The 53,914-nt window shown below is 69.0% G+C and carries 65 protein-coding genes (2 of these 65 running past the window's edge); 49 read left to right on the forward strand and 16 right to left on the reverse strand.

Annotated elements, in window-relative coordinates; all coding sequences use genetic code 11:
• From ACZ7OY_RS18085 to ACZ7OY_RS18095, 3 genes are all read right to left on the reverse strand, one after another.
• Positions 1-1,211 carry the 5' portion of a hypothetical protein gene (locus ACZ7OY_RS18085; RefSeq protein ID WP_471912271.1) on the reverse strand. The gene continues 1,015 nt to the left of window position 1, outside the view, so the window shows 1,211 of its 2,226 coding nt (coding positions 1-1,211); the start codon lies at positions 1,209-1,211; its stop codon lies beyond the left edge, outside the window.
• A complete protein-coding gene (locus ACZ7OY_RS18090; RefSeq protein ID WP_471912272.1) occupies positions 1,208-2,236 on the reverse strand; it encodes a hypothetical protein in 1,029 nt (342 codons plus the stop codon). The genes ACZ7OY_RS18085 and ACZ7OY_RS18090 overlap by 4 nt, the downstream gene beginning before the upstream one ends.
• A gap of 513 nt (positions 2,237-2,749) precedes the next feature.
• Complete coding sequence (locus ACZ7OY_RS18095; RefSeq protein WP_351602496.1) at positions 2,750-3,499, reverse strand: Crp/Fnr family transcriptional regulator; 750 nt, start codon at positions 3,497-3,499, stop codon at positions 2,750-2,752.
• 507 nt (positions 3,500-4,006) lie between these two features.
• Between ACZ7OY_RS18095 and rpsL the strand changes: the two genes are divergently transcribed.
• The 5 genes from rpsL to gdhA all read left to right on the forward strand — a co-directional run bounded on the left by rpsL (position 4,007) and on the right by gdhA (position 10,272).
• Positions 4,007-4,378 (forward strand): 30S ribosomal protein S12, encoded by a 372-nt coding sequence (gene rpsL, locus ACZ7OY_RS18100; RefSeq protein WP_003948652.1) that lies wholly within the window; start codon positions 4,007-4,009, stop codon positions 4,376-4,378.
• A gap of 2 nt (positions 4,379-4,380) precedes the next feature.
• Positions 4,381-4,851, forward strand: a complete 471-nt coding sequence (gene rpsG, locus ACZ7OY_RS18105; protein ID WP_003992340.1) for a 30S ribosomal protein S7 — start codon at positions 4,381-4,383, stop codon at positions 4,849-4,851.
• 39 nt (positions 4,852-4,890) lie between these two features.
• On the forward strand, positions 4,891-7,017 hold the full coding sequence (gene fusA, locus ACZ7OY_RS18110) for an elongation factor G (RefSeq protein WP_152887985.1): 2,127 nt from the start codon (positions 4,891-4,893) through the stop codon (positions 7,015-7,017).
• A gap of 154 nt (positions 7,018-7,171) precedes the next feature.
• On the forward strand, positions 7,172-8,365 hold the full coding sequence (tuf, locus tag ACZ7OY_RS18115; RefSeq protein ID WP_162468597.1) for an elongation factor Tu: 1,194 nt from the start codon (positions 7,172-7,174) through the stop codon (positions 8,363-8,365).
• Between the two features lie 551 nt (positions 8,366-8,916).
• Entirely contained in the window at positions 8,917-10,272 is a 1,356-nt protein-coding gene (gene gdhA / locus ACZ7OY_RS18120; RefSeq protein WP_471912273.1) for an NADP-specific glutamate dehydrogenase, read from the forward strand.
• A gap of 80 nt (positions 10,273-10,352) precedes the next feature.
• Here the strand turns inward: gdhA and ACZ7OY_RS18125 are convergent, their stop codons facing one another.
• From ACZ7OY_RS18125 to ACZ7OY_RS18135, 3 genes are all read right to left on the reverse strand, one after another.
• Positions 10,353-10,949 (reverse strand): Uma2 family endonuclease, encoded by a 597-nt coding sequence (locus ACZ7OY_RS18125; RefSeq protein WP_471912274.1) that lies wholly within the window; start codon positions 10,947-10,949, stop codon positions 10,353-10,355.
• Positions 10,950-10,997: 48 nt separating this feature from the next.
• On the reverse strand, positions 10,998-11,867 hold the full coding sequence (locus ACZ7OY_RS18130; RefSeq protein ID WP_471912275.1) for a helix-turn-helix domain-containing protein: 870 nt from the start codon (positions 11,865-11,867) through the stop codon (positions 10,998-11,000).
• A gap of 178 nt (positions 11,868-12,045) precedes the next feature.
• Positions 12,046-12,594: an ATP-binding protein gene (locus ACZ7OY_RS18135; protein ID WP_471912276.1), complete on the reverse strand. Its 549-nt coding sequence runs from the start codon at positions 12,592-12,594 to the stop codon at positions 12,046-12,048.
• A gap of 139 nt (positions 12,595-12,733) precedes the next feature.
• On the opposite strand from ACZ7OY_RS18135, the gene ACZ7OY_RS18140 reads away from it, so the two are divergent.
• Positions 12,734-13,582: a helix-turn-helix domain-containing protein gene (locus tag ACZ7OY_RS18140; RefSeq protein ID WP_471912277.1), complete on the forward strand. Its 849-nt coding sequence runs from the start codon at positions 12,734-12,736 to the stop codon at positions 13,580-13,582.
• Between the two features lie 5 nt (positions 13,583-13,587).
• On the forward strand, positions 13,588-13,788 hold the full coding sequence (locus tag ACZ7OY_RS18145) for a DUF397 domain-containing protein (protein WP_471912278.1): 201 nt from the start codon (positions 13,588-13,590) through the stop codon (positions 13,786-13,788).
• A 5-nt stretch (positions 13,789-13,793) separates the two neighbouring features.
• Here the strand turns inward: ACZ7OY_RS18145 and ACZ7OY_RS18150 are convergent, their stop codons facing one another.
• On the reverse strand, positions 13,794-14,792 hold the full coding sequence (locus tag ACZ7OY_RS18150; RefSeq protein WP_471912279.1) for a hypothetical protein: 999 nt from the start codon (positions 14,790-14,792) through the stop codon (positions 13,794-13,796).
• A complete protein-coding gene (locus ACZ7OY_RS18155) occupies positions 14,785-15,390 on the reverse strand; it encodes an RNA polymerase sigma factor (protein WP_471912280.1) in 606 nt (201 codons plus the stop codon). Before ACZ7OY_RS18155 ends, ACZ7OY_RS18150 begins: the two co-directional genes overlap by 8 nt.
• A 196-nt stretch (positions 15,391-15,586) precedes the next feature.
• Between ACZ7OY_RS18155 and ACZ7OY_RS18160 the strand changes: the two genes are divergently transcribed.
• From ACZ7OY_RS18160 to truA, 32 genes are all read left to right on the forward strand, one after another.
• Positions 15,587-16,453, forward strand: coding sequence for a hypothetical protein (locus ACZ7OY_RS18160; protein ID WP_471912281.1), 867 nt, complete (start codon positions 15,587-15,589; stop codon positions 16,451-16,453).
• Between the two features lie 411 nt (positions 16,454-16,864).
• Positions 16,865-17,173 (forward strand): 30S ribosomal protein S10, encoded by a 309-nt coding sequence (gene rpsJ, locus ACZ7OY_RS18165; RefSeq protein ID WP_003948644.1) that lies wholly within the window; start codon positions 16,865-16,867, stop codon positions 17,171-17,173.
• A gap of 17 nt (positions 17,174-17,190) precedes the next feature.
• Positions 17,191-17,835 carry a 50S ribosomal protein L3 gene (rplC, locus tag ACZ7OY_RS18170; RefSeq protein ID WP_020135811.1) on the forward strand — a complete coding sequence of 215 codons (645 nt, stop codon included), beginning with the start codon at positions 17,191-17,193 and terminating at the stop codon, positions 17,833-17,835.
• An 8-nt stretch (positions 17,836-17,843) separates the two neighbouring features.
• The gene (rplD, locus tag ACZ7OY_RS18175; RefSeq protein WP_471912282.1) at positions 17,844-18,497 is read left to right on the forward strand and encodes a 50S ribosomal protein L4; all 654 of its coding nucleotides are present in this window, start codon (positions 17,844-17,846) and stop codon (positions 18,495-18,497) included.
• Entirely contained in the window at positions 18,497-18,916 is a 420-nt protein-coding gene (gene rplW / locus ACZ7OY_RS18180; RefSeq protein WP_152888000.1) for a 50S ribosomal protein L23, read from the forward strand. The genes rplD and rplW overlap by 1 nt, the downstream gene beginning before the upstream one ends.
• A 38-nt stretch (positions 18,917-18,954) precedes the next feature.
• Entirely contained in the window at positions 18,955-19,791 is an 837-nt protein-coding gene (gene rplB, locus ACZ7OY_RS18185; RefSeq protein ID WP_030039757.1) for a 50S ribosomal protein L2, read from the forward strand.
• A 12-nt stretch (positions 19,792-19,803) separates the two neighbouring features.
• Positions 19,804-20,085: a 30S ribosomal protein S19 gene (gene rpsS, locus ACZ7OY_RS18190; protein ID WP_005481224.1), complete on the forward strand. Its 282-nt coding sequence runs from the start codon at positions 19,804-19,806 to the stop codon at positions 20,083-20,085.
• A 42-nt stretch (positions 20,086-20,127) separates the two neighbouring features.
• On the forward strand, positions 20,128-20,475 hold the full coding sequence (gene rplV / locus ACZ7OY_RS18195; RefSeq protein ID WP_019329637.1) for a 50S ribosomal protein L22: 348 nt from the start codon (positions 20,128-20,130) through the stop codon (positions 20,473-20,475).
• Positions 20,475-21,305: a 30S ribosomal protein S3 gene (gene rpsC, locus ACZ7OY_RS18200; protein WP_152888002.1), complete on the forward strand. Its 831-nt coding sequence runs from the start codon at positions 20,475-20,477 to the stop codon at positions 21,303-21,305. Before rplV ends, rpsC begins: the two co-directional genes overlap by 1 nt.
• A gap of 5 nt (positions 21,306-21,310) precedes the next feature.
• Positions 21,311-21,730: a 50S ribosomal protein L16 gene (rplP, locus tag ACZ7OY_RS18205; RefSeq protein ID WP_004927269.1), complete on the forward strand. Its 420-nt coding sequence runs from the start codon at positions 21,311-21,313 to the stop codon at positions 21,728-21,730.
• Positions 21,730-21,954 (forward strand): 50S ribosomal protein L29, encoded by a 225-nt coding sequence (rpmC, locus tag ACZ7OY_RS18210; protein ID WP_003974259.1) that lies wholly within the window; start codon positions 21,730-21,732, stop codon positions 21,952-21,954. The genes rplP and rpmC overlap by 1 nt, the downstream gene beginning before the upstream one ends.
• Positions 21,954-22,238: a 30S ribosomal protein S17 gene (gene rpsQ / locus ACZ7OY_RS18215; RefSeq protein WP_152888004.1), complete on the forward strand. Its 285-nt coding sequence runs from the start codon at positions 21,954-21,956 to the stop codon at positions 22,236-22,238. Before rpmC ends, rpsQ begins: the two co-directional genes overlap by 1 nt.
• A gap of 101 nt (positions 22,239-22,339) precedes the next feature.
• Positions 22,340-22,708 (forward strand): 50S ribosomal protein L14, encoded by a 369-nt coding sequence (rplN, locus tag ACZ7OY_RS18220; protein WP_003998823.1) that lies wholly within the window; start codon positions 22,340-22,342, stop codon positions 22,706-22,708.
• Positions 22,709-22,710: 2 nt separating this feature from the next.
• Positions 22,711-23,034 (forward strand): 50S ribosomal protein L24, encoded by a 324-nt coding sequence (gene rplX, locus ACZ7OY_RS18225; RefSeq protein WP_033272457.1) that lies wholly within the window; start codon positions 22,711-22,713, stop codon positions 23,032-23,034.
• The gene (gene rplE, locus ACZ7OY_RS18230; protein WP_189958138.1) at positions 23,034-23,591 is read left to right on the forward strand and encodes a 50S ribosomal protein L5; all 558 of its coding nucleotides are present in this window, start codon (positions 23,034-23,036) and stop codon (positions 23,589-23,591) included. The genes rplX and rplE overlap by 1 nt, the downstream gene beginning before the upstream one ends.
• Before the next feature lie 5 nt (positions 23,592-23,596).
• Positions 23,597-23,782 (forward strand): type Z 30S ribosomal protein S14, encoded by a 186-nt coding sequence (locus tag ACZ7OY_RS18235; RefSeq protein WP_003948630.1) that lies wholly within the window; start codon positions 23,597-23,599, stop codon positions 23,780-23,782.
• Between the two features lie 215 nt (positions 23,783-23,997).
• Positions 23,998-24,396: a 30S ribosomal protein S8 gene (rpsH, locus tag ACZ7OY_RS18240; RefSeq protein ID WP_007384075.1), complete on the forward strand. Its 399-nt coding sequence runs from the start codon at positions 23,998-24,000 to the stop codon at positions 24,394-24,396.
• A 24-nt stretch (positions 24,397-24,420) separates the two neighbouring features.
• Entirely contained in the window at positions 24,421-24,960 is a 540-nt protein-coding gene (gene rplF, locus ACZ7OY_RS18245) for a 50S ribosomal protein L6 (protein WP_317444886.1), read from the forward strand.
• Positions 24,961-24,963: 3 nt separating this feature from the next.
• Complete coding sequence (gene rplR / locus ACZ7OY_RS18250) at positions 24,964-25,347, forward strand: 50S ribosomal protein L18 (RefSeq protein ID WP_471912283.1); 384 nt, start codon at positions 24,964-24,966, stop codon at positions 25,345-25,347.
• A gap of 41 nt (positions 25,348-25,388) precedes the next feature.
• Positions 25,389-25,994, forward strand: a complete 606-nt coding sequence (gene rpsE / locus ACZ7OY_RS18255; RefSeq protein WP_019753099.1) for a 30S ribosomal protein S5 — start codon at positions 25,389-25,391, stop codon at positions 25,992-25,994.
• Positions 25,994-26,176 (forward strand): 50S ribosomal protein L30, encoded by a 183-nt coding sequence (rpmD, locus tag ACZ7OY_RS18260; protein WP_003974250.1) that lies wholly within the window; start codon positions 25,994-25,996, stop codon positions 26,174-26,176. Before rpsE ends, rpmD begins: the two co-directional genes overlap by 1 nt.
• A gap of 2 nt (positions 26,177-26,178) precedes the next feature.
• The gene (rplO, locus tag ACZ7OY_RS18265) at positions 26,179-26,634 is read left to right on the forward strand and encodes a 50S ribosomal protein L15 (protein WP_043381011.1); all 456 of its coding nucleotides are present in this window, start codon (positions 26,179-26,181) and stop codon (positions 26,632-26,634) included.
• A gap of 242 nt (positions 26,635-26,876) precedes the next feature.
• On the forward strand, positions 26,877-28,190 hold the full coding sequence (gene secY / locus ACZ7OY_RS18270; protein WP_471912284.1) for a preprotein translocase subunit SecY: 1,314 nt from the start codon (positions 26,877-26,879) through the stop codon (positions 28,188-28,190).
• On the forward strand, positions 28,190-28,852 hold the full coding sequence (locus tag ACZ7OY_RS18275; protein ID WP_471912285.1) for an adenylate kinase: 663 nt from the start codon (positions 28,190-28,192) through the stop codon (positions 28,850-28,852). Before secY ends, ACZ7OY_RS18275 begins: the two co-directional genes overlap by 1 nt.
• 219 nt (positions 28,853-29,071) lie before the next feature.
• Positions 29,072-29,914, forward strand: a complete 843-nt coding sequence (map, locus tag ACZ7OY_RS18280; protein WP_471912286.1) for a type I methionyl aminopeptidase — start codon at positions 29,072-29,074, stop codon at positions 29,912-29,914.
• A gap of 141 nt (positions 29,915-30,055) precedes the next feature.
• On the forward strand, positions 30,056-30,277 hold the full coding sequence (gene infA, locus ACZ7OY_RS18285) for a translation initiation factor IF-1 (RefSeq protein ID WP_003948620.1): 222 nt from the start codon (positions 30,056-30,058) through the stop codon (positions 30,275-30,277).
• A gap of 60 nt (positions 30,278-30,337) precedes the next feature.
• Entirely contained in the window at positions 30,338-30,451 is a 114-nt protein-coding gene (rpmJ, locus tag ACZ7OY_RS18290) for a 50S ribosomal protein L36 (RefSeq protein WP_003998809.1), read from the forward strand.
• A gap of 194 nt (positions 30,452-30,645) precedes the next feature.
• Entirely contained in the window at positions 30,646-31,026 is a 381-nt protein-coding gene (gene rpsM / locus ACZ7OY_RS18295; RefSeq protein WP_030811707.1) for a 30S ribosomal protein S13, read from the forward strand.
• Between the two features lie 69 nt (positions 31,027-31,095).
• On the forward strand, positions 31,096-31,500 hold the full coding sequence (gene rpsK, locus ACZ7OY_RS18300) for a 30S ribosomal protein S11 (RefSeq protein ID WP_003956432.1): 405 nt from the start codon (positions 31,096-31,098) through the stop codon (positions 31,498-31,500).
• A 198-nt stretch (positions 31,501-31,698) separates the two neighbouring features.
• A complete protein-coding gene (locus ACZ7OY_RS18305) occupies positions 31,699-32,721 on the forward strand; it encodes a DNA-directed RNA polymerase subunit alpha (RefSeq protein WP_003966937.1) in 1,023 nt (340 codons plus the stop codon).
• 181 nt (positions 32,722-32,902) lie between these two features.
• Positions 32,903-33,394 carry a 50S ribosomal protein L17 gene (gene rplQ / locus ACZ7OY_RS18310; RefSeq protein ID WP_351622433.1) on the forward strand — a complete coding sequence of 164 codons (492 nt, stop codon included), beginning with the start codon at positions 32,903-32,905 and terminating at the stop codon, positions 33,392-33,394.
• 87 nt (positions 33,395-33,481) lie between these two features.
• Positions 33,482-34,339, forward strand: coding sequence for a tRNA pseudouridine(38-40) synthase TruA (gene truA, locus ACZ7OY_RS18315; protein WP_384722807.1), 858 nt, complete (start codon positions 33,482-33,484; stop codon positions 34,337-34,339).
• Between the two features lie 117 nt (positions 34,340-34,456).
• On the opposite strand, the gene ACZ7OY_RS18320 is transcribed toward truA, so the two are convergent.
• Positions 34,457-35,338, reverse strand: coding sequence for a hypothetical protein (locus ACZ7OY_RS18320; protein WP_471912287.1), 882 nt, complete (start codon positions 35,336-35,338; stop codon positions 34,457-34,459).
• Between the two features lie 469 nt (positions 35,339-35,807).
• On the opposite strand from ACZ7OY_RS18320, the gene rplM reads away from it, so the two are divergent.
• The 3 genes from rplM (at position 35,808) to glmM (ending at position 38,394) form a co-directional block, all read left to right on the forward strand.
• A complete protein-coding gene (rplM, locus tag ACZ7OY_RS18325; RefSeq protein ID WP_384722813.1) occupies positions 35,808-36,251 on the forward strand; it encodes a 50S ribosomal protein L13 in 444 nt (147 codons plus the stop codon).
• Positions 36,252-36,293: 42 nt separating this feature from the next.
• On the forward strand, positions 36,294-36,815 hold the full coding sequence (gene rpsI, locus ACZ7OY_RS18330; protein ID WP_162468604.1) for a 30S ribosomal protein S9: 522 nt from the start codon (positions 36,294-36,296) through the stop codon (positions 36,813-36,815).
• Positions 36,816-37,035: 220 nt separating this feature from the next.
• On the forward strand, positions 37,036-38,394 hold the full coding sequence (gene glmM / locus ACZ7OY_RS18335; RefSeq protein WP_471912288.1) for a phosphoglucosamine mutase: 1,359 nt from the start codon (positions 37,036-37,038) through the stop codon (positions 38,392-38,394).
• Positions 38,395-38,407: 13 nt separating this feature from the next.
• Here the strand turns inward: glmM and ACZ7OY_RS18340 are convergent, their stop codons facing one another.
• The 4 genes from ACZ7OY_RS18340 to ACZ7OY_RS18355 all read right to left on the reverse strand — a co-directional run bounded on the left by ACZ7OY_RS18340 (position 38,408) and on the right by ACZ7OY_RS18355 (position 41,875).
• Positions 38,408-39,352 (reverse strand): DUF389 domain-containing protein, encoded by a 945-nt coding sequence (locus ACZ7OY_RS18340; protein WP_471912289.1) that lies wholly within the window; start codon positions 39,350-39,352, stop codon positions 38,408-38,410.
• A 17-nt stretch (positions 39,353-39,369) separates the two neighbouring features.
• The gene (gene coaA / locus ACZ7OY_RS18345; protein WP_471912446.1) at positions 39,370-40,338 is read right to left on the reverse strand and encodes a type I pantothenate kinase; all 969 of its coding nucleotides are present in this window, start codon (positions 40,336-40,338) and stop codon (positions 39,370-39,372) included.
• 221 nt (positions 40,339-40,559) lie between these two features.
• Positions 40,560-41,288 carry a hypothetical protein gene (locus ACZ7OY_RS18350; RefSeq protein WP_471912290.1) on the reverse strand — a complete coding sequence of 243 codons (729 nt, stop codon included), beginning with the start codon at positions 41,286-41,288 and terminating at the stop codon, positions 40,560-40,562.
• Between the two features lie 164 nt (positions 41,289-41,452).
• The gene (locus tag ACZ7OY_RS18355) at positions 41,453-41,875 is read right to left on the reverse strand and encodes a hypothetical protein (RefSeq protein WP_471912291.1); all 423 of its coding nucleotides are present in this window, start codon (positions 41,873-41,875) and stop codon (positions 41,453-41,455) included.
• Positions 41,876-42,482: 607 nt separating this feature from the next.
• Here ACZ7OY_RS18355 and glmS point away from each other — a divergent pair.
• Together glmS and ACZ7OY_RS18365 are read left to right on the forward strand one after the other, a co-directional pair.
• Positions 42,483-44,330 (forward strand): glutamine--fructose-6-phosphate transaminase (isomerizing), encoded by a 1,848-nt coding sequence (gene glmS / locus ACZ7OY_RS18360; RefSeq protein WP_471912292.1) that lies wholly within the window; start codon positions 42,483-42,485, stop codon positions 44,328-44,330.
• 211 nt (positions 44,331-44,541) lie between these two features.
• The gene (locus ACZ7OY_RS18365; RefSeq protein ID WP_471912293.1) at positions 44,542-45,708 is read left to right on the forward strand and encodes a hypothetical protein; all 1,167 of its coding nucleotides are present in this window, start codon (positions 44,542-44,544) and stop codon (positions 45,706-45,708) included.
• Positions 45,709-45,755: 47 nt separating this feature from the next.
• Here the strand turns inward: ACZ7OY_RS18365 and ACZ7OY_RS18370 are convergent, their stop codons facing one another.
• The 3 genes from ACZ7OY_RS18370 to ACZ7OY_RS18380 form a co-directional block, all read right to left on the reverse strand.
• A complete protein-coding gene (locus ACZ7OY_RS18370) occupies positions 45,756-46,586 on the reverse strand; it encodes a DUF2637 domain-containing protein (RefSeq protein ID WP_471912294.1) in 831 nt (276 codons plus the stop codon).
• Between the two features lie 326 nt (positions 46,587-46,912).
• Complete coding sequence (locus tag ACZ7OY_RS18375; protein ID WP_471912295.1) at positions 46,913-48,691, reverse strand: M16 family metallopeptidase; 1,779 nt, start codon at positions 48,689-48,691, stop codon at positions 46,913-46,915.
• Between the two features lie 14 nt (positions 48,692-48,705).
• Positions 48,706-49,623, reverse strand: coding sequence for a hypothetical protein (locus tag ACZ7OY_RS18380; protein ID WP_471912296.1), 918 nt, complete (start codon positions 49,621-49,623; stop codon positions 48,706-48,708).
• A gap of 304 nt (positions 49,624-49,927) precedes the next feature.
• Between ACZ7OY_RS18380 and ACZ7OY_RS18385 the strand changes: the two genes are divergently transcribed.
• From ACZ7OY_RS18385 to alr, 5 genes are all read left to right on the forward strand, one after another.
• Positions 49,928-50,299, forward strand: coding sequence for a holo-ACP synthase (locus tag ACZ7OY_RS18385; protein WP_471912297.1), 372 nt, complete (start codon positions 49,928-49,930; stop codon positions 50,297-50,299).
• Between the two features lie 74 nt (positions 50,300-50,373).
• Positions 50,374-51,810 (forward strand): NAD(P)H-hydrate dehydratase, encoded by a 1,437-nt coding sequence (locus ACZ7OY_RS18390; RefSeq protein WP_471912298.1) that lies wholly within the window; start codon positions 50,374-50,376, stop codon positions 51,808-51,810.
• Positions 51,811-51,995: 185 nt separating this feature from the next.
• Complete coding sequence (locus tag ACZ7OY_RS18395) at positions 51,996-52,295, forward strand: hypothetical protein (protein WP_471912299.1); 300 nt, start codon at positions 51,996-51,998, stop codon at positions 52,293-52,295.
• A gap of 164 nt (positions 52,296-52,459) precedes the next feature.
• Entirely contained in the window at positions 52,460-53,374 is a 915-nt protein-coding gene (locus ACZ7OY_RS18400) for a L,D-transpeptidase family protein (RefSeq protein WP_471912300.1), read from the forward strand.
• A gap of 142 nt (positions 53,375-53,516) precedes the next feature.
• Positions 53,517-53,914, forward strand: partial view of an alanine racemase gene (gene alr, locus ACZ7OY_RS18405; protein ID WP_471912301.1) — the 5' portion only. 868 nt of this gene lie beyond the right edge of the window; the window shows 398 of its 1,266 coding nt (coding positions 1-398); the start codon lies at positions 53,517-53,519; its stop codon lies beyond the right edge, outside the window.

Consider the following 53,914-nt stretch of genomic DNA (forward strand, 5'->3'; position numbering starts at 1 on the left):
CGCAGACGCTTGCCGATATGGGTGCCGAAGACGGGTACCTCGGGGACCCGGGCGGGGTTCTCGGTCTCCTGGAGGAAGCGGTACAGCAGGTCGCTCAGTTCGGCGGTGAGGGCGTACGGGCCGCCGTCGAAGGCGGCCAGCGCGACCAGGAACGCCTTGTCGCGCAGGTGGATCGCGCTCTCGTCCTCCTCGAACCACTCCTGGACCTGGTGTTCCAGGGAGAGCAGCGAGAACTGGGCGACGTCGTCCTCGGTGACCCGCCCGGCCGCGTGGCCGGTCAGCAGTTGGGCGAAGACGGCCACCTCGCGCAGCTGGTGGCCGCGCTCCAGGAACTCCGTCACGGCCGGCAGGTCGAGGAGCTTGGTGGCGGTCTCCTGGGCGGGTCCTGCGTCCAGGTGGGCGCGGAGCACGTCGGCCGCGGCGGGCGGTCGCCACTCCACGGCGGGCACGTCCTCCAGGACGGCGGTGGGGCCGACGGTGACGACCAGATAGGCGTTCCGCTCGGCGAGCCGGTCCTTCGCGGCGAGCAGGTGCGGTTCGCGCAGCGGGCGGTCGCGGCGGGTGGCGAGGTCGCACAGGACATAGCCCTGGGCCTGGTCCTCGGTGCCGAACTGCTCGGCGAGGGAGCTCGGTCCGGTGTCGCTTACTAGGGCGCGGACGGGGGCGGCGGCGAGCCGGCGCAGCAGCATCAGGGCGGCCGTGCGGCGGCCGGTGAAGCGGGGGCCGGACAGGACGAGCACCCGGTCGCGGCGCAGGCGTTCGAGCAGGTCGGCCATGACCTCCTCGTCGGCGGCGAAGGTGGCGGCCAGGCGGTCGAGCGTGGTCCGCGGGATCTCGCCGGAGGCGGAGGCGGGCGCGGAGTAACCCGCTATCGCGTAGTGGATCTCCGTCTTGGTGCCCATGATGACGTCGCCGGTGACCCGGCCGCCGCTGACGCCGTGCTGGTTCCCGCCGACCAGGCTGCCGCCGAAGGACGGCGAGCCGCCGTTGAAGTTCATGGTCCGGGGGCTGTGGTCGATCAGGTCGCGCCGGGCCGACCAGGCGTTCTGCGGCTGCTCGCGCTCCTCGGCGGCGGGCGCGGCGGTTGCGGGGGCGGCCGGCTGGGCCTCGTCGGCGGCCGGCTCGGCAGGCTTCGGTTCCGGGGCGGCGGCCGCGCCGCCGGCGGGGGCCGCGGTGGGTCTGGAGCTGTCCGGTTCGGGCCGGCCGTTCATGCGCCTTCTCCCCGCTCGTGACCGAGCTCGTGACCGCGCTCGTGGGTGCCGAGGTGTACGTCGCCGGTGACCTGGCCGCCGCTGACGCCGTGCTGGTCACCGGCGACCAGGCTGCCGCCGAAGGAGGGCGAGCCGCCGTTGAAGTTGAAGACGGCGCCCGGCGCCGGGGCTCCCCGTGTTCCGTCCGGCGCCGGGCGCTCCTTGCGGGTGCCCTGCGCGGGGACCCGTTCCTCGGGGGTGCCCTGCGCGGGGACCCGTTCCTCGGGCGTGGCCTGGGCGGGGACGCGTTCCTCGGGCGTGGCCTGGGCGGGGACGCGTTCCTCGGGCGTGGCCTGGGCGGGGACGCGTTCCTCGGGCGTGGCCTGGGCGGGGACGTGCGGCGCCGGGCGGTCCCCCGATCCGCCCGGCGCCTCCCCCGCCCCCGTACCACCGTGGTCCTGGCCGGTCGCCCCTTCGGGCACCGGTCCGTGCAGCCACGCCTTCAGCGGGCCGTTCTTGCTCGCCACCGTCACCGGATGGAAGTCGGCGGCCGGGATGCCGGGGTGGTCATGGCGTACGACACCGGAGTGCAGGGCGTCCGAGACGCACAGGGCGAAGTCGTCGGTGCGCTCGCGCAGCGCGGCCCGCAGCACGTCCGCGTCCAGCAGCCGGCAGGCGTGGTTGAGGTCGCTGCCGACCCAGCCGGCGTGCCGGTCGACGGCGACCCAGCCGGTGGCGAGGACACCGCGCAGCCGGATCTGCGCGGAGCTGGACGCCATGCGGTTGACCGTCCGCAGCTGCGCCGGGACCTCCGTGAGCAGGGCCCGCAGCAGTGGCGTGACCGGGGCGCCAGCGTCGATCAGCTCCATCACCGAGTCCCCGCGGTCGGCCCGCAGCCGACGGGTCTCGTCGATGCCCGCGCTCTCCAGCGTGCGGTCGGCGATGTCGTAGAGCATGCGCCGTAGATAGGCCTGCTCCACGTCGTCCCGATGGCTGAACCTCTCGATGTCCAGCAGCAGGATCGTGCGGTTCACAGGGTCGGTCATGGTCGCCTCTCGGGGGGTGTGCCGTGCAGAGCAGCAGCGTGGTGGCGACGAGGCTCGGGCGGTGAGGGCGGATGACCCATTCGGAGTGTGACCGTGTGCACAGAAGGACACCCGAGTCAGGTGGGACACCATCGGCCGAACACGTCCGCCTGCCCACCGACCTGCCCACCTGTGCGGCGCCCGGGCCTGCCTGCGCGGCGCCCCGGGTCCGCCTGTGCGGCGCCCTAGGTCTGCTGCCTGGCAGCCCTGGCTCGCCCGCGAGGCAGCCCGAGGCCGCCTGCGCGGTCGCCTGGAGGTGCGCCTGCGCGGACTGCTGCATGTGCCGATGCCGTGTGCCGATGCGCGACCGCGCAGGCGCCAGTGCCTGCACTGCGTCCCCGCCCGCGCTCGGGCGCGCCCGCTCGGCCGCCTCAGGCGCGCCCGCTCGGCCGCCTCGGGCTTGCCCGGCCAGGCCGCCCCCGGGGCGAGGCCCGTTCCTTCCTCCGCCGACCCCCGCCCGAGCGCGGGCTCCGTTCATTCCTCCGAAGGCCCCGGTGGCGTCGGGATGCCCGCCGCCGGGCCCGTCGCCGCGATGCGCCGCAGGATGTCCGGCCGCATGATCAGCATGGTGCGGCGGCCCGTGGCCACGGCCCCCTTGTCCCGCAGCTCCCGCAGCAGGCGCTGCACCATCTCCCGGGACGCCCCCACCGAGCCGGCCAGCTCCTGCTTGCTGAGCGGCACGGCCAGTTCGACGCCCTCGGGGGTGCGGCGGCCGTGGGTGCGGGCCAGGTCCAGCAGCAGGACGGCGAAGCGTTCCCGCACGCTCATCGAGGCGAACTCCAGCCGGCGCCGGTCCGCCGCGCGGGTGCGGTCCGCGGTGAGGCCGAGGAGGGCGAAGGAGACGGCGGGGGAGCGGCCGAGGAAGTCCTTGAAGCGGTCGCGCTCGACCGCCACCGCCCGTACGGGCTCCAGCGCGGTGACCGTCGCCGATCGTGAGCGCCCGGTCAGCGCGGCCGACTCGCCGACGATGTCGCCGGGGCCGCGCAGTGCCAGCAGGGCCTCGTAGCCGTTGGCGGCCGAGGCGGTGACCTTGGTCCAGCCGTGGACGAGGAAGAGGACGTGCGAGGAGGGCTCGTGCTGGCGGACCAGGACCATGCGGGGCGTGAAGTCCAGCGAGCGGCCCAGGGCCAGCAGCCCCGAGCGGTCCTCGCTCTCCAGCCGGGCCAGGAACGGCACCCGGTCGTCCAGCCCGCCGTCGTCCGGCGAATACGCAGGTGTCCACATTGTCATGCTCAGCCCCCGATTTCCCGCAACGACGGATCAACGTACTGAAAGCGCAAGATCGCGGAGCGTGAAAGGGCGCGAATCGGCCATTTCCGGATGGGGGCTTCCGGCCGCTCCGGTCGCGGCGGACCGCGCCGGTCCGTATCGTGGATCGGTGCGGCGATCGGCGCGGGTCTGTCGCGCGCGGACGGTTTCGTGCCGGGAACCGCTGATTCGAAGATCGCGGACGGGGTTGCGGCTTCGGCTTGAATCGTGTGGGCCTACCGGTCCTGCCCATTTGTTTTGACCACAGCGAATGAGGTAGGTACGCTCAGACCTTGTGCCTGGGGTGTGCCCTGGCCCTCGTGCGTGCCTTGAAACCGCACACGGGGCCTGTCAACGGCCACCGCGATCTGCGCCCTTTTCGCCTCGCGGCGAAGATCTGCCGGATTCGACACACCCGACCGCGTGGGTCGGCGAATGTTCCAGGTTAGCTTCACCATTCGGCACACAGAAACCGGAGAAGTAGTGCCTACGATCCAGCAGCTGGTCCGGAAGGGCCGGCAGGACAAGGTCGAGAAGAACAAGACGCCCGCACTCGAGGGTTCGCCCCAGCGTCGTGGCGTCTGCACGCGTGTGTTCACGACCACCCCGAAGAAGCCGAACTCGGCCCTGCGTAAGGTCGCGCGTGTGCGTCTGACCAGCGGCATCGAGGTCACCGCTTACATTCCGGGTGAGGGACACAACCTGCAGGAGCACTCCATCGTGCTCGTGCGCGGCGGCCGTGTGAAGGACCTGCCTGGTGTTCGTTACAAGATCATCCGCGGTTCGCTTGACACCCAGGGTGTCAAGAACCGCAAGCAGGCCCGCAGCCGCTACGGCGCCAAGAAGGAGAAGTAAGAATGCCTCGTAAGGGCCCCGCCCCGAAGCGCCCGGTCATCATCGACCCGGTCTACGGTTCTCCTCTTGTCACGTCGCTGATCAACAAGGTGCTGCTGAACGGCAAGCGCTCCACCGCCGAGCGCATCGTCTACGGCGCCATGGAGGGTCTGCGTGAGAAGACGGGCAACGACCCGATCATCACGCTGAAGCGCGCGCTTGAGAACATCAAGCCGACCCTCGAGGTCAAGTCCCGCCGTGTCGGTGGTGCGACCTACCAGGTCCCGATCGAGGTCAAGCCCGGTCGCGCCAACACCCTCGCGCTGCGCTGGCTCGTCGGTTACTCGCGCGCCCGTCGCGAGAAGACCATGACCGAGCGCCTCCTCAACGAGCTTCTCGACGCCTCGAACGGCCTCGGTGCGGCCGTGAAGAAGCGCGAGGACACCCACAAGATGGCCGAGTCCAACAAGGCCTTCGCGCACTACCGCTGGTAGTCGCAGACCCCATCGAGACCGAGAGAAGACTGAAGCCTTATGGCTACCACTTCACTTGACCTGGCCAAGGTCCGCAACATCGGGATCATGGCCCACATCGACGCGGGCAAGACGACCACCACTGAGCGGATCCTCTTCTACACCGGCGTCAGCTACAAGATCGGTGAGGTCCACGACGGCGCTGCCACCATGGACTGGATGGAGCAGGAGCAGGAGCGTGGCATCACGATCACCTCTGCTGCCACCACCTGTCACTGGCCGCTCGAGGACAACGACTACACGATCAACATCATCGACACCCCCGGGCACGTCGACTTCACGGTCGAGGTGGAGCGTTCGCTCCGCGTCCTCGACGGTGCCGTCACGGTGTTCGACGGTGTCGCCGGTGTCGAGCCGCAGTCCGAGACGGTGTGGCGTCAGGCCGACCGTTACGGCGTGCCGCGCATCTGCTTCGTGAACAAGCTGGACCGCACCGGCGCCGAGTTCCACCGCTGCGTGGACATGATCAAGGACCGCCTCGGCGCCGTCCCGATCATCATGCAGCTGCCGATCGGCGCCGAGATGGACTTCAAGGGCGTTGTGGACCTGGTCCGCATGAAGGCGCTCGTGTGGTCCGCCGAGGCGGCGAAGGGCGAGATGTACGACGTCGTCGACATCCCGGCCACGCACGCCGAGGCTGCCGAGGAGTACCGCGGCAAGCTGGTCGAGACCGTCGCGGAGCACGACGACGAGATCATGGAGCTGTTCCTGGAGGGCCAGGAGCCCACCGAGGAGCAGCTGTACGCCGCGATCCGCCGCGTCACCATCGCGTCCGGCAAGTCCAAGGACGTCACGGTCACCCCGGTGTTCTGTGGCACCGCGTTCAAGAACAAGGGCGTTCAGCCCCTGCTCGACGCGGTCGTCCGCTACCTGCCGACCCCGCTCGACGTCGAGGCCATCGAGGGTCACGACGTCAAGGACGCCGACGTCGTCGTCAAGCGCAAGCCGTCGGACGACGAGCCGCTGTCCGCGCTCGCCTTCAAGATCATGAGCGACCCTCACCTGGGCAAGCTCACCTTCGTCCGGATCTACTCCGGTCGTCTGGAGTCCGGCACCGCGGTGCTGAACTCGGTCAAGGGCAAGAAGGAGCGCATCGGCAAGATCTACCGCATGCACGCGAACAAGCGTGAGGAGATCGAGTCGGTGGGCGCCGGTGACATCGTCGCCGTCATGGGCCTGAAGCAGACCACCACCGGTGAGACGCTGTCCGACGACAAGAACCCGGTCATCCTGGAGTCCATGGACTTCCCGGCGCCGGTCATTCAGGTCGCCATCGAGCCCAAGTCCAAGGGTGACCAGGAGAAGCTGGGTGTCGCCATCCAGCGTCTCGCGGAGGAGGACCCCTCCTTCCAGGTTCACTCGGACGAGGAGACCGGCCAGACCATCATCGGTGGTATGGGCGAGCTGCACCTCGAGGTGCTGGTCGACCGTATGCGCCGTGAGTTCAAGGTCGAGGCCAACGTCGGCAAGCCGCAGGTCGCGTACCGCGAGACGATCCGCAAGGCCGTCGAGCGACTGGACTACACCCACAAGAAGCAGACCGGTGGTACCGGTCAGTTCGCCAAGGTGCAGATCGCGATCGAGCCCATCGAGGGCGGCGACGCCTCGTACGAGTTCGTGAACAAGGTGACCGGTGGTCGTATCCCGAAGGAGTACATCCCTTCGGTCGACGCCGGTGCGCAGGAGGCCATGCAGTTCGGCATCCTGGCCGGCTACGAGATGACTGGCGTCCGCGTCATCCTCATCGACGGTGGCTACCACGAGGTCGACTCCTCCGAGCTCGCGTTCAAGATCGCCGGTTCGCAGGCCTTCAAGGAGGCCGCGCGCAAGGCGTCCCCCGTGCTCCTTGAGCCGATGATGGCCGTCGAGGTCACCACGCCCGAGGACTACATGGGTGAGGTCATCGGCGACATCAACTCCCGCCGTGGTCAGATCCAGGCCATGGAGGAGCGCATGGGCGCCCGGATCGTCAAGGGTCTGGTGCCGCTCTCGGAGATGTTCGGCTACGTCGGCGACCTCCGCAGCAAGACCTCGGGTCGCGCAAGCTACTCGATGCAGTTCGACTCCTACGCCGAGGTTCCGCGGAACGTCGCCGAGGAGATCATCGCGAAGGCCAAGGGCGAGTAACGCACTCCGTTCACACGCTTTAGGCTTGACTCCTGAGCCTCACGGGTCATTCCTCCGCATTCGCGGGGGGATGACCCGGGGCCCGGGCTTACCAGCAAAGATCACCTGGCGCCGATGAGTAAGGCGTACAGAACCACTCCGTAGGAGGATCCCAGTGGCGAAGGCGAAGTTCGAGCGGACTAAGCCGCACGTCAACATCGGCACCATCGGTCACATCGACCACGGTAAGACGACCCTCACGGCCGCCATTACCAAGGTGCTGCACGACAAGTACCCGGACCTGAACGAGGCCTCGGCCTTCGACCAGATCGACAAGGCTCCCGAAGAGCGCCAGCGCGGTATCACCATCTCCATCGCGCACGTCGAGTACCAGACTGAGGCGCGTCACTACGCCCACGTCGACTGCCCGGGTCACGCGGACTACATCAAGAACATGATCACCGGTGCTGCCCAGATGGACGGCGCCATCCTCGTGGTCGCCGCCACCGACGGCCCGATGCCGCAGACCAAGGAGCACGTGCTCCTGGCCCGCCAGGTCGGCGTTCCGTACATCGTCGTCGCCCTGAACAAGGCCGACATGGTGGACGACGAGGAGATCCTGGAGCTCGTCGAGCTCGAGGTCCGTGAGCTCCTCTCCGAGTACGAGTTCCCGGGCGACGAGCTTCCCGTCGTCAAGGTCTCGGCGCTCAAGGCCCTCGAGGGCGACGCCGAGTGGGGCCAGACCGTTCTGGACCTCATGGACGCCGTCGACGCCTCCATCCCGGAGCCCGAGCGTGACGTCGACAAGCCGTTCCTCATGCCCATCGAGGACGTCTTCACGATCACCGGTCGCGGTACGGTCGTCACCGGCCGTATCGAGCGTGGTGTCCTGAAGGTCAACGAGACCGTCGACATCATCGGCATCAAGACCGAGAAGACCACCACCACGGTCACCGGTATCGAGATGTTCCGCAAGCTGCTCGACGAGGGCCAGGCCGGTGAGAACGTCGGTCTGCTCCTCCGTGGCATCAAGCGCGAGGACGTCGAGCGCGGCCAGGTCATCATCAAGCCGGGCTCGGTCACCCCGCACACCGAGTTCGAGGCGCAGGCCTACATCCTGTCCAAGGACGAGGGTGGCCGCCACACGCCGTTCTTCAACAACTACCGTCCGCAGTTCTACTTCCGTACGACGGACGTGACGGGCGTTGTGACCCTCCCCGAGGGCACCGAGATGGTCATGCCGGGTGACAACACCGAGATGTCGGTGCAGCTCATCCAGCCCATCGCCATGGAAGAGGGCCTGAAGTTCGCCATCCGTGAGGGTGGCCGGACGGTCGGCGCCGGCCAGGTCATCAAGATCACGAAGTGATTTTGTGCCTGACTCGGTAGCTACAGCCTGAGCTGAGCTCCAGAAGGGGCCCGTACGACTTCGGTCGTACGGGCCCTTTCGCATGCCCGGGAACGGCAGCCCGGGGCGCGTCGCGGCTCTGGAACGCCCCGGATTGGCTAGGATTGGGCCGGATTGGCACGGATCGGCCCACTCTCTGGAGCCCTCCGTCTCGGCGGGCGGACAAGTCCGTATACGGAGACCGGCCGGAGTTACCGTGTACGGACGATCCCCGCAGGTGAAGTGCCCTTCTGCCGTCGCGTATGCGGAATCACGTAACGCAGACGAAATTCAGGAGTAACACTGTGGGGGCGGTCTTCCGCCCTCGGGCGGGGGATCCATAGGTCTGCGCACCGGCAACGGCGCCGAGCGCACGCACCCCCGCCGGTCGTACCGGATTGCCGGGGTTCCAGGCGCCCGCCCCTGCCCGGGTGCGCCCTGGCCCCTATGCCGATGCCGCCGGAAACCGGAAACCCACCCGGTCGGACCAGCCCGGTCCGCCGCTTCGGCCATTCCCTCAGAAGGGACCCCAGGTGACCCGTCCTGACCCGAAGAGCCGTATCGCGTCCTTGCTCGCCGACATCGAGCACCGCAATCCGGCGCAGCCCGAGTTCCACCAGGCCGCACACGAGGTGCTCGAAACCTTGGCCCCGGTCCTCTCGCAGCGCCCGGAGTACGCGGACGCGGCTCTCGTCGAGCGCCTGGTGGAGCCCGAGCGGCAGATCATCTTCCGTGTTCCGTGGACGGACGACCACGGCAAGGTCCACGTCAACCGGGGCTACCGGGTGGAGTTCAACAGCGCGCTCGGCCCGTACAAGGGCGGTCTGCGCTTCCACCCGTCGGTGAACCTGGGCATCGTGAAGTTCCTCGGCTTCGAGCAGATCTTCAAGAACGCCCTGACCGGTCTCGGCATCGGCGGCGGCAAGGGCGGCAGCGACTTCGACCCGCACGGGAGGTCGAACGCCGAAGTCATGCGGTTCTGCCAGTCGTTCATGACGGAGCTGTACCGGCACATCGGTGAGCACACGGACGTGCCGGCGGGCGACATCGGCGTGGGCGGCCGCGAGATCGGCTACATGTTCGGCCAGTACCGGCGCATCACCAACCGCTGGGAGGCCGGTGTCCTCACCGGCAAGGGCACGCACTGGGGCGGCTCGCTGATCCGGCCCGAGGCGACCGGTTACGGCAGCGTCCTGTTCGCCGCCGCCATGCTGCGCGAGCGCGGCGAGGACCTGGAGGGCCGCACCGCGGTCGTCTCCGGCTCCGGCAACGTCGCGATCTACACCGTCGAGAAGCTCACCGCGCTCGGCGCCAACCCGGTGACCTGCTCCGACTCGACCGGCTACGTCGTCGACGACAAGGGCATCGACGTCGAACTGCTCAAGCAGGTCAAGGAGGTCGAGCGCGGCCGGGTCTCCGACTACGCGGCGCGGCGCGGCGCGTCGGCGCGGTTCGTCGCGAACGGCAGCGTCTGGGACGTGCCCGGCGATGTCGCGCTGCCCTCGGCCACCCAGAACGAGCTGGACGCGGCCGCGGCGGCCACCCTGATCGGCAACGGCGTCAAGGCCGTCTCCGAGGGCGCCAACATGCCCACCACCCCCGAGGCCGTGCACCTCTTCCAGCAGGCGGGCGTCGCCTTCGGCCCCGGCAAGGCGGCCAACGCCGGCGGTGTCGCGGTCAGCGCGCTGGAGATGAGCCAGAACCACGCCCGTACCTCGTGGTCGCGGGAGCGGGTCGAGGACGAGCTGACCGGCATCATGAACAACATCCACGATGTCTGCCACGAGACCGCCGAACGCTACGGCGTCCCCGGCGACTACGTCAGCGGCGCGAACATCGCCGGCTTCGAGCGCGTCGCCGACGCGATGCTGGAGCAGGGTGTGATCTGACCGGGCGACTCCGGTCCGAGCCGAGCCTCACAGGGGTCCGTACGGTGTCGTCCGTACGGGCCCCTTCGCCGTGTCCGGGTTCAGACGTCCGGGTAGAGCGGCAGGTTCGCCGTGGAGATCGTCCAGTCGGCGATCGTCACGTCCTCGCCGTAGACGAAGTCCTTACGGGTCGCGTAACGGGGGCCGTCCGGGGTGGCGTGGATGTCGGTGAGGACGGCACCGGTGCCGGTGCGCGGGTCGAAGATCGCGTAGACGGGGACACCCATCAGGGGATAGTCGCGTGCCTTGCTCACCCAGTCGTTGTCCGGGTTGGAGCGGGAGACGACCTCGATGGCGGCGATGAGCGTACGCGGATCGAAGCTTCCCGGGACCTCCATGTCGGTCAGCGCGATCACCATCACGTCGGGTCGCCGCATGATGCCCTCGGGTGCGTCCTCGACATCCGGCTCGCCCGTGTGGGCCACGTTCTCGTCCGGCATCACCTTTTCGAGGCGCTTCCGCAGATGCAGGGTGGTCAGCTCGTGCGGGCCGACGGGCGCCATCATGTCGTGGACGATTCCTTCTTTGGTGACCTCGAACTTGCCGGGCAGGGTGTCGTCCATGGCCTGAACGAAGTCGCGCATGGCCCGGTACCGGTGGGTGCTTCCCTGCTGCGCGTCGTCCGGGGCGATGGTCATGGCGCTCGCTCCTCGTCTGTGCCCGGGGCAAGGATCGTCACGTTCATGCTAGGCGGCCTCCGGGGGATCGGATCGGCAGTCGCGGCACAGTCCGGGCTCGGCCGTGCGGATCCCTCTGTCGCAGCCGTCGCAGTTCCGGAGCGGATGCCGGACGACCGGTGGCGGCGAGGGGGCACGGAACGGCGGCGGGGGCGGTAGCTGGGCGGCCAGACGGTGGGCCAGGAGGGCGGCCGGGCGGTGCAGGTCTTCGGGAGGCAGGTCCCTGGTCAGGGCGTGGCGTACGGCGGTGGGGGTGAGGTCGCGCTCCAGCCAGGCGACGACACCTGGGGCGAGGTGTTCGGCGTCGGTGGCGGAGAGCAGGAGGCGGGGATCCGTGCGGCGCAGGCTCGCGAGGAGGTCGATGGCTGTCCGGAGGAGAGCGGGGGAGGGGATCGCCGGCTTCGGGACGGCCGGGAGCGCCTTGCGGGGCGGGCGTTCGGCCGGGGCCGGGCGCCGGGCGGGCGGTCTGGGGGCCGCGGCGGTGTCTGCCGTGCCGTGGTGTCCGGGGCGGTTGCAGGAGACCGTGCGGGTGACGATCCGGCCGTCGGGCGAGCGTTCGCGTGTGCGGCGCAGATAGCCGTGGGTCTCCAGCTCGCGCAGGGCGGTGGCGATCCGGGTGGCGCCTTCGGGGAAGCGGGCGGCGAGGGTCTTGATGTCGACGAGGGCGCCGGTGGGGAGGGACTGGATGTACACGCCCAGCCCGATGGCGAGTCCGGACAACTCAGGGTGCTGGGCGAGGTGGTTGCCGACCACCGTGAAGTGGCTGGTGTGGCGGACGTTGTCGTGGACGACGCCGGAATGAGGGCGCCCGTGAGGGTGGTTTTTGCCCGAGTTACGGGACCGGGAGCGCGTGGGCGCGCTAGGGTTTTCGGTGTCCATCAGGAAGGGCCTAACTTCCTCGGTGGTCAGGCCCTCGCACTGGGATCGCTAGTCCCGGCGGGGGCCGTCACATTTTCTGCCGCAGGTCCGTCGCTGCTTGTGGATGCCTGCGGTCGTGATCTGTCGCGCTGAGCGTAGGGCAGGCAACCCCTCTCAAATCCAGCCCAGTTGGGCATATTCACTCGCGGGAGTGAGCGCGTGCCGTGGGCGGGAGGGGTGGGGCTTGGTGCGGTTTCTTTCTCCCCGGTGGTTCTTGGAAAAGACCGCAGGCCGCACCGGAGCACGGTCCGTCGTGCTCCGGTTTCCCGAGCCTCAGTTCGGCCCAGACGGTCTTGCGCGGGGCGGGGCCCGGTGTCACGCCCCAGCGGTCCGCGAACGCGTCCACGAGGAGTAGGCCGCGGCCCGACTCGACGCCGGGTTCCGTCTGGGCGACCCGGGGGAGACGGTCACCCACGGTGTCCGTCACCTCGACGCGGAGGGTGTCGCCGACGACGTACAGCGTGAGCCGGAAGTTGCGTCCCGGTACACGGCCGTGCGTCGCCGCGTTGTTCGAGAGCTCCGCGATGACCTGGTCGGCCGGGCTCAACGACAGCTCCCAGGAGCGCAGTTGCTCGGTGGCGAGCAGCCTGGCCAGACGGGCACCGCGTGGCGTGGGGGACAGCAGCACGCTGAAGTTGCGGACGGGTTCGACGCGTTGGGCCTGCGGCCCGGCGGTTTCCTGATTCACGTCACTCAGCGTGTCCGACCCTGCCTACCGTGAGCTGCGATGACGCCTGTGCGTACAGGGACTGTCCGGTCGCTGTCCTGATCTGTCCCGGCTGTCCCGGGTGTCGTACGGGAACCGTGGGCGTTGGAGGTGGGTGGGTATGAGCAGCGAGAGCGCGGACGAGCCGGGGTGGGACGTCAGCCCGGAGGACGAGATCGCCCCCGTGGTCGAGGCGACCGGCCGCCAGATCAGGCTCTGGCGGGAGGCGGCCGGGATGCGGGTGGTCGAGTTCGGGCGGGCCATCGGTTACGGGGAGGACCTGGTCCGGAAGGTGGAGCGCGGGGCGCGGATCCCCCGGGCGGACTTCCTGGACCGCGCGGACGACGTCCTGAACGCCGGCGGACGCCTCAGGGCCTTCAAGGAGGACATGGAGAAGGCCCGGTACCCGAAGAAGGTGCGCGAACTGAAGATGCTGGAGGAGCGGGCGGTCGAGCTGCTGCTTTACAGCAACCACAACATCCATGGGTTGTTGCAGACGCCCGAGTACGCTCGCGCGCTGCTCGGGACGTGGCGACCGGCCTACTCGCTGGACGACTTGGAGCGGATGGTTGCCGCGAGGGTGGCCAGGAAATCCGTCTTCGATCGGTCCCCGGCCCCGGAGTTCAGCTTCGTCCAGGAAGAGGTGACATTGCGCCGACCCGTCGGGGGCACAATGGTGCTGCGCCGACAGCTCGAACACATGCTGGACGTAGCCCAGTTGCCGTATGTGGAGTTCCAGGTGATGCCGACGAGTCGCGCCAATCACCCGGGCACGGGTGGGCGGATTCAGGTCCTGAAGTTCGGAGACGGTACTGCCGTCGGCCGCACGGACGATGAGTTCGCCGGGCGTCCCGTCTCCGACCCACGGCATATCCGGGTTCTGGAACTGCGATACGGCATCATCCGGGCCCAGGCGCTTACGCCGGGGGAGTCAATGGCCTTCATCGAGCAAGCGCTGGGAGAAACGTGATCCACATGAGCTCCGCCGAGATCGCCTCGGACCTTGTTTGGTTCAAGAGCAGCTACAGCGACAGCAGCAACGGAAACGACTGCGTCGAGATAGCCCCCACCCCCACCAAGATCCACGTCCGCGACTCCAAGAACCCGGGCGGTGCCCGTCTGGAGATGGCCCCCAAGGCCTGGACGGCGTTCGTCGGCTTTGCCGCCCAGGCCTGATTCCTTCAGCCGCGTTCGCCCGCCTTGTCCACGACGACGGTACGGAGACGGGTGGCCATGCCGACGACCGCGCCCTTCGGGACGAACGGGTCGCCGGCGGCCTTGCTGCCCGCGTAGTAGTCCAGTCCGGCCACCCAGCGGACACCTCGGAACGCGAAGGTCTCCGGGTCGAGCAGTACCTGCCTGCTGTTGCGCTCCCACGCGTAGTCGCGGAAGTTGCCGTCCACGCCGAACGCCAGGACCTTGCGCCCCGCGCCGTCGGTCGTGCTGACGGGCTCGATGGCTCCGGCGAGTCCGGTGAGGACGCGGTGGATCGTGCGGGCCTTGTCGGCGGGGACGGTCGTGGCTCCGCAGAGAACGTCGACGACGTGGTCGAAGTCGCGCTGGGCCTGGGTCTGCCTTTTCTTGTAGACGTAGAGGTCGAGGGGGGACCGCTCGAGGATCAGCCGCAGCGCGGCGTCGGGGTCGTCGGGCAGGTCCGCCAGCAACGCGTCGTCGGCCTTGGGCGACAGGAGGCTACCGGTGGGGCGGTCATGTACGTCCACGGCGGCACCGTTCGAGCCCACGAAGGCCTGCTTCCGGCCGTCGTAGCGGTTCCACTCCTCTCCGTTGTGGGACCTGACCGGATTCGTTGCACACGGATCCCCTTGGGGGTCCAGATAGAGCTCGGCGACCTCGCTGCACCCCGGCCCGATCACGTCCGTCTTGCACTCGGCGTACCGGTACTCCACGTACACCCACCGGCCTGGACCGATCGGGGCCGTCGGCTTGACGGGTGCCGTGTGCTCCCCCCGCAGCGTCAGCGTGGAGAGCAGGGCCGCGGCCACCACCGCGGCGACCGCGCCGAGCGCCCTGAGCTGCCAGCTGCCGTGGCTGCGCCGGGGGCGGGCGATCTCGTCCAGGAGCCGCTGGCGGGCCGGGGTGAGCCGGGCGTGGTCGGGTACGGGAGCGTCGTCGCGCAGCCGTCGTACCGCTGTCATCTCCTCCATCGCCGGTTCAGCCATGGCCGATCACCTCCCGGGTGTCGTGTGCGAACGTGGGGTCCACGTCACCGAGGGCCAGGCGGACCTTGCGGCGGGCCCGGTTGAGGCGGGAGCGCACCGTGCCGACCGGGATGGACAGTGCCTCGGCGACTTCCTGGTAGCCGAGGTCGGCCCAGGCGATCAGCAGCAGGACGTCCCGGTCGCCCCGGGAGAGACCGGCGAGCGCGCCGGCCAGCCGGCTCTGCGCGGCCTCGGCGGTGACGCGGCTGTCGCTGCGGTCGGTCCAGGAGTCGGCCACGGGGTCGTGTCCCGTGCGGGCCAGGGCCTTGAGTGCCCGTACCTCGGTGCGGCGCTGCTTGCCGATGAGGTTGGCGGCGATCCCGTACAGCCAGGGGCGGGCGCTGGCGCGCGAGACGTCGTAGCGCCCGCGGGTGCGGAACGCGGCCAGGAAGGTCTCGGCGGTGATGTCCTCGGCCGCGTCCTCGCCGAGCCGGCGGGCCGCGTACCGGTGGATCACCGCCGCGTGCCGGTGGTAGAGCTCCCCGAACGCCTCGGGCCGGGTCAGGGAGTCGGCGATGACGGAGGCGTCCTCGTCACGTCTGCCAGGGGGGCTGTTCACGCGGTCTCCGTGTCTGCCGTCGGTCGGATACGCCCGTTGTTACCCGCAGCCCTCGGACGGGTTCACGGCGGCCGGCCCGACAGCCGGCGGTCCGTCCCGACCGGCGCGCCAACTGCCCTCTGTCCCGGGCGCGTTCGGTGTGCCTACCATGAACGGAAGCGACAGTGGCGTGGCTCGGCTGTAGGTAGGGGGGACCGTGCTGGGCGAGGCACTCGTGGCTCTCATCACCACTGCGGGAACGGTGTGGGTGGCCTATGTGTCGCTCCAGGCGGGCGCGCGGCGGGCGAGCAGACGCTACAGCGAACCGCTGATGACTCTGGCAGCCGCCTGGGGGCGTAGCCGGGGTGTGGCCGAAGCCGCGGTCGAGAGCTGCGCCCGTGCACTGGAGGAGCGGCGCGGGGTGACCTCCGGGAGCGCCCTGACGGCAGCCCGACGGGTGGCGCTGTTCGACGAGGAGACGCAGCAGAGCCGACAGCTGCTCGATGCGCTGAACGGGGAGTCCGCCCTGGGGGGTGACGGGCTGAACTGGGAGTGCTCCGTGTACCGGGATGCCGTGAAGGACTTCCGCAAGGTGCTGCGTGAGCTCGGTGAGCGGATCGACACCGTGGGCCCCGAGCCGCCGAGGCCTTCCGAGATCGGTGTCGGCAGGTATCTCCCGGGTCTGCAAGCGGCGCTGTCGGCGTTCGATGCGGCGTTCGAACGGTGTCTGAGCGGTTTTCTCCAGAGCAAGGAGGGTCTGCTGCTCTACCGGGTCAGGCGCAGGCTCCGCAGGCAGGCGATAGAGCGCTACAAGTTGTCACGGCACAGCGGCAGAGGCGCCTTCGCCCACCTCGACCCGCCCGAATCCGCTGGTCAGTCCGCGCAGGGCAACGGCAGCCGGCCCGACGGCGCCGAGCCACCGCCCTGCGGTTACTGCATCTGGCGCTGCCCGCACGCACCGGGCCAGGCGGTCGCTCTCGGCGACCGGACGACCGCGGGCCCGGCAGGCACTCTCGGCGACCGCGCGACCGCAGTCCCGGCCGGGATGTCGCAGATCCCCGCCGCCGACTCGGCCCGTGTTTGACCTGCGTCACTTCGGGGGTATTCTCTCCGGCTCGATTGGCCAGGTGCCTGTCGCTTATGGCAGACTGTCGGAGTTGCTCGGTCGAGTGCCGATGCTGCGCGCCTCCCGTCGGGAGGACTGGAAGCGAGTCCCACAGTACTCGTCGCCCAATCTGTCGTGAGGCAGCGCTGGGGCGGACGTACGGGAATCTTCCGGGAAGTGTCAGCGGGGTGCGGACCAGGCGCCCGGTGGGTGTCTACATCCCCGGTCCTGCGGTTGCTTTCGGGCGGAGCCGCGTCCCTGGTAGGGAAATCCGTAATGGACATCCCTGTCGGCAGGAGCGCGACACACCCGACCGCGTGGGTCGGAGGTCAGGACGCGAACCCTCGGGTGCCAGAGCGTTATATCGAGACAAAGGACTACTGAGTAGCCATGGCGGGACAGAAGATCCGCATCCGGCTCAAGGCCTACGACCACGAGGTCATCGACTCCTCGGCGAAGAAGATCGTCGAGACGGTGACCCGCACTGGTGCGTCGGTCGCGGGCCCGGTGCCGCTGCCCACTGAGAAGAACGTGTACTGCGTCATCAAGTCGCCGCACAAGTACAAGGACTCTCGCGAGCACTTCGAGATGCGCACGCACAAGCGCCTCATCGACATCCTCGACCCCACGCCCAAGACCGTTGACTCTCTGATGCGACTCGACCTCCCGGCCGGTGTCGACATCGAGATCAAGCTCTAGGGATCGGTGATCTGAGAATGGCTAAGCAGATCAAGGGCATCCTGGGCGAGAAGCTCGGCATGACGCAGGTGTGGGACGAGAACAACCGTGTTGTTCCGGTCACCGTCGTCAAGGCCGGCCCCAACGTCGTCACCCAGGTCCGCACGAACGACGTCGACGGCTACGAGTCCGTCCAGATCGCGTTCGGCGAGATCGACCCGCGCAAGGTGAACAAGCCCCTCAAGGGCCACTTCGCGAAGGCCGACGTCACCCCCCGTCGCCACCTCGTCGAGATCCGTACCGCTGACGCCAGCGAGTACACCCTCGGCCAGGAGATCACCGCTGAGGTGTTCGAGGCCGGCATCAAGGTGGACGTGACCGGCAAGAGCAAGGGCAAGGGCTTCGCCGGTGTCATGAAGCGTCACAACTTCAAGGGCCTCGGCGCCGGTCACGGCACCCAGCGCAAGCACCGCTCCCCCGGTTCCATCGGTGGCTGCGCCACCCCGGGCCGTGTGTTCAAGGGCCTCCGCATGGCGGGCCGCATGGGCAACGAGCGGGTCACCACCCAGAACCTGACCGTCCACGCCGTTGACGCGGAGAAGGGTCTGCTGCTCATCAAGGGCGCGGTTCCCGGTCCGAACGGCGGCCTCGTCCTGGTCCGCACCGCGGCCAAGGGGGCCTGAGGTAACCGATGAGCACTGTTGACATCCTGTCGCCTGCCGGCGACAAGGCCGGTACGGTCGAGCTCCCCGCGGAGATCTTCGACGTGGAGAAGATCAGCATCCCGCTGATCCACCAGGTCGTCGTCGCGCAGCTGGCCGCTGCCCGCCAGGGCACCCACAAGACCAAGACGCGTGGCGAGGTCCGCGGCGGTGGCAAGAAGCCTTACCGCCAGAAGGGCACCGGTCGCGCCCGTCAGGGCTCGACCCGCGCGCCGCAGTTCGCCGGTGGTGGCGTCGTGCACGGTCCCGTGCCGCGCGACTACTCGCAGCGCACCCCCAAGAAGATGAAGGCCGCGGCCCTGCGCCACGCCCTCACCGACCGGGCGCGCCACAACCGCATCCACGTCGTTTCCGGCGTGGTCGACGGCGACATCTCCACCAAGGCCGCGAAGACGCTGCTCGGCAAGATCTCGGAGCGCAAGAACCTGCTCCTGGTCGCCGAGCGCACCGACGAGGCCGCGTGGCTGTCCGCCCGCAACCTGCCCCAGGTCCACATCCTGGAGCCGGGCCAGCTGAACACGTACGACGTTCTCGTCTCGGACGACGTGGTCTTCACCCAGGCCGCGTTCGAGTCCTTCGTGTCTGGCCCCAAGGCCGCTGACACCGAAGGGAGCGAAGCCTGATGGCTACGCGTCACCCGAGCATCGCCTCGAAGGCCGCCAAGGCCGCCAAGGCCGCGCGCGTCGCCAAGGCGAAGCGCCACGCCACCGAGGGCAAGAACACCGTCGAGACGCCGCTGAGCAAGTCCTTCACGGACCCCCGTGACGTGCTCCTCAAGCCGGTCGTCTCGGAGAAGAGCTACGCGCTGCTCGACGAGGGCAAGTACACCTTCGTCGTGGCGCCGGGCTCCAACAAGACCCAGATCAAGGAGGCCGTCCAGGCGGTCTTCTCGGTCAAGGTCACCGGGGTCAACACGATCAACCGCCAGGGCAAGCGCAAGCGCACCAAGAGCGGTTTCGGCAAGCGTGCCGACACCAAGCGCGCGATCGTGACCCTCGCCGAGGGCGACCGTATCGACATCTTCGGCGGTCCGACCGCGTAAGCGGGTCGGATCGTCCGATATCGGACGAGGACTGAGAAATGGGAATCCGCAAGTACAAGCCGACTACGCCGGGCCGTCGTGGCTCCAGCGTTGCCGACTTCGTCGAGGTCACGCGGTCCACGCCGGAGAAGTCGCTGGTCCGCCCGCTGCACAGCAAGGGCGGCCGTAACAACGCCGGTCGTGTGACCGTTCGCCACCAGGGTGGCGGACACAAGCGCGCCTACCGTGTGATCGACTTCCGTCGTCACGACAAGGACGGCGTGCCGGCGAAGGTCGCGCACATCGAGTACGACCCCAACCGCACCGCGCGCATCGCGCTGCTGCACTACGCGGACGGCGAGAAGCGCTACATCCTCGCCCCGCGCAACCTGCAGCAGGGTGACCGCGTCGAGAACGGTCCTGGGGCCGACATCAAGCCGGGCAACAACCTGGCGCTCCGCAACATCCCGGTCGGTACCACGATCCACGCGATCGAGATCCGTCCCGGTGGCGGCGCCAAGTTCGCCCGCTCCGCCGGTGCCTCGGTGCAGCTGCTCGCGAAGGAGGGCACCATGGCCCACCTCCGCATGCCCTCCGGTGAGATCCGCCTGGTCGACCAGCGCTGCCGCGCCACGGTCGGCGAGGTCGGCAACGCCGAGCAGAGCAACATCAACTGGGGCAAGGCCGGCCGCAAGCGCTGGCTGGGCGTCCGCCCGACCGTTCGCGGTGTGGCGATGAACCCGGTTGACCACCCGCACGGTGGTGGTGAAGGCAAGACCTCCGGTGGTCGTCACCCGGTCTCGCCGTGGGGTCAGAAGGAGGGTCGTACTCGTTCGCCGAAGAAGGCTTCGAACAAGTACATCGTCCGCCGCCGCAAGACGAACAAGAAGCGCTAGGAGCGGGTTTAGATGCCGCGCAGTCTCAAGAAGGGGCCCTTCGTCGACGACCACCTGATCAAGAAGGTGGACGTACAGAACGAAGCCGGCACCAAGAACGTCATCAAGACCTGGTCCCGTCGCTCGATGATCATCCCGGCCATGCTCGGCCACACGATCGCGGTGCACAACGGCAAGACCCACATCCCGGTGTTTGTCACCGAGTCGATGGTCGGCCACAAGCTCGGCGAGTTCTCGCCGACGCGCACCTTCCGGGGTCACGTCAAGGACGACCGGAAGTCGAAGCGCCGCTAGTAGCGGGGTGGATTGACCATGACAGACACTGGAAGGACAACCATGGAAGCCAGGGCCCAGGCGCGGTACATCCGCGTCACGCCCATGAAGGCCCGCCGCGTGGTGGACCTTATCCGTGGCATGGATGCCACGGAGGCTCAGGCGGTCCTGCGTTTCGCCCCGCAGGCCGCGAGCGTGCCGGTCGGCAAGGTGCTGGACAGCGCCATTGCCAACGCCGCGCACAACTACGACCACACTGACGCCGACAGCCTCTACATCTCCGAGGCGTACGTCGACGAGGGCCCGACCCTGAAGCGGTTCCGTCCGCGTGCCCAGGGCCGTGCCTACCGGATCCGCAAGCGGACCAGCCACATCACCGTGGTCGTCAGCAGCAAGGAAGGAACCCGGTAATGGGCCAGAAGGTAAACCCGCACGGGTTCCGGCTCGGTGTCACGACCGACTTCAAGTCGCGTTGGTACGCCGACAAGCTGTACAAGGACTACGTCAAGGAAGACGTCGCCATCCGTCGGATGATGACGTCCGGCATGGAGCGCGCCGGCATCTCGAAGGTTGAGATCGAGCGCACCCGTGACCGCGTGCGTGTGGACATCCACACCGCTCGTCCGGGCATCGTCATCGGCCGCCGTGGCGCCGAGGCCGACCGCATCCGCGGTGACCTCGAGAAGCTCACGGGCAAGCAGGTCCAGCTGAACATCCTCGAGGTCAAGAACCCCGAGACCGACGCTCAGCTGGTTGCCCAGGCCGTCGCCGAGCAGCTCTCCTCCCGCGTCTCCTTCCGTCGGGCCATGCGCAAGAGCATGCAGTCCGCCATGAAGGCCGGCGCCAAGGGCATCAAGATCCAGTGCGGTGGCCGCCTCGGTGGCGCCGAGATGTCCCGCTCGGAGTTCTACCGCGAGGGCCGTGTGCCCCTGCACACGCTCCGCGCGAACGTGGACTACGGCTTCTTCGAGGCCAAGACGACCTTCGGCCGTATCGGTGTGAAGGTCTGGATCTACAAGGGCGACGTCAAGAACATCGCCGAGGTCCGCGCCGAGAACGCTGCTGCCCGCGCGGGCAACCGCCCGGCCCGTGGCGGCGCTGACCGCCCGGCCGGCCGTGGTGGCCGCGGTGGCGAGCGTGGCGGTCGCGGTCGTAAGCCGCAGACGGCTCCGGCTGCCGAGGCCCCCAAGGCCGACGCTCCCGCCGCCGCTCCGGCTGAGAGCACCGGAACGGAGGCCTGACCGACATGCTGATCCCCCGTAGGGTCAAGCACCGCAAGCAGCACCACCCGAAGCGCCGTGGTCAGGCCAAGGGCGGCACGACGGTTGCGTTCGGCGAGTACGGCATCCAGGCCCTCACGCCGGCGTACGTGACCAACCGCCAGATCGAGGCGGCCCGTATCGCCATGACCCGCCACATCAAGCGTGGCGGCAAGGTCTGGATCAACATCTACCCGGACCGTCCCCTGACGAAGAAGCCTGCCGAGACCCGCATGGGTTCCGGTAAGGGTTCTCCGGAGTGGTGGATCGCGAACGTGCACCCGGGTCGGGTCATGTTCGAGCTGTCCTACCCCAACGAGAAGATCGCCCGTGAGGCCCTCACTCGCGCAGCCCACAAGCTGCCGATGAAGTGCCGGATCGTCAAGCGCGAGGCAGGTGAAGCGTGATGTCGGCCGGTACCAAGGCGTCCGAGCTGCGCGAGCTGGGCAACGAGGAGCTTCTTGCGAAGCTCCGCGAGGCCAAGGAAGAGCTGTTCAACCTCCGCTTCCAGGCGGCGACGGGTCAGCTCGAGAACCACGGTCGGCTCAAGGCCGTCCGTAAGGACATCGCGCGGATCTACACCCTGATGCGTGAGCGCGAGCTGGGCATCGAGACGGTGGAGAGCGCCTGATGAGCGAGAGCAACGTGACTGAGAACACCGAGGCGCGCGGTTTCCGCAAGACCCGTGAGGGTCTCGTCGTCAGCGACAAGATGGACAAGACCGTCGTCGTCGCCGTCGAGGACCGTGTCAAGCACGCGCTGTACGGCAAGGTCATCCGCCGTACGAACAAGCTCAAGGCCCACGACGAGCAGAACGCCGCCGGCGTCGGCGACCGTGTCCTCCTCGCGGAGACCCGGCCGCTGTCTGCGACGAAGCGCTGGCGCGTCGTCGAGATCCTCGAGAAGGCCAAGTAATCCCTCCTAGGGGGACCCCCTAGGAATAGTTCCGCCAGGCTCGGGGCGGTTCGCCGCAGTGCGAACCGCCCCGGGAACCGGCAGACAACCAGGAGATAGACGTGATCCAGCAGGAGTCGCGACTGCGTGTCGCCGACAACACTGGTGCGAAGGAGATCCTTTGCATCCGTGTGCTCGGTGGCTCCGGTCGCCGCTACGCGGGCATCGGTGACGTCATCGTCGCCACCGTCAAGGACGCGATCCCCGGCGGCAACGTGAAGAAGGGTGACGTCGTCAAGGCCGTCATCGTTCGCACCGTCAAGGAGCGCCGCCGTCCGGACGGCTCGTACATCCGCTTCGACGAGAACGCCGCCGTCATTCTGAAGAACGACGGCGACCCTCGTGGCACCCGTATCTTCGGCCCTGTCGGCCGTGAGCTGCGCGAGAAGAAGTTCATGAAGATCATCTCGCTCGCGCCGGAGGTGCTGTAAGCATGAAGATCAAGAAGGGCGACCTGGTCCAGGTCATCACCGGTAAGGACAAGGGCAAGCAGGGCAAGGTCATCGCGGCCTTCCCCCGCGAGGACCGTGTCCTGGTCGAGGGTGTCAACCGGGTCAAGAAGCACACGAAGGCCGGCCCGACCGCCAGCGGTTCCCAGGCCGGCGGCATCGTGACCACCGAGGCCCCCATCCACGTTTCCAACGTTCAGCTGGTCGTGGAGAAGGACGGCAACAAGGTCGTCACGCGTGTCGGTTACCGCTTCGACGACGAGGGCAACAAGATCCGCGTTGCCAAGCGGACGGGTGAGGACATCTGATGGCTACCACCACCACCCCGCGTCTCAAGACGAAGTACCGCGAGGAGATCGCGGGCAAGCTGCGTGACGAGTTCAAGTACGAGAACGTCATGCAGATCCCCGGCCTCGTGAAGATCGTGGTCAACATGGGTGTGGGCGACGCCGCCCGCGACTCCAAGCTGATCGAGGGCGCCATCCGCGACCTCACCACGATCACCGGCCAGAAGCCGCAGGTCACCAAGGCCCGCAAGTCCATCGCGCAGTTCAAGCTGCGTGAGGGCCAGCCGATCGGTGCCCACGTCACGCTTCGTGGCGACCGCATGTGGGAGTTCCTGGACCGCACCCTGTCGCTCGCGCTGCCGCGCATCCGCGACTTCCGCGGCCTGTCCCCCAAGCAGTTCGACGGCCGTGGCAACTACACCTTCGGTCTCACGGAGCAGGTCATGTTCCACGAGATCGACCAGGACAAGATCGACCGCACCCGGGGTATGGACATCACCGTGGTGACCACGGCGACCAACGACGCTGAGGGCCGTGCGCTCCTTCGTCACCTCGGCTTCCCCTTCAAGGAGGCGTGAGCGAGATGGCGAAGAAGGCTCTCATCGCGAAGGCTGCTCGCAAGCCCAAGTTCGGCGTGCGTGGCTACACGCGCTGCCAGCGCTGCGGCCGTCCCCACTCCGTGTACCGCAAGTTCGGCCTGTGCCGCGTGTGCCTTCGTGAGATGGCTCACCGTGGCGAGCTGCCGGGCGTGACCAAGAGCTCCTGGTAATCCCCTAAATCTAGGGATACCAAGGGCTCTCGGTAAGCACTGGGCGTGTCAGGTGCCCACCTCTTCATGGCTTAGTCTTGGAGGGTTGGGCGCCTGATTGCCGCCCGTACGACTTACTACGCCGTAGGTCCACCGCGCCGCACCCGTCCCGTCCCGGATCGGGGAGAGGGATGGCGCACCAGGAAACCCCGGCGAGAGAGGCCGAAGGCCAATTCATGACCATGACTGATCCGATCGCAGACATGCTTACGCGTCTGCGGAACGCGAACTCGGCATACCACGACTCCGTGACGATGCCGGCATCGAAGATCAAGTCTCACATCGCGGAGATCCTCCAGCAGGAGGGCTTCATCACGGGCTGGAAGGTCGAGGACGCCGAGGTCGGCAAGAACCTCGTCCTGGAGCTGAAGTTCGGCCCCAACCGTGAGCGCTCCATCGCGGGCATCAAGCGGATTTCCAAGCCCGGTCTCCGGGTTTACGCGAAGTCCACCAACCTGCCGAAGGTGCTCGGCGGCCTCGGCGTGGCGATCATCTCCACGTCTCACGGTCTCCTCACCGACAAGCAGGCCGGCAAGAAGGGCGTGGGTGGGGAAGTCCTCGCCTACGTCTGGTAGCGGAAGGGAACGGAGGAAACAGCTATGTCGCGTATTGGCAAGCTCCCCATCACGGTTCCCGCCGGCGTGGACGTCACCATCGATGGCCGCACGGTCTCGGTCAAGGGCCCCAAGGGCTCGCTGACCCACACCGTGGTTGCGCCGATCGACATCGTCAAGGGTGAGGATGGCGTGCTCAACGTCACCCGTCCGAACGACGAGCGTCAGAACAAGGCCCTGCACGGCCTGTCCCGCACGCTGGTGGCGAACATGATCACCGGCGTGACCCAGGGTTACGTGAAGAAGCTCGAGATCAGCGGTGTCGGTTACCGCGTTACGGCCAAGGGCTCGAACCTCGAGTTCGCGCTCGGCTACAGCCACCCGATCACCGTCGAGGCGCCCGAGGGAATCACCTTCAAGGTGGAGACCCCGACCCGCTTCCAGGTCGAGGGCATCGACAAGCAGAAGGTCGGCGAGGTTGCGGCCAACATCCGCAAGCTGCGCAAGCCCGACCCGTACAAGGCCAAGGGTGTCAAGTACGAGGGCGAAGTCATCCGCCGCAAGGTCGGAAAGGCGGGTAAGTAAGCCATGGCATACGGACAGAAGATCCTGAAGGGCGACGCCTACAAGCGCGCCGCGATCAAGCGCCGTCACATCCGGATCCGCAAGCGGATCGGTGGCACGGCCGAGCGTCCCCGCCTGGTCGTTACCCGCTCCAACCGCCACATCGTGGCCCAGGTGATCGACGACCTCAAGGGGCACACCCTTGCGTCGGCGTCCACTCTGGACACCTCGATCCGCGGTAACGAGGGTGACAAGTCGGCCCAGGCCAAGCAGGTCGGCGCGCTTGTCGCCGAGCGTGCCAAGGCCGCGGGCGTCGAGGCTGTCGTATTCGACCGTGGTGGCAACCAGTACGCCGGGCGCATCGCCGCCCTGGCGGACGCCGCCCGCGAAGCCGGTCTGAAGTTCTGAGCCGGTTCCGTAGCTAGCGGAAACAGAGAGAGGTAATTCCAATGGCTGGACCCCAGCGCCGTGGAAGCGGTGCCGGTGGCGGCGAGCGGCGGGACCGGAAGGGCCGTGACGGCGGCGCAGCTGCCGCCGAGAAGACCGCTTACGTCGAGCGTGTCGTCGCGATCAACCGCGTCGCCAAGGTTGTGAAGGGTGGTCGTCGCTTCAGCTTCACCGCGCTGGTCGTGGTGGGCGACGGTGACGGCACCGTGGGTGTCGGTTACGGCAAGGCCAAGGAGGTGCCGGCCGCCATCGCCAAGGGTGTTGAGGAGGCCAAGAAGCACTTCTTCAAGGTCCCCCGTATCCAGGGCACCATCCCGCACCCGATCCAGGGTGAGAAGGCTGCCGGCGTCGTGCTGCTCAAGCCCGCGTCCCCCGGTACCGGCGTTATCGCCGGTGGCCCGGTGCGTGCCGTGCTCGAGTGCGCCGGTATCCACGACGTGCTGTCGAAGTCGCTCGGCTCCGACAACGCGATCAACATCGTGCACGCGACCGTGGAGGCCCTGAAGGGCCTGCAGCGTCCCGAGGAGATCGCGGCCCGCCGTGGTCTGCCCCTCGAGGACGTCGCTCCCGCGGCTCTTCTCCGTGCGCGTGCCGGGGCTGGTGCGTAATGGCGCAGCTCAAGATCACGCAGGTGAAGTCGTACATCGGCAGCAAGCAGAACCACCGTGACACCCTGCGTTCCCTTGGTCTCAAGGGCATCAACACGCAGGTCGTCAAGGAGGACCGCCCCGAGTTCCGCGGCATGGTGCACACCGTCCGCCACCTCGTGACGGTCGAGGAGGTCGACTGATCATGGGTGAGCAGAACCCGCTCAAGATCCACAACCTTCGTCCCGCCCCGGGCGCCAAGACCGCCAAGACCCGTGTCGGTCGTGGTGAGGCGTCGAAGGGTAAGACGGCCGGTCGTGGTACCAAGGGTACGAAGGCCCGTTACCAGGTTCCGGAGCGCTTCGAGGGTGGCCAGATGCCCCTCCACATGCGTCTTCCGAAGCTGAAGGGCTTCAAGAACCCGTTCAAGACCGAGTTCCAGGTCGTGAACCTCGACAAGCTGGCCGCGCTCTACCCCGAGGGTGGCGAGGTCACCGTCGAGGGTCTGGTGGCCAAGGGTGCCGTTCGCAAGAACAGCCTCGTCAAGGTCCTCGGCCAGGGCGAGATCTCCGTGGCGCTGCAGGTGACGGTCGACGCCGTCTCCGGCTCCGCCAAGGAGAAGATCACCGCTGCCGGCGGCACCGTCACCGAGCTCGTCTGACCCACTCAGGCGTCTCGATGACTTGAACGATCCCGACCGGGGATACCCCACAAATGGGGTATCCCCGGTTGGTCGTTCCTAGGGGGGCAGTGTCGCCGGTAAGGTGGCCTGCACTGCCCACTTTCCTGGGTGCTCCACATGGGGCACTCTGAGCGGCAGATGACCGTTCACTAGTCGTCATTCCATCGGAATCTCAAGACCGTCACCCTTGACGCAGTCGCGCGGGGGTCGCAGGAGGCACCGTGCTCACCGCGTTCGCCCGGGCGTTCAGGACGCCCGACCTGCGCAAGAAGCTGCTCTTCACGCTCGCGATCATTGTGGTCTACCGGCTCGGTACCCACATTCCGATCCCGGGCGTCGACTACAAGTCCGTTCAGCAGTGCGTGGACGAGGCATCCGGCAACCAGGGCCTCTTCGGTCTGGTCAACATGTTCAGCGGCGGCGCGCTGCTCCAGATCACGATCTTCGCCCTCGGTATCATGCCGTACATCACGGCGAGCATCATTCTCCAGCTGCTGACCGTGGTGATCCCGCGTCTGGAGGCCCTCAAGAAGGAGGGTCAGTCCGGCACGGCGAAGATCACGCAGTACACCCGTTACCTGACGGTGGCGCTGGCCATCCTCCAGGGCACCGGCCTGGTGGCCACCGCCCGCAGTGGCGCCCTGTTCTCCGGCTGTACGGTCGCGTCGAGCATCGTCCCGGACCGCGCGATCTTCACCACCGTCACGATGGTCATCTGCATGACCGCCGGTACGGCCGTCGTCATGTGGCTGGGTGAGCTGATCACCGACCGCGGTATCGGCAACGGCATGTCGATCCTGATGTTCATCTCGATCGCCGCGACCTTCCCGTCCGCGCTGTGGGCCATCAAGAAGCAGGGCACCCTGGCCGGCGGCTGGATCGAGTTCAGCACCGTCATCCTCGTCGGTCTGGTCATGGTCGCGCTGGTGGTCTTCGTCGAGCAGGCTCAGCGCCGTATCCCCGTCCAGTACGCGAAGCGCATGATCGGCCGTCGTTCCTACGGCGGTACGTCGACCTACATTCCGCTCAAGGTCAACCAGGCGGGTGTGATCCCCGTCATCTTCGCTTCCTCGCTGCTCTACATTCCGGCACTCGTGGCGCAGTTCGCCGGGGGCAATTCCAGCTGGAAGACCTGGATCGAGCAGAACCTGACCAAGGGTGACCACCCGATTTACATCAGCATGTACTTCTTGCTGATCGTTTTCTTCGCGTTCTTCTATGTGGCGATCTCCTTCAACCCCGAGGAAGTCGCCGACAACATGAAGAAGTATGGTGGCTTCATCCCGGGCATCCGGGCTGGCCGACCGACCGCTGAGTACCTGAGCTACGTACTCAACCGGATCACCTGGCCGGGTTCGCTGTACTTGGGCCTGATTGCTCTCGTCCCGACGATGGCGTTGGTTGGCTTCGGGGCAAGCCAGAACTTCCCGTTCGGCGGTACCAGCATCCTGATCATCGTGGGTGTCGGACTGGAGACGGTGAAGCAGATCGAGAGCCAGCTCCAGCAGCGCAATTACGAAGGGTTCCTCCGCTGATGCGAATCGTCCTCGTCGGGCCGCCGGGTGCCGGTAAGGGAACGCAGGCAACGCTGCTCGCCGCGAAACTGGGCGTGCCCCACATCTCCACGGGCGACCTGTTCCGCGCCAACATCAGCCAGCAGACGGAGCTCGGGAAACTCGCGAAGTCCTACATGGACGCCGGCAACCTCGTCCCCGACGAGGTGACCATCGCCATGGCCAAGGACCGCATGGAGCAGCCCGACGCCAGGAACGGCTTCCTGCTGGACGGTTTCCCGCGCAACGTCTCGCAGGCCGAGGCGCTGGACGAGGTTCTCAACACCGAGAGCATCAAGCTGGACGCGGTACTCGACCTCGAAGTGCCCGAGGAGGAGGTCGTCAAGCGGATCGCCGGCCGGCGCATCTGCCGCAACGACTCCGCGCACGTCTTCCACGTGACGTACAAGCCCGCCGCCAAGGAAGGCGTCTGCGACGTCTGCGGTGGCGAGCTGTACCAGCGTGACGACGACTCCGAGGACACCGTCCGCAAGCGGCTCGAGGTCTACCACACCCAGACCGAGCCGATCATCGACTACTACAAGGCGCAGGGACTGGTCGTCACGATCTCGTCGCTGGGTCCGGTGGAAGAGATCACCAAGCGGGCGCTCGAGGCGCTCAAGCGCGAGGACGACGACAAGTAGTCGTGTGTACGTCGCCGCAGCCGCGGTTCCCTGAGGAAGGGGACCGCGGCTGCTGTGTGGGGGGTGTGAGCACCCCCACGTATCGTGGAATCCATCGCGGCCGGCGGTCCGCAGCCCCGCCCCGCCGCCCGCAGTCCCCAGCCGCAGTGCGTGGTCCGCAGCCCTGAGCCGCGGTTCGCTGGCCCTGCGGTCCGGAAGTCCAGAAAGGCCGTAGCCCTCATGGTGCAGGTGCAGATCAAGACGCCCGAGCAGATCGCCAGGATGCGTGCGGCAGGGCTGGTCGTCGCCGCCATCCACGCGGCCACGCGGGAGGCGGCCGTGCCGGGGGCGACGACGAAGGACCTGGACGAGGTCGCGCGCAAGGTGCTCGCGGAGCACGGCGCCAAGTCGAACTTCCTCGGCTACGGCGGATTCCCCGCGACCATCTGCACCTCCGTGAACGACGTCGTCGTCCACGGCATCCCGTCCGAGGACGTCGTCCTCGCGGACGGTGACGTCATCTCGATCGACTGCGGCGCGATCGTCGACGGCTGGCACGGCGACGCCGCCTTCACCGCCTTCGTGGGTTCCGGTCACGCTCCGGAACTGATCGAGCTCTCTCGGGTGACCGAGGAGTCGATGTGGGCGGGCATCGCCGCCATGAAGCTCGGCAACCGGCTCGTCGACATCTCCCGCGCCATCGAGACGTACATCCGCCGGCAGCCGAAGCCCGGCGGCGGCCGGTACGGAATCATCGAGGACTACGGCGGCCACGGCATCGGCACCGAGATGCACATGGACCCGCACCTGCTGAACTACGTCGACCGCCGCCGCGGCAAGGGCTCCAAGCTGGTGCCCGGCTTCTGCCTGGCCATCGAGCCGATGGTCTCCCTGGGCACCCCGAAGACGGAGGTCCTGGAGGACGACTGGACCGTCATCACCACGGACGGCACCTGGTCCTCCCACTGGGAGCACTCCGTCGCACTGACGGAGGAGGGCCCGCTGGTCCTGACGGCCGTGGACGGCGGCCGGGCCAAGCTCGCGGAGCACGGGGTCACGGCTGCGCCGGACCCCCTTGCATGACGATCACCCGCATGGGGCAGACTTCCTCGATTCGTGTTTCCGGGTGCGCTGACGTAGACTGACTCGTCGGCTCTCGTGCACCCGCATGCCTGCATGCGCTCGTACAGAGTCGATCAAGGTAGTCGATTCGAAGGGCGAAGCGTGGCCAAGAAGCAAGGTGCCATCGAGATCGAGGGCACTGTCGTCGAGTCTCTTCCGAACGCCATGTTCAAGGTCGAGCTCCAGAACGGCCACCAGGTCCTGGCACACATCAGCGGCAAGATGCGTATGCACTACATCCGCATCCTCCCTGACGACCGGGTCGTGGTGGAGCTGTCTCCGTACGACCTGACGCGTGGCCGGATCGTCTACCGCTACAAGTAGATCTTGCCCACGCCCTGCCTGTGCGGGGCTGCCGGCAACTGACCCGGAGAACCTCACCCCATGAAGGTCAAGCCGAGCGTCAAGAAGATCTGCGACAAGTGCAGGGTGATCCGCCGTCACGGTCGGGTCATGGTCATCTGCGAGAACCCGCGCCACAAGCAGCGCCAGGGCTGACGCACGACCGCACCCTCTGCATTTCGCAGAAATTCGCGCGACGCAAGCTGAATATGTTCATACGCAGCACCCAGGCCTGGGCATCCCAGGTCTGACACCCCCGGCTCGGAGGCCGGGGACCCAGTTCGTACCTAGTACGGCGACTGGGGATCGGTTCTGCGGAAGACCTCCGAAGATTCAACTGGAGCCATTGAATGGCACGCGTTTCCGGTGTTGACATCCCGCGCGAAAAGCGCGTGGAGGTCGCCCTCACCTACGTGTTCGGCATCGGCCGGACCCTCTCGCAGGAGACGCTGGCAGCGACCGGCGTCGACCCGAACACCCGCGTTCGCGACCTCTCCGAGGAGCAGCTCGTCGCGATCCGCGAGTACGTCGACAACAACATCAAGACCGAGGGTGACCTCCGTCGCGAGATCCAGGCCGACATCCGCCGCAAGGTCGAGATCGGCTGCTACCAGGGTCTGCGGCACCGCCGCGGTCTGCCCGTCCGCGGTCAGCGCACCAGCACCAACGCCCGCACCCGCAAGGGCCCGCGTCGCGCCATCGCCGGCAAGAAGAAGCCGGGCAAGAAGTAGTCCGCAGCGGACAACGCTTCATCAGCGGTCTTCGCTGTAGGACCGACCACCTCCCCGTAGGAGTTACAGATGCCCCCCAAGGGTCGTCAGGGCGCTGCCAAGAAGGTGCGCCGCAAGGAAAAGAAGAACGTCGCTCACGGGCACGCCCACATCAAGAGCACGTTCAACAACACGATCGTCTCGATCACGGACCCGTCCGGCAACGTGATCTCCTGGGCCTCCGCCGGCCACGTCGGCTTCAAGGGCTCGCGCAAGTCGACCCCGTTCGCCGCGCAGATGGCTGCCGAGTCGGCCGCGCGTCGCGCGCAGGAGCACGGCATGCGCAAGGTCGACGTCTTCGTCAAGGGTCCCGGCTCCGGCCGTGAGACCGCGATCCGCTCCCTCCAGGCCACCGGCCTCGAGGTCGGCTCGATCCAGGACGTCACCCCCACCCCGCACAACGGCTGCCGTCCGCCGAAGCGCCGCCGCGTTTGATCGGGTGCGGCGGACCGCTCCGCAGCAGCGGGGCTGATCACCGCCGCGTCCGGCACACGGCCGGTTCGGGCTGAGGATTTCGGGCGGTACGGCTCTTCGGGGCTGTATCGCCCGTACCCTTGCACTTACCACCATCGGGCCACCGCCCGGTGCATCAGGGCATCAAATAGTGGGTGCCCCTGACTGAAGGAACGCAACATGCTGATCGCTCAGCGTCCCTCGTTGACCGAAGAGGTCGTCGACGAGTTCCGCTCCCGGTTCGTGATCGAGCCGCTGGAGCCGGGCTTCGGCTACACGCTCGGCAACTCCCTGCGCCGCACCCTCCTGTCGTCGATCCCCGGCGCTGCTGTCACCAGCATCCGCATCGACGGCGTCCTGCACGAGTTCACCACCGTGCCGGGCGTCAAGGAGGACGTCACCGACCTGATCCTCAACATCAAGCAGCTGGTCGTCTCCTCGGAGCACGACGAGCCGGTCGTGATGTACCTGCGCAAGCAGGGCCCGGGTCTGGTCACCGCCGCCGACATCGCGCCCCCGGCCGGTGTCGAGGTGCACAACCCCGACCTCGTCCTCGCCACGCTCAACGGCAAGGGCAAGCTGGAGATGGAGCTGACCGTCGAGCGCGGTCGCGGTTACGTCTCCGCCGTTCAGAACAAGCAGGTCGGTCAGGAGATCGGGCGCATCCCGGTCGACTCGATCTACTCGCCGGTGCTGAAGGTCACGTACAAGGTCGAGGCGACCCGTGTCGAGCAGCGCACCGACTTCGACAAGCTGATCGTCGACGTCGAGACCAAGCAGGCCATGCGTCCCCGTGACGCCATGGCGTCGGCCGGTAAGACCCTGGTCGAGCTGTTCGGTCTCGCCCGCGAGCTGAACATCGACGCCGAGGGCATCGACATGGGCCCGTCCCCCACGGACGCCGCCCTGGCCGCCGACCTCGCGCTGCCGATCGAGGAGCTGGAGCTCACGGTCCGCTCGTACAACTGCCTCAAGCGTGAGGGCATCCACTCCGTGGGTGAGCTCGTCGCCCGTTCCGAGGCCGACCTCCTGGACATCCGCAACTTCGGTGCGAAGTCCATCGACGAGGTCAAGGCGAAGCTGGCCGGCATGGGCCTGGCCCTCAAGGACAGCCCGCCCGGATTCGACCCCACCGCTGCGGCTGACGCGTTCGGCGCTGACGACGACGCGGACGCGGGCTTCGTCGAGACCGAGCAGTACTGAGAGCTCGGGCTCAACGGTCCGTACCCGGGTGCGGGTGCGCTGTGCCTGATCGCACAGTTCCCCACGCCCCTTCCGGGCAGGCCCCTTCGGGGCGCTGCCCGGATCTCCGACAGGTAACCGCCTGCTCGGATACTGACCCTGGTACCTGATACGGCCGGGGCAGACTCACAGGAGAAGAACCATGCCGAAGCCCACCAAGGGTGCCCGTCTGGGCGGCAGCGCCGCGCACGAGAAGCTGCTCCTCGCCAACCTGGCGAAGAGCCTCTTCGAGCACGGCCGCATCACGACCACCGAGGCGAAGGCCCGCCGTCTGCGGCCGTACGCCGAGCGTCTGGTCACCAAGGCGAAGAAGGGCGACCTTCACAACCGCCGTCAGGTGCTCCAGGTCATCACGGACAAGAGCGTCGTGCACACGCTCTTCACCGAGATCGGCCCGCGCTACGAGAACCGCCCGGGTGGCTACACCCGTATCACCAAGATCGGTAACCGCCGTGGCGACAACGCGCCCATGGCTGTCATCGAGCTGGTGGAGGCCCTGACCGTGGCCCAGCAGGCCACCGGTGAGGCCGAGGCGGCCACCAAGCGTGCCGTCAAGGAGGCCGAGGCCAAGGTCGAGGAGACCAAGGCCGACGAGGTCACCGAGGCCGCGGCCGAGGAGTCCAAGGACGCCTGAGGCTCTTGCCTCGTGAGCGGGTCCGCCCTTCGGGGCGGGCCCGCTTTCGCGTTTTTTCCTGGGCACCGGCCCTGAGAGGATCTAGTGGTGAGTGACGAAGCACAGCCCGGACACGTCCGTATCCGCCTCGACCTGTCCTACGACGGCAGCGCCTTCCACGGCTGGGCCAAGCAGGCCGGCGGGAAGCGGACCGTGCAGGGCGAGATCGAGGACGCGCTGCGGACCGTGACCCGGTCCAAGGACACGACGTACGAGCTGACCGTGGCCGGGCGGACCGACGCGGGAGTGCACGCGCGCGGGCAGGTGGCCCATGTGGACCTGCCCGGGGAGCTGTGGGCCGAGCACCGGGAGAAGCTGCTCAAGCGGCTGGCCGGGCGGCTGCCCAAGGACGTACGGGTGTGGACCCTGACCGAGGCGCCGGCCGGCTTCAACGCCCGCTTCTCGGCGATCTGGCGCCGGTACGCCTATCGCGTCACCGACAACCCGGGCGGTGTGGACCCGCTGCTGCGCGGCCACGTCCTGTGGCACGACTGGCCTCTCGACGTCGACGCCATGAACGAGGCCGCACGGGCGCTGGTGGGGGAGCACGACTTCGCCGCCTACTGCAAGAAGCGGGAGGGGGCCACCACCATCCGCACGCTTCAGGAGCTGAGCCTGGTGCGTGACACGGAGGGGATCATCACCGCCACCGTCCGCGCCGACGCCTTCTGCCACAACATGGTGCGCTCGCTGATCGGGGCGCTGCTGTTCGTGGGGGACGGGCACCGCACCCCGGACTGGCCGGGCAAGGTGCTGGCCGCGGGCGTACGGGACTCGGCCGTGCATGTCGTACGGCCGCACGGGCTGACGCTGGAGGAGGTCGGCTATCCCGCCGACGAGCTGCTGGCCGCCCGTAACAAGGAGGCGCGGAACAAGCGCTCGCTCCCCGGCGCGGGCTGCTGCTGAGCCCTGCCGCCGGTGGCCGGCCCTCGGGCGGACGCCCCCTGGGGGACCGGACGGAGGGGGGTTCGTCCGGTCACCGGCCGGGGGGCTCGTCCGCTCTCGGCGGCTGCGGCGCCCGGGTCAGCCCGTGGAGGCGGCCGACGCCTGGGCCTCGCCGCGGCGGTGGATCTGCTTGAACGCGAACTCGGCGAGGTCGTCACCCGCGCGGAAGACCGCGGTGTCCTTGGTGGTGACGTCCTTGCCCGCGGTGAAGCCGGTGATCGTGAAGTAGGCGTAACGGCCGAAGGCGTTCGTGGTGGAGCGGCAGACGGCACCGTTGCAGAAGGTCTTCACGCCCTTGCCGGGCAGCGCCTTGACGATGCTCTTGCTGTCCGCCTCGCCCTTGGCCTTGGTGGCCTGCGCCTCGGTGGTGAAGACGGCCACGCCGACCGTCACCGCGATGTCGCCCTTGGTGTAGGTCACGCGCATCAGCCGGGTGCAGCCGTTGCCGGTGAGGACCTTCGGGAGCGTGCCCTGGGCCGCCGTGGCGCAGCTCTTCGTGTCGTCGGTGGCGGCCTTCTTGTACACGGTCGAGCCGACGGTCAGCTGCGTGCCCGGGAAGAGGATGTCCGGGCCCAGCGGTGCCGTGTCCTTCTTGGCGCTGGCGACGAATTCCTTCGGGTCCAGCGGAGGCGGCGCGGTCGTCGGGTCGAAGGACGGCACCGACGTGCTGCCGCCGTTGGGTATGTCCCCGTTCGAGGGCAGCTGGGAGGCGGCGTTGTTCGCCCCCGAGTTGTCGTTCGCCGACATCACGCCCATGGCGACGGCGGTGCCGATACCGACGGTGGCCAGCACGCCGCCGACGATGAAGAGGCCCCGGCGGCGCCGGTGGCGCGTCTCGGAGGCCTCGGCGAGCGCAGCCCAGTCGGGGGACCGGCCGTCGGAGGCGCCGGACCACGGCTGCTCGGAGTTCGGTTTCCACGGATCCCACTGGGACCGGGGTCCCCCCTGCCCATAGTTCATGGGGCGCATCTTAGACGGGACCCGGGGTATCCGGTTCCGCCCCAACGGGCCCTGTGGTCACCGATGTTGGGGGTGTAAGAAGCCCTATAGGCGACATGTCCGAGTGATCCACTCCAAAATTGGGGGGTCGGACCGGCGTGGCGGTGACCGTCACCGTGCACGGTCATGCGGTATTCGGCCCGGTGTGCCCGCCGCGATGTCCTGACGTCGATGTCAGGGGTCTCCTCGACGACGCGCGCGGTGACTCGGGCCTGCTCGTTTTGACCGACTCATGGGAGCCCGGTACTCTGATTCTTCGTTGTGTATTGGCTCGCTCATTCTCACGGGAGTGGCCTCTACCTAGGTTCCCTGGAGCAGTTACCAGTGGGCGGCATACGGGCATCGTCCCCGGCATTGTCGTCCCCAGCTGCACGATCGCTTCAGTGATGCCATGTGTCAGCACCCATCCACTGAAGAAGAAGGCTGCGAAGTGCGTACGTACAGCCCCAAGCCCGGCGATGTGACTCGCCAGTGGCACGTCATTGACGCTCAGGACGTCGTCCTGGGCCGTCTCGCCACCACCGCCGCGTCCCTTCTCCGCGGCAAGCACAAGCCGATCTACGCCCCCCACGTCGACACCGGTGACTTCGTCGTCATCATCAACGCCGACAAGGTGCACCTCTCCGGCAACAAGCGGACCCAGAAGATGGCGTACCGCCACTCGGGTTACCCGGGCGGTCTGCGCGCGGTCCGCTACGACGAGCTGCTCGACAAGAACCCCGAGAAGGCCATCGAGAAGGCCGTCAAGGGCATGCTCCCCAAGAACACCCTGGGCCGTCAGATGCTCTCGAAGCTGAAGGTCTACTCGGGCGACCAGCACCCCCACGCTGCCCAGCAGCCGGTGCCGTTCGAGATCACCCAGGTCGCGCAGTAGTTCCGGCCACCCCCTAAGACGAAAAGAAATCTGAGGAGAATCGTGGCCGAGACCACCGTTGAGCAGCCGGTCGAAGAGACTGAGCTCGTCGACATCGACAGCTACACCACCGAGTCCGAGGTCCCCCTGGAGGGCGAGTACACCTCGGAGTCGATGGCTTCCCGCTTCGGCGACCCCCAGCCGGCCGCCGGCCTGGGCCGTCGCAAGAACGCCATCGCCCGCGTCCGGATCGTCCCGGGCACCGGCAAGTGGAAGATCAACGGCCGCACCCTTGAGGACTACTTCCCCAACAAGGTGCACCAGCAGGAAGTCAACGAGCCCTTCAAGGTGCTCGAGCTCGAGGGCCGTTACGACGTCATCGCCCGCATCGCGGGTGGCGGTGTCTCCGGCCAGGCCGGCGCCCTGCGCCTCGGCGTGGCCCGTGCCCTGAACGAGGCGGACGTGGACAACAACCGCGGCCCGCTGAAGAAGGCCGGCTTCCTCAAGCGCGACGACCGTGCGGTCGAGCGCAAGAAGGCCGGTCTGAAGAAGGCCCGCAAGGCCCCGCAGTACAGCAAGCGCTAAGCTTCAGCTGCCTCTGCACGTACTCCGAACGCCCCGGCGGCACGCCACAGTGCCGCCGGGGCGTTCGTGTATCACAGCCTTCGGGCGTATAACGGCACAAGACGTTCAACGGCTAGTGCTATCGGATGTTCAGGCATCGTATGTCTGTGACGTGAAAGCGCCGCGCGTGAGCCGCACGAGTGCTCGGCTTTCACACTTGACGATTCCTTCAGGAGGACACGTGGGACGACTCTTCGGCACGGACGGTGTGCGCGGTGTCGCCAACGCGGATCTGACGGCCGAGATGGCACTCGGTCTGTCCGTCGCGGCGGCACACGTGCTGGCCGAGGCGGGTACGTTCGCGGGCCACCGGCCGACGGCGGTGGTCGGACGGGATCCGCGCGCGTCCGGGGAGTTCCTGGAGGCCGCAGTGGTCGCGGGCCTCGCGAGCGCGGGCGTGGACGTGCTGCGGGTCGGCGTGCTGCCGACGCCGGCGGTCGCGTACCTCACCGGCGTGCTCGGCGCCGACCTCGGCGTGATGCTGTCCGCCAGCCACAACGCCATGCCGGACAACGGTGTCAAGTTCTTCGCCCGCGGCGGCCACAAGCTCGCCGACGACCTGGAGGACCGGATCGAGACCGTCTACGAGGAGCACCGCACCGGCGCCCCCTGGGAGCGGCCGACCGGAGCGGGCGTCGGCCGGGTCCGGACGTACGACGAGGGGTTCGACCGTTACGTCGCCCACCTCATCGCCGTCCTGCCGAACCGGCTGGACGGGCTGAAGATCGTCCTCGACGAGGCGCACGGTGCCGCCGCCCGGGTCTCGCCCGAGGCGTTCGCCCGCGCGGGCGCCGAGGTCATCACCATCGGTGCCGAGCCGGACGGCCTCAACATCAACGACGGCTGTGGCTCGACCCACCTCGGCCCGCTGAAGGAGGCCGTGCGCACCCATGGCGCGGACTTCGGCATCGCCCACGACGGCGACGCCGACCGCTGCCTCGCGGTGGACCACACCGGCGAGGAGATCGACGGCGACCAGATCCTCGCGGTGCTGGCGCTGGCGATGCGGGAGCGTTCCGCGCTGCGCTCCGACACCGTGGTCGCGACCGTCATGTCCAACCTGGGCTTCAAGCTGGCGTTGGAGCGGGAAGGGCTGAAGCTCGTCCAGACGGGCGTCGGTGACCGCTACGTCCTGGAGGAGATGAAGGAGCACGGCTACGCCCTCGGCGGCGAGCAGTCCGGGCACGTCATCATCCTCGACCACGCGACGACCGGCGACGGCACGCTGACCGGTCTGATGCTGGCCGCCCGGGTCGCGGAGACCGGACGGTCGCTGCGCGACCTCGCGGGTGTGATGGAGCGGCTGCCGCAGGTGCTCGTCAACGTCCCCGACGTGGACCGCAGTCGGGTCGCGACGTCCGAGGAGCTGGCCGCCGCGGTGGCCGAGGCGGAGCGCGAACTCGGCACCACGGGCCGGGTGCTGCTGCGCCCGTCCGGCACCGAGCCGCTGGTCCGCGTGATGGTCGAGGCGGCGGACATCGACCAGGCCCGGTCGGTGGCAGGCCGGCTGGCCGACGTGGTGAAGTCGGCGCTCGGCTGAGAGGCCCGGAGCCCTAAGCCGGTTCCTTGACGAACTCCTTGCGCTGTCTGGCCCAGAACCACTTCTGGGCCAGCAGCGTCAGGGTGCCCGCGAGGATGATGCCGAGCAGGTTCAGCGCCAGCTGTTCGGAGGAGCCGATCGTCTGCCGGGTGTCGCCGAAGCTCAGGGCCAGCGCCGCGTTGGCGGCCGCGGGCACCGTCGTCACCGAGATCGCGACGCCGACCAGGGCGCCGGACTTGGCGGACGTCAGGGAGAGTGTCCCGGCGGCGCCCGCGAGCACCGCCACGACGAAGGAGAACCAGTCGGGGGCGTAGACGAAGCTGGTCTGCGGCCGGTCCCCCTCCAGCTGCTCCTTGGTGAACAGGCCGACGGCGTCCATGAAGAGGCTGAAGCCCACCGTCAGCGCCATCGCCACCGCGAAGCCCACCACCAGGGCGACCAGCGAGCGCAGCGCCAGCCGCGGGGCGCGCTGCACGATCGAGGTGCACACCCCCGCCAGCGGCCCGAACTCCGGGCCCACCGCCATGGCGCCCACGATCAGGATCGCGTTGTCGAGCACCACACCGCAGGCCGCGATCATGGTGGCGATCGTGATGAACGCGAGGTAGGTGACCGACAGGGTCGACTCCTCGTGCGTCTCCTCGGCCAGGTGCTCCCACAGCACCGCGTCCGCGCCCTCGCCGGGTGCCTCGTCCTCGGCCTTCTCGGCGCGTTTCGACAGCGACAGATCGATGTTCTCGACGGCGATGGAGCCGGTCCTGTCCAGACCCAGTTCCTGGAGCCCGCTGAGCAGTTCGTCCCCCGCCTCGCGGGCGACGTCGCACATGACCACGTCCCCCGCCGGGTTGCGGGCGGTGCCCGGCAGCACCACGAGATGGGTGGTGCCGACCGTCTTCTCGATCAGCCGGACCACGTCGTCGGTCCGGTCGGGCGGTGTGATCAGTCGTAGGTGCAGCATGCAGGGCAGAGTAGCCGTCAGAGCTTGCGCAGACTCAGCCGCTGCACCTTGTGGTCCGCGCCCTTGCGCACGATCAGGGTCGCCCGGCCCCGGGTGGGGGCCACGTTCTGCACGAGGTTGGGCTTGTTGATGGTGCGCCAGGTGGTGCGCGCGTAGTCGAGGGCCTCTTCCTCGGACACCTGGGTGTACTTGCGGAAGTACGAGGACGGGTTCTGGAAGGCGGTCTCGCGCAGCTTCTTGAACCGGTTGAGGTACCAGCGCTCGATGTCCTCGGTGCGGGCGTCGACGTACACGCTGAAGTCGAAGTAGTCGGCGAGGCCCACCCGGGTACGGCCGTCCTTGCCCGGCAGGGCCGGCTGGAGGACGTTCAGGCCCTCGACGATCAGGATGTCCGGGCGGCGCACGGTCAGCCGCTTGTCGGGGACGATGTCGTAGATGAGGTGCGAGTAGACGGGGGCCGTCACCTCGTCCTTGCCGGCCTTGATGTCGGCGACGAACCGGGTCAGCGCGCGCCGGTCGTACGACTCCGGGAACCCCTTGCGGGACATCAGCCCCCGGGCCTGGAGCTCCTTGGTGGGCAGCAGGAAACCGTCCGTGGTCACCAGTTCGACGCGAGGATGTTCGGGCCACCGGGAGAGCAGCGCCTGGAGCAGTCGAGCGACGGTCGACTTGCCGACCGCGACCGACCCCGCGACGCCTATGACGAACGGGGTGCCGGACTGCGACCCCTGCTCGCCGAGGAAGGTGTTCAGCGCCCCTCGGAGCCCGTCGGTGGCGCCGATGTACAGGTTGAGCAGCCGCGACAGCGGGAGGTAGATGTCGCGCACCTCGTCGAGGTCGATGACATCGCCCAGACCGCGCAGCTTCTCGACCTCCTCGGCGGTCAGCGGCAGCGGCGTCTTCTCACGCAGCGCGCTCCACTCGGCACGGGTGAGATCGACGTAGGGAGTCGCCTCCGGCCTGTGCCGGTGGGCGCTCCTGGGCATCGAGGAGACCGGAGAGATCACAGTCCATTGTTAACGGAGTTTGAACGGGGTGGGGGGTGGGGTACGTCACGCTCCGCTGTTGCACCCTCTGATCCGCGTCGCCTGCTGTCCCGGCCCGCGACTCGGCAGCTGCGTGACGTGGGCGGGTCGGCCTGGCGGGTTGGTGAAAAAGGCCCCGCTGAGGCGCGGACTCTGCCTGTCCGCCCGGCCCCGATCAGGCGTCAGTCGGGCCGGTCGTTGAGACCTTCGGGCACCACCCAGCACGGGTAGCCGAACCGTTCGCCGAGGGCGACGAGGCTCGGCTTGTCGGCCGGTACGTGGTACGCCTTCATCGCACGCAGGAACAGCCGGTAGCCGAGGTCGGCGCACGACTCGGTGACCACCTGCTTCAGAGCGGGGACGACGCCGGTCACGGCAAGACCGAACGGAGGGTTCTCGGCAGCGAGACTCAGGCGCTCCGAGACCGGGTGGATCACCCGCAGGACGGCCCGCCGCAGTTCCTCGTCCACCACGGGCTGTGGCGGTGGGGGGACGAATGCCGGATCGTCCTGGCGCACTCGCGCCAGCCATGCCTCTTCCGCCCGTCGCAGCCAGGAGCCGGCGCTCATGCCGTGCTCGCGCGGGTCGAAGACCCCGTGGGTGGCGGCGAGCCAGACTGTCCGGACGGTCTCGTCCGGCAGTGGTGAACGCAGCAGTCGCTGTACGTCCTGGCCCAGCTGGGCGGCCTTGGAACGGTCGAACTGGTCGACCGACGATTCCGCCAGCATGAGCCACACCGTGACGGGGCCGGGGTCGTCCGCAAGGGACGGAAAGTGCTCCCAGCAGAACTCTTCCAGCACCTCCCACTGTGAGGCCAGCCAGGTCAGCCCGATGTCCGTCGTGTAGATGTCCTCGACGAATTCGGGCACGACGAAATCGTCCTCGACATCGCTCTCATGCTCGTGGATCACGGTCACTCTTCCAGGCAGGAGGCGTACACGACCCATTTGCCATGCGGGTGTGCACGGTTGGGCTTGCCGTGCCGATGGGGCACGTCAGGACGTAGACATGGGCAAGACGGGCCCCGCCGAGGTCGAACGGTTCGGCCTATGCGGGGCGCTTGCAAGCGAGTGGATCAGGGTCGTCGGCCCTTCACATGGACCATGCTTCCGTGCCCGTGCTTGTCCGGTTCTGCGACCTCGAACCCCGCCGAGGTGAGAATCCCCAGAAGCGCGGCCTGCATGTGATGCACGACGGTGTTGTGATGGCGCACGATCGGAGGCGGATTCGAGTAGTCGATCCCTTGCGCGAAGAGATCGAGCGCGGCATCTCTCAACTCCGCTTCCGTGCTCCAGTTTGCGTACACTCCGCTGTCGACGAATGGTGTCACGTGCACGTCCACGCCCGGGTGTCGGTGTGGATCGCCGCTGAGATCCCGCCGATACACGGGAAGACCGGCGCGTTGTAGTTCTCGACACACGTCTTCGGCCAGCGCTTGTCGCTCATCGATGACCTTTGGTGACGCTTTCGGGTGCATGTCGAATTTGGGTTCAGTCATGGACTTCTTGTTCCTCGCCCTGTTGAGCGGTCGTCGCGAAGCGCAATGAATGTCCTCCAGCCTGCCGAACGTAACGCGCGAGCAGGTCCATCGCTGCCTCCGCGAAGGAAGGGTGGTAGGGGACCGGCCATGAGATCGGCGTTCCAGGTGCTAGGGCATCGGTCAGAGCGGAGTCGCACTTCGGGCAGGGCTGTCGCTCGGTGTAGAGGGCTAACCCCGATTTGGAAGACGACATCATCGGCAAGGCCGCGGGCGCGCAGAGCCTGGCCGCCGACCCATTGGCCGAGGCCGGTCTGGTCGTAGAAGTCGCCGCCCTCGTGGACACCGGGAGCCCAGTGAAAACCGGTCACGGTGAACCCGTCGGGGGTTTCCAGGCCGTCGAGCGGCTTCTCCCAGGAAGCCTTGTTCGCCTGCCGACGCTCCGAGGCGGAAATGGCTGGGTCTCGACCTCGCCGGGGTGTCGACTTCCCCGCCGGGATCGTCGAGGTCCGGCCTGCCCGGCTCTGTCGGGTGCGACCTACCACGGCGTTCGTGCCACCGTAGGAATTTCCGATTTCGGGCACGCTTCGGCTCTTTTCGGCGGGCGTCGGCCCTTAGGCTGCCGGGCATGTGCGGAATCGTGGGATACGTGGGGTCTCAGTCGGCGCTCGATGTCGTGATGGCCGGGCTGAAGCGGCTGGAGTACCGGGGGTACGACTCGGCGGGGGTCGCCGTGCTCGCAAGTGGCAGTCTTGCCGCGGCCAAGCGGGCCGGGAAGCTGGTCAATCTGGAGAAGGAACTGGCCGAGCGGCCGCTGCCGGCCGGGGTGACGGGCATCGGGCACACCCGCTGGGCCACGCATGGCGGCCCGACGGACGCCAACGCCCATCCCCATCTCGACAACGCGGGGCGCGTCGCCGTCGTGCACAACGGGATCATCGAGAACTTCGCCCTGCTGCGCGCGGAGTTGGCCGAGCGCGGGCACGACCTCGTCTCGGAGACCGACACCGAGGTCGTCGCCCATCTGCTCGCCGAGGAGTTCGCCGGCTGCGCCGATCTGGCGGAGGCGATGCGGGTGGTGTGCCGGCGGCTGGAGGGCGCGTTCACCCTGGTCGCCGTGCACGCGGACGTGCCGGACGTGGTCGTGGGCGCGCGGCGCAACTCGCCGCTCGTGGTGGGTGTGGGAGAGGGCGAGGCCTTTCTCGCCTCGGACGTCGCCGCGTTCATCGCCCACACCCGGTCGGCGATCGAGCTGGGCCAGGACCAGGTGGTGGAGCTGCGCCGGGAAGGCGTGACCGTGACCGGCTTCGACGGCCGTCCGGCGGAGGTGCGTTCCTATCACGTGGACTGGGACGCGTCGGCCGCGGAGAAGGGGGGCTACGACTACTTCATGCTCAAGGAGATCGCCGAGCAGCCCAAGGCGGTCGCCGACACGCTCCTGGGCCGCATCGACGCCTCCGGCTCGCTGACCCTGGACGAGGTGCGGATCTCCCCGCGCGTGCTGCGGGAGATCGACAAGGTCGTCGTCGTCGCGTGCGGTACGGCCTTCCACGCCGGGCTGATCGCGAAGTACGCCATCGAGCACTGGACCCGCATCCCCTGCGAGGTGGAGCTGGCCAGCGAGTTCCGCTACCGGGACCCCATCCTGGACTCCCGGTCCCTGGTCATCGCCATCTCCCAGTCCGGCGAGACCATGGACACCCTGATGGCCCTGCGGCACGCCCGCGAGCAGGGCTCCAGGGTGCTGGCCATCTGCAACACCAACGGCTCCACGATCCCGCGCGAGTCCGACGCGGTGCTGTACACCCACGCCGGGCCCGAGGTCGCCGTCGCCTCCACCAAGGCGTTCCTGACCCAGCTCGTCGCCTGCTACCTCGTCGCCCTCTACCTGGGCCAGGTGCGCGGCACCAAGTGGGGCGACGAGATCCGGACCGTCGTGCGCGACCTGGCGAAGATCTCCGGTGACGTCGAGCGCGTCCTGGAGACGATGGGGCCGGTACGGGAGCTGGCGCGCACCCTCGTGGACAAGAAGACGGTGCTGTTCCTCGGGCGGCACGTGGGGTACCCGGTGGCGCTGGAGGGGGCGCTGAAGCTCAAGGAACTCGCCTACATGCACGCCGAGGGCTTCGCCGCGGGCGAGCTGAAGCACGGGCCGATCGCCCTGATCGACGAGGACCTGCCGGTCGTGGTGGTCGTGCCGTCACCGCGCGGTCGCTCCGTCCTGCACGACAAGATCGTGTCCAACATCCAGGAGATCCGCGCCCGGGGCGCCCGCACGATCGTGATCGCGGAGGAGGGTGACGAGGCGGTGGTGCCGTACGCCGACCATCTGATCCGCATCCCCGCCACGCCGACCCTGCTCCAGCCCCTCGTGGCCACGGTCCCGCTCCAGGTCTTCGCCTGCGAACTGGCCACCGCCCGGGGCAACGAGGTGGATCAGCCGCGCAATCTGGCGAAGTCGGTGACCGTGGAGTGACCCGGTTCTAGCGTTCCGGTGAACGACGTGAGGCTCCGGCCGGGGTGGTGGCAACCGTCCCGGCCGGAGCCTTTGTGCCGTGCGCGGCGAAGCGCCGGGGAAGCGGCGGGAAGTTCGTGCGATGCAGGCCGGAAACCGTACAGAAGAGCGAAGTCGCTGTCGTACGCTCTGCCTGCACACAGCAACTACCCGAGAGAAAGCGCTGCTTGCCATGGCCGAGAGACCGTCCGAGGAGTCCCGAGCCGACGACTCCGGATCGAGCGGATCGAGCTCCATATCTGACGACGAGTGGGCGAAGTTCGTACAGGAAAGCGAACGCGGGATACCCGACTCGGCGCCCAAGGAGCCCTCCGCGCGGGCGCGCATGGTCACCGAACGGCTTCGGCAGCAGGAGGCGCGCGGTGAGCTGCCCGAGGGCTGGCGGACGGGTCCGGCCTGGCAGGAGAGGAACGGGCGGGCGACCCGACGGCGGCGGCTGTGGGGCTTCCTGGGCGTGCCGATCGCCATCGTCGTGGCGGTGGTCGCGGTACGGCCCTCGCTGATACCCGGTGACCCCTTCCACTCGGACCGGTCGGCCGCCGCCGCTCCCACGCAGCTGCCGCCGGAGACCTCGGCGCCGACCGGGGCTCCGGAGTCGGTGGCTCCCGACATGCCCACGGTGGACCGGCCGTTCGCGGGGTCCCCGGCGCTCGCGTGGGCCGACGGCGAGGCCGGCATCGTCCTGCCGGAGGCGAAGCCGGTCGGGTCCTGGTCCAAGGCGCAGGTGGCGCAGGCGCTGCGGCAGACCAAGACGTTCCTGGTGGACGGGAGCCTGTCCCCGGCCACTCTGCGCGGCCACCGCCCCACCGCCGCGCTCGGGGTGCTCGAACCCAATCAGACAGAACTGCTCGACCTGTTGAACACCTCGTTGCGCAAGCCGGACAAGAAGCACGACCCGCTGCTGATGTTCAGCCGGTTCGACCCCGACGAGGTGCGGGTGGTCGGCACGGTGGTCAAGACCCGCGGGCGGATGACGTTCAAGGCGGGCGCCCAGGGTTCCGTCGTCGTGCACGCCGACTACACCTTCGTCTACCCGCTCGCGCACATCGACAAGAAGGACACCGAGGTGGCCCGGACCATCGTGCGGCGTGTGCTCGACTTCGAACTCCTCGACCCGGCCCGCTACCAGGTCACCGCCGGGAAGGTCGGCGTCAAGAGCTACGACGAGGATGCGGGCAACTCGGCCTGCTACGTCTACGACGGCTTCTACCACCCCACGTTCCGGACAAGTGCCCCCAAGGGCGCGGCTCCGACCGGGCCGACGAGTGATCCGTACGACCGCAGCCAGGACCTCGACCAGGACCGCAGCGAGGGCTGTGGGACGGTGTCCCGTACCTGACGGGGCGTCGAGGCCGGCCGGCTGCCGGTGCGCCGTCCCGCCCGCGGTCAGCGGCGAGGCGATCTCGACGCGGCCGGACCGCTGCCGGTTCTGTCGGTCGCCGTGGGGGCGGGGCGCTGCCGGTGGCGGGAGGCGGGCTGGCGTGGCGGCCGGGTCAGCGTGACCTGACGGACCAGCTGCTGGAAGCAGGCGAGGGACGCGACGGCCGGCAGAGCGGCCGCGGAGACACCGATGAAGGTCCGGTCGGCCTCGGCCACGCAGAGCATCATCGCGAGGCAGGAGAACAGCAGGACGACGAACCACGAGTGCATGGCGCGGCGCCGGTGCAGGGCGGTGCGCAGGATGGAGAGCGAGCCCACCATCCAGGGACCGTAGATCAGCAGGGGCCACCAGGTCAGGGCGCCGCCGCCCGTCGCGGCGGCGATGTGGCGCAGGGGCGCGTACGCCACCATGCCGCCGAACACGCTCACCATCGACACGATGACCGCGGCGAACGCGGCGATCGAGAAACTGACGGTCTGGAACCACGTGAGGCGGGGATTGCGGACCCGTACCTTGCGGTGTCCGGCGGACGTGTGCCGGATGGGCGGCAGCTCGGCCGTGATCCTGGCCAGGTTCTCCAACGGGTCGCCGGTGAAGCCGCGGTCGGGCGAGGCCTCGCTGCGCGGCGGCGGCACGGTGGCCGTCTGGTCCGCCGCTACGGCGTCCTGCAGGAGGTAGGTGAGTTCCTCGACCGGGTCCCAGCTCTCCTCCGGGTAGGCCGCAGGGTGCAGAGTGTCGGCGCTGCCCCCGTGCCAGCCGCCGGCCGGGCCGGGCGGGTAGGCGTCGGGGTGCCACTCGTGCCGGGCGAAGGAGAGATCCGGGTATTCGTCGGTCACGGCAGCTCCACCACGCGGGGCGCCGGTCGTTCACCGGCCGATGTCCCGGAGCGGGGCAGATCAAAAAACCTTGCTTTCGTCACATTCCACTAACGCGCCCTCCGCTCCGCCGGATGTGCGGCAATGGAGTGAGGTTGATCGGCGCATGGTTTGAGGGGGCGCGCTTCATGACACAGGAGCGCTCTTCGTGACAGGGGTGTGCCGGGCGCGCCGCCCGGGCCGACGATCGGATTCTCCGCCGAGTCCCCGGGCGGCCCCGGCGGTGGGCCGGGTGCGCACCCGAGCGGCGGTCCGGCGGCGGACCGGGTGCGCACCCGACGGGCGGGTCAGCGGCGTCTGCGCCGGCGTGAGCGGTGGAGCTGCCAGGTCACCAGCAGCAGCGGCAGGGCCAGCACCCATACGCCGACCACCGCGTCCCACTCGGGGTCCGCGGCGCCCAGCTCGTCGGCGGTGATCGCGGCGGACAGCAGGCTCCAGATCGCGGCGAGCGAGCCGACCAGCCAGAGGCCGAGGGTCCAGGCCCAGGTGGAGCGGCCGCTGCCCGGGGACTGCGGGGCGGACCGCCGTTCGCGGGGCCGGGGTATCTGCTGCGGGTCGCGGGCCGGCAGCGGGACCACCGCGGCCGTGGGGACGGACGCGTCGACCGCCGCGATCCGCTCCGGCGTCACACTCCGGTACAGGGTCGGCTCGACGGACACGCAGAAGCCGTCCGTACCGGTGAGACTGCGGGCGCCGTCGGGACGGGTGGTCATGACCGCGCAGGCGTCGTACCGGACGGTGACCGGGCCGCGGGGGGTGGCGAGGCTGACGCCCTCGTCGCCGATGACCAGGGTGATCCCGTCGTCCTCCAGGGACTGGTGGCGGGTGCCGACGACGGCCGCCTGCGAGTACTGCGGGGCCACCTCGAAGCCCGCCCAGTCGGCGCCCCGGCCGGGTACCTGGAGGAGCCCGGTCGACCAGGCCTCCCGCGCCACCTCGCGCAGATCGGCGAGCGTGACGGCGTTCAGCTCGGCCCGGTGCTGCTCGGGGGAGAGGAGGCGGTGGCCGAGCAGGAGGTTGAGCGCGTACGACGGAAGCGAGGAGGCGCCGAGGTCGGGAGTGTCGTACCGCTTGAGGATCTTGACCCGCGCCGAGTCCAGTTCGGACTGCTCGATACGGCCCGCGCGCAGCCGCGCCAGGGTGTCGACGAAGCCGCCGACCACCGCGTCCTGCTTCTTCGGCAGGGCGTCGGCGTACGCGGTGAGGGTCGCGTGGTCGGCGTCGCGCGGGGCGTAGTCGGCCTCCGCCGAGTACGAGTAGCCGCCCTCCTGGCGCAGGTCCTGGAAGAGGGCCCGGCCCAGTACGTCCGCGAAGACGGAGGCCGCGGTGGAGCGGCGCAGGACGGACGTGAAGACCACATGGCCGTCGTCGCCGTGGATGTAGGCGGGGGTCACCGGCAGCGCGCTGGTCGCCGCCGGGGCCGGGTGGCGGGTGCCGGTGGGCAGCGTGAGGTCCAGTCCGGCCGGCACGCTGTCGCTGGTCAGCCACAGCACCGCGTTGTCGCGGGTGAAGCGGGTCTCGGCCCAGTGCCGGACCTGGTCGGCGGTCAGACCCCAGGTGCCCAGCTCGTTGTAGCTGGTCAGACCGTAGCTCTGGGCGCCGTAGCGCCACAGCGGCAGCTGGGAGCCGGGGCCGCCGCTACGGCCCGCCGCCTCGGTGCGCAGGATCTCCTTCTCCGTCTCCAGCCGGGCGAGCGGCAGGTCGCGCAGGGCCGCGCAGACGCTGTTGAGGTACGCGACCACCTCGTCCTCGCTGCCGGTGACGTGGAAGAGGGTGTACGTGTTCGCCGTCGCGCCGTTGTAGTGCAGGTCGGACAGGCCCAGGCGGTGCAGGGCGAGATGCTCGACGAGATGGGTGATCCCGGCGGTGGCCAGGGTCTCGTCGGCGCGGCCCACCCGGAAGAAGAGACCGGCGGTGATCTCGCCGGGGCGCGGGGCGTAGAGGGTGGGGACGCCCTGGGTGGTGGTGTGGGATATCAGGCCGTCGAGGGCGGAGAGATCGGAGCCGGAGCCGGAGCCGGTGCGGACGGCGCTCGTGCCGCTGTCGGTGTGCGGTGGTGTGGTCATGTGCGGTCTCCTCCTCAGAGCGTCGCCAGCGCGTTGTTGCGGAACTTGGTGAACTGGCCGCGCCAGTCCGGCAGGTAGTGCCACGGGGACTCCGAGACCCGGTTGCCCAGCGCGGCGAAGTGCGGGGCGGCGTCCGCGAAGTGGCCGCCGATCGAGAAGGCCATCGCGAAGACGCTGTGCGCGCCCACGGTGTCCCAGCCGGGCCGGTGGTCGCGGTGCAGCACCGACACCTCGGCGGCGAACCGCAGGTCGTCGCGGACCGGCAGGCCCCGCATGTACGCCACGTCCGCGCCGCTGTCGAGGTCCAGCCAGTGCTCGATGTGGGCCTCCGCGACCAGGGCGCCCGCCACCGAACCGTCGGGCGCGGCGCTCGCGCACTCCCGGGCGAAACCGTGCGCGTCCTCCCAGGAGCCGCTCCACTTGGGGCACACCTGCTGGAGCAGCTGGACCTGCGCCCGGTAGTGGTGGGGGTGGTGGGCGGACAGCCGGTCGTAGCGGCGGCGGGCCTCGGCCTGCCCCAGTTCCAGACCGCGCACGGTGATCAGCCGGGCCGTCCAGGCGGGGGCGTACGCGGGCTGCTCGGCGCACACCTCGATCAGCAGCTGCTCGGCCTTGCGCAGCCAGGCGTGGAACTGGTCGAACTGGTCGCGCGAGACGTGCTTCGCGCGGGCGCCGCTGCGGATGTCCCAGCCGATGCCGATGTACCGCCTGGCCAGCAGGGTGCGCGGCAGCGGGTCGCCGGGCAGCTCGGCGGCCGCGCGCTCCAGGAAGCCCTCGACGCCGGCGATGTCGGAGAGCAGCCCCGAGGCGTAGGAGACCTTCTCGGCTGAGTCGAGGCCCGTGAAGAAGGCCCGTACGGCGGGCCAGTCGCCGGCCTGCGCGGCGGCGCGCAGCGGGGCGAGCTCGGGCAGGTAGTCGAAGGGGTCGGACACCAGGGCCCAAGCGCCCCCGTGCGTACCGTCGTACGCACCTCCGGATGTCCCGCCCCTGCCATTGCTGGAACTGCTCATTCCTCCGCCCCCTGGCGTCGCCGGCCGTTGCGCGCCGACTGGCCCCCAGGGCGCGCTGCTGTGCACGGTGTGTGATGTGGATGGTGTCACCCGCGCCACCTCTGCCACCTGCACCGCGTGCGTGGTGCAGGTTACGTGTGTGGCTCAAGTGATCAAGTTGCCGCAGGCTAGCAGTCCACTGTGACAGTCGCGCCGACGGCGGAACACCGGCCGTAGGGTGCTCGGCATGAGCATCATCGGGGTCGGTATCGACGTGGCCGAGATCGACCGGTTCGCGGCGTCGCTGGAGCGCACGCCCGGACTGGCGCAACGGCTGTTCCTGGACCGGGAGCTGCTGCTGCCCAGCGGGGCGCGCAGGGGCATCGCCTCGCTCGCGGCGCGGTTCGCGGCGAAGGAGGCGCTGGCCAAGGCGCTGGGCGCGCCGGCCGGTCTGCTCTGGACGGACGCCGAGGTGTTCGTCGAGGACAGCGGACGGCCGCGGCTGCGGGTGACGGGCACGGTGGCGGCCCGTGCGGCGGAACTCGGGGTGTGCTCCTGGCACGTGTCCCTCAGTCACGACGCCGGGGTGGCCTCGGCGGTGGTCGTGGCGGAGGGGTGACCCCGAGCCTGCCGGGGGTCCGAGCGAGGGTCGGAACCTGCGGGGTGCGGGTGCCGTAGGGAAGACTCGGACCCATGCGTACTGCGTACAGCGTGAAGACGGTGAGGGCTGCCGAACGGGAGCTGATGGCGCGGCTGCAGGAGGGCGCGCTGATGCAGCGTGCCGCCGCCGGACTGGCCGCAGCCTGCGCGGACTTGGCCGGGCGGGTCTACGGCACCCGGGTCGTACTGCTGGTCGGCAGCGGCGACAACGGCGGCGACGCCCTGTACGCCGGGGCCCGGCTGGCCCGCCGCGGCGCGGGTGTCACGGCGGTGCTGCTGGCCCCGGAGCGCACCCACGCGGGCGGCCTCGCCGCGCTGCGCCGGGCGGGTGGCGTGACGGTCGCCCCGGACGCGGCCGAGGCGCCGATCCGCCGGGCGGCTCTCGTCGTCGACGGCATCGTGGGCATCGGGGGCACCGGCGGTCTGCGTCCGGAGGCGGCGGCGCTGGCCGCGCTCGTCGAGGAGTCCCGCGCGGCCGTCGTCGCCGTCGACCTGCCCAGCGGGGTGGAGGCGGACACCGGAGAGGTACGGGGCGCCGCCGTGCGCGCCGACCTGACGGTGACCTTCGGGACGCACAAGCCGGGGCTGCTGATCGACCCGGCGCGCGAGTACGCCGGGTCCGTGCGGTTCGTGGACATCGGGCTCGGGCCCGAACTGCCCGTCGAGCCGGAGCTGGAGGCGTTGCAGCACGCGGACGTGGCCGAGCTGCTGCCGCTGCCCGGCCCGGAGAGCGACAAGTACCGGCGCGGTGTCGTCGGCATCGCCGCCGGGTCGGCGCGCTACCCGGGGGCCGCGGTGCTGGCCGTGGCCGGGGCGCTGCGGGGCGGGGCCGGGGCGGTGCGGTACGTGGGGCCCGCCGGGGACTCCGTCATCGCGCGGTTCCCGGAGACCCTGGTGTCGGACCGGGGGCCCGGGAACGCCGGGCGCGTGCAGGCGTGGGTCGTCGGACCGGGGGCCGGGGACGACGCGGACGCCGTGGCGGAGGTGCTGGCGACGGACGTGCCGGTGCTGCTGGACGCCGACGGGCTGCGGCTGGCCGAGCCCGGGGCGGTACGGGCGCGTACGGCACCGACCCTGCTGACCCCGCACGCCGGGGAGGCCGCCGCGCTGCTCGGCGTGGCGCGGGAACAGGTCGAGGGGGCGCGGCTGGAGTCGGTGCGGGAACTGGCGGGGCGGTACGGGGCGACCGTACTGCTGAAGGGGTCGACGACGCTGGTCGCGGGCCCCGGGGAACGAACCGTACGGGTGAATCCGACGGGCACGTCCTGGCTGGCCACGGCCGGGAGCGGGGACGTGCTGTCGGGGCTGGGCGGATCGCTGCTGGCGGCGGGGCTGAGCGCGGTCGACGCGGGGAGCGTGGCGGCGTATCTGCACGGGCTGGCGGGGCGGTTCGCCTCGGACGGGGCGCCGGCGGGGGCGCACGACGTGGCCGAGGCGATTCCGGGAGCCTGGCGGGACGTACGGGACTGAGGGAGAGCGGGTCGGAAGCGCTTTGCCGTGCCTGCGCAGTGAAGCGCGCCGATGACTGCCGGAGTCCGGCATTGCCGCCCCACGGCGGGTGGCGGCAGCATGCGTGCGTCCTGGTCGGGACGTCTTGACGCCAGTCCTGTCGACGCCAGTCTTGACGCCCGTGTTCGTCGTTCGGAGGAAGCCCTGTGGAATGGGTCGTCGGAATCGGCTTGGTCCTGGGCCTGCTGTTCATGGCCCTGGGAGTGGCTTCGATACGCACGGGGTGGACGCTGCCGTGGGCGCGCCGCCATGTCCGGCATCGCCGTGTCTACGGAACCGGAGCACTCCTGATGGGAGCGTCCTGCGTGTTGCAGGGGCTGTTCTACTTCGGTGCGCTGCCGACGCCGTCCTGGGAGGTCCGCTTCTTCGCCGCGAACGTGCTCCTGCTCACCGGAATCCTGCTGCTGGGAGCCGGTCAGCTGCCTGCTGCCCGGCGCAAGGGCTGAACGGGGGGCCCGGCTGATCGGGGGACCCCGCCGCGCGCCACCCTCCGTACGGTCCCCCATCACGATTCGCTGATCGCATGATCAGCGTACGAATGCGAAGAATCCGGGGAGTCTGGGGAGTCCGGGGAGTTCGGAGAGTCCGAGGAGGCCGGGGAGCGCGGGCGGTGCGGGGGATCGGCGCTCTGCTCGCCGCCGTCGCCGTGCTTCCCGCCGGTGCCGTCGCCGCCCAGGCCGCGCCCCGGCCTCCCGCCACGCTTTCCGTCACCGGTCCCGTGCCGGCGCCCGGCCCCGCCGCCGGTCCCGAGGGCGAACTCGTGCCGGGGGTGCCGCCGGGGCCGTACCAGCCCTGGCAGTTCGACACCCCCGACCAGATGCTGGCACCGAGGACGTACGTGCCCAGCGCCGCCGAGGACGCGGTCGAGCCGCGCGCCGCCGGGCGCGGGACCTACGCGCTGGTCGAGTACGTCCCGTTGGCCGATGCGGTCTCGGGCGTGACGTGCAGCCTGCGGACCGGGCCGTTCCAGCGACAGGTCGAGCGCTGGCTGAAGCTGAAGGAGGACGGGAAGCAGTCGGCGGCCGACTGCCGGGCGATCCGGGCGTTCCAGGAGAAGGAGAAGATCAAGCCCGCCACCGGGTTCGCCGGGACCGTGACCTGGGCGCGGATGATGCTGAAGTCCGCGAGCAAGGACCCCAACGCGGCCGGGAAGTGCCCGGTGCGGACGTACCGGGTGGCCTGTGTCGACCTCGACCGGCAGCTGACGTGGGTGCAGAAGGGGAAGAAGGTGCTGTTCGGACCCGTGCCGATGCGCAGCGGGCGGATCGGGCACCGGACCCGGCCCGGATGGCACACGGTCTACTGGCGGCACAAGAACCACGTGTCGACGATCTACCACACCCCCATGCCGTACTCCCAGTTCTTCGACGGCGGAGAGGCCTTCCACGCCGTGTACGGCAGTCTCTACACGACCGTCGGCTCCTGGGGCTGCGTGAATCTGACCCTGGGCGACGCGCGCACCTTGTGGGACGTGCTGAAGCAGAACGACCGCGTGTACGTGTGGGGGCACAGGCCGGCGCCTTAGAACTCCGGACCCGGGCCGGTGCCGTAGTCCCGCCCACCCGGGCCGGTGCCGTAGTCCCGCCCACCCGGGCCGGTGCCGTAGTCCCGCCCACCCGGGCCGGTGCCGAAGGGCCGCCGCACCCCTCTGAGACACTGGGGGCGCCATGAATGAGACAGCACCTTCGCCGACCGCCCCCCTGCGTGCCCGCGCCGAGATCGACCTGGCGGCCCTGCGGGCCAATGTGCGTACCCTGCGCGCCCTCGCGCCGGACGCGGCCCTCATGGCCGTCGTGAAGTCCGACGCGTACGGCCACGGCGCGGTCCGCTGCGCCCGAGCGGCCCTCGACGCGGGAGCGACCTGGCTCGGCACGGCCACCCCCGAGGAGGCCCTGGCGCTGCGGGCCGCCGGCCTGCCGGGGCGGATCATGTGCTGGCTGTGGACGCCCGGCGGGCCCTGGCAGGAGGCGATCGAGGCCGACCTCGACGTCTCCGTGAGCGGGATGTGGGCGCTGCGGGAGGTCACACGGGCGGCGCGGGCGGCCGGTGTACCCGCGCGGGTGCA

It is taken from the genome of Streptomyces sp. NPDC107559 (assembly GCF_055657365.1).

Excerpts from the sequence above, each read along its gene's own strand:
- coaA (WP_471912446.1), bottom strand. The coding sequence starts at position 40,338 with ATGCCCAGGAGCGCCCACCGGCACAGGCCGGAGGCGACTCCCTACGTC.
- rplD (WP_471912282.1), top strand. The coding sequence starts at position 17,844 with ATGAGCACTGTTGACATCCTGTCGCCTGCCGGCGACAAGGCCGGTACG.
- ACZ7OY_RS18130 (WP_471912275.1), bottom strand. The coding sequence starts at position 11,867 with ATGGACACCGAAAACCCTAGCGCGCCCACGCGCTCCCGGTCCCGTAAC.
- rplF (WP_317444886.1), top strand. The coding sequence starts at position 24,421 with ATGTCGCGTATTGGCAAGCTCCCCATCACGGTTCCCGCCGGCGTGGAC.
- ACZ7OY_RS18145 (WP_471912278.1), top strand. The coding sequence starts at position 13,588 with ATGAGCTCCGCCGAGATCGCCTCGGACCTTGTTTGGTTCAAGAGCAGC.
- ACZ7OY_RS18355 (WP_471912291.1), bottom strand. The coding sequence starts at position 41,875 with ATGACTGAACCCAAATTCGACATGCACCCGAAAGCGTCACCAAAGGTC.
- rpsS (WP_005481224.1), top strand. The coding sequence starts at position 19,804 with ATGCCGCGCAGTCTCAAGAAGGGGCCCTTCGTCGACGACCACCTGATC.
- ACZ7OY_RS18090 (WP_471912272.1), bottom strand. The coding sequence starts at position 2,236 with ATGACCGACCCTGTGAACCGCACGATCCTGCTGCTGGACATCGAGAGG.
- map (WP_471912286.1), top strand. The coding sequence starts at position 29,072 with ATGGTGCAGGTGCAGATCAAGACGCCCGAGCAGATCGCCAGGATGCGT.
- ACZ7OY_RS18235 (WP_003948630.1), top strand. The coding sequence starts at position 23,597 with ATGGCGAAGAAGGCTCTCATCGCGAAGGCTGCTCGCAAGCCCAAGTTC.
- ACZ7OY_RS18305 (WP_003966937.1), top strand. The coding sequence starts at position 31,699 with ATGCTGATCGCTCAGCGTCCCTCGTTGACCGAAGAGGTCGTCGACGAG.
- rpsK (WP_003956432.1), top strand. The coding sequence starts at position 31,096 with ATGCCCCCCAAGGGTCGTCAGGGCGCTGCCAAGAAGGTGCGCCGCAAG.
- rpsQ (WP_152888004.1), top strand. The coding sequence starts at position 21,954 with ATGAGCGAGAGCAACGTGACTGAGAACACCGAGGCGCGCGGTTTCCGC.
- rplQ (WP_351622433.1), top strand. The coding sequence starts at position 32,903 with ATGCCGAAGCCCACCAAGGGTGCCCGTCTGGGCGGCAGCGCCGCGCAC.
- fusA (WP_152887985.1), top strand. The coding sequence starts at position 4,891 with ATGGCTACCACTTCACTTGACCTGGCCAAGGTCCGCAACATCGGGATC.
- ACZ7OY_RS18375 (WP_471912295.1), bottom strand. The coding sequence starts at position 48,691 with ATGACCACACCACCGCACACCGACAGCGGCACGAGCGCCGTCCGCACC.
- ACZ7OY_RS18340 (WP_471912289.1), bottom strand. The coding sequence starts at position 39,352 with ATGCTGCACCTACGACTGATCACACCGCCCGACCGGACCGACGACGTG.
- ACZ7OY_RS18095 (WP_351602496.1), bottom strand. The coding sequence starts at position 3,499 with ATGTGGACACCTGCGTATTCGCCGGACGACGGCGGGCTGGACGACCGG.
- ACZ7OY_RS18385 (WP_471912297.1), top strand. The coding sequence starts at position 49,928 with ATGAGCATCATCGGGGTCGGTATCGACGTGGCCGAGATCGACCGGTTC.
- ACZ7OY_RS18390 (WP_471912298.1), top strand. The coding sequence starts at position 50,374 with ATGCGTACTGCGTACAGCGTGAAGACGGTGAGGGCTGCCGAACGGGAG.
- rpmD (WP_003974250.1), top strand. The coding sequence starts at position 25,994 with ATGGCGCAGCTCAAGATCACGCAGGTGAAGTCGTACATCGGCAGCAAG.
- rplC (WP_020135811.1), top strand. The coding sequence starts at position 17,191 with ATGGCTAAGCAGATCAAGGGCATCCTGGGCGAGAAGCTCGGCATGACG.
- rpmJ (WP_003998809.1), top strand. The coding sequence starts at position 30,338 with ATGAAGGTCAAGCCGAGCGTCAAGAAGATCTGCGACAAGTGCAGGGTG.
- rpsE (WP_019753099.1), top strand. The coding sequence starts at position 25,389 with ATGGCTGGACCCCAGCGCCGTGGAAGCGGTGCCGGTGGCGGCGAGCGG.
- rplV (WP_019329637.1), top strand. The coding sequence starts at position 20,128 with ATGGAAGCCAGGGCCCAGGCGCGGTACATCCGCGTCACGCCCATGAAG.
- ACZ7OY_RS18125 (WP_471912274.1), bottom strand. The coding sequence starts at position 10,949 with ATGACCATCGCCCCGGACGACGCGCAGCAGGGAAGCACCCACCGGTAC.
- rpsH (WP_007384075.1), top strand. The coding sequence starts at position 23,998 with ATGACCATGACTGATCCGATCGCAGACATGCTTACGCGTCTGCGGAAC.
- ACZ7OY_RS18365 (WP_471912293.1), top strand. The coding sequence starts at position 44,542 with ATGGCCGAGAGACCGTCCGAGGAGTCCCGAGCCGACGACTCCGGATCG.
- rplR (WP_471912283.1), top strand. The coding sequence starts at position 24,964 with ATGGCATACGGACAGAAGATCCTGAAGGGCGACGCCTACAAGCGCGCC.
- rpsC (WP_152888002.1), top strand. The coding sequence starts at position 20,475 with ATGGGCCAGAAGGTAAACCCGCACGGGTTCCGGCTCGGTGTCACGACC.
- rpsM (WP_030811707.1), top strand. The coding sequence starts at position 30,646 with ATGGCACGCGTTTCCGGTGTTGACATCCCGCGCGAAAAGCGCGTGGAG.
- rplE (WP_189958138.1), top strand. The coding sequence starts at position 23,034 with ATGGCTACCACCACCACCCCGCGTCTCAAGACGAAGTACCGCGAGGAG.
- ACZ7OY_RS18320 (WP_471912287.1), bottom strand. The coding sequence starts at position 35,338 with ATGAACTATGGGCAGGGGGGACCCCGGTCCCAGTGGGATCCGTGGAAA.
- rplP (WP_004927269.1), top strand. The coding sequence starts at position 21,311 with ATGCTGATCCCCCGTAGGGTCAAGCACCGCAAGCAGCACCACCCGAAG.
- ACZ7OY_RS18275 (WP_471912285.1), top strand. The coding sequence starts at position 28,190 with ATGCGAATCGTCCTCGTCGGGCCGCCGGGTGCCGGTAAGGGAACGCAG.
- glmS (WP_471912292.1), top strand. The coding sequence starts at position 42,483 with ATGTGCGGAATCGTGGGATACGTGGGGTCTCAGTCGGCGCTCGATGTC.
- rpmC (WP_003974259.1), top strand. The coding sequence starts at position 21,730 with ATGTCGGCCGGTACCAAGGCGTCCGAGCTGCGCGAGCTGGGCAACGAG.
- rplX (WP_033272457.1), top strand. The coding sequence starts at position 22,711 with ATGAAGATCAAGAAGGGCGACCTGGTCCAGGTCATCACCGGTAAGGAC.
- rplB (WP_030039757.1), top strand. The coding sequence starts at position 18,955 with ATGGGAATCCGCAAGTACAAGCCGACTACGCCGGGCCGTCGTGGCTCC.
- rpsJ (WP_003948644.1), top strand. The coding sequence starts at position 16,865 with ATGGCGGGACAGAAGATCCGCATCCGGCTCAAGGCCTACGACCACGAG.
- rplW (WP_152888000.1), top strand. The coding sequence starts at position 18,497 with ATGGCTACGCGTCACCCGAGCATCGCCTCGAAGGCCGCCAAGGCCGCC.
- ACZ7OY_RS18150 (WP_471912279.1), bottom strand. The coding sequence starts at position 14,792 with ATGGCTGAACCGGCGATGGAGGAGATGACAGCGGTACGACGGCTGCGC.
- ACZ7OY_RS18140 (WP_471912277.1), top strand. The coding sequence starts at position 12,734 with ATGAGCAGCGAGAGCGCGGACGAGCCGGGGTGGGACGTCAGCCCGGAG.
- rplO (WP_043381011.1), top strand. The coding sequence starts at position 26,179 with ATGGGTGAGCAGAACCCGCTCAAGATCCACAACCTTCGTCCCGCCCCG.
- rpsG (WP_003992340.1), top strand. The coding sequence starts at position 4,381 with ATGCCTCGTAAGGGCCCCGCCCCGAAGCGCCCGGTCATCATCGACCCG.